Source organism: Vibrio sp., assembly GCF_984391705.1.
Window position 1 is genome coordinate 1 of sequence record NZ_CFHWOM010000023.1, and the last position, 55,354, is coordinate 55,354.

A 55,354-nucleotide genomic window follows, 5' to 3' on the forward strand; every position below is an offset into this window, starting at 1 on the left:
GAGCCGTTAGATGATTGTAGCGCCAAGTCACGCATACGTTGCAGGATGTTGGTACTCTCATTCATTGCACCTTCTGCAGTTTGTGCAATAGAGATACCGTCGTTTGCATTCTTCACCGCCATGTCTAAGCCACGGCTTTGAGAAGTCAAACGGTTTGAGATTTGTAGGCCAGCAGCATCGTCTCGAGCACTGTTGATTTTGTAACCCGAAGACAGACGCTCCATCGATTTCTGCATACCTTCAGCTGCACCGTTCAGGTGTCGCTGAGCAGTCATCGCAGACACGTTAGTGTTTACGTTAATTGCCATATTTGATCTCCTTAGGCATTGGGGCGATGTGCCTTTGCGTCTCTCACCTCGCATCAGCACATCTCATTTCTCTCAATCCTTTAACGGCGGACTTAGATTAACCTTTAGGAGAAAATTAACTTTTTTACGATTTATTTGGCTTTAACAGCTAAAGTGTGATTTGGGTTCAAAATGGATTTCGACATCACTTTTTAATATCAATAACTTACAAGATTTAGTCGTTAAAGCGACTTATAAAGAATTTTTCAGCCCAAAACAAAAAATCCAGCCGAAGCTGGATTTTTTAATTGAGCTCTTGATTAGCCTAGTAGGCTTAATGCCGAGTTTGGCGCTTGCTTCGCTTGAGCAAGAATAGAGCTTGAAGCTTGCGATAGAATTTGTGACTTGGTCATTGAAGTCGTTTCTTTTGCGAAGTCCGTATCTTTGATTCGGCTCTTAGACGCATTCACGTTTTCGTTGATGTTGTCTAAGTTGTTAATCGCGTGGTTGAAACGGTTTTGGAATGCACCCAGTTCAGCACGGTGGCTATCAACATATTTCAAAGCTGAGTCGATGATAGCAACAGATTCTTGCGCACCACCTACTGATGTCACGTCGATAGTGTCAACTGTTACAGCTTGGCCGTCTTGCATACCTAGCTCACCCGCTAGACCACCACCGAAGCTAACTTCACCTTCTACTTTGTTAGTACCAGCGAAAACTTGCAGCTGACCATCTTCGTTTACAGACGCTTTAACCATGTCTGTCTGACCGTTGATGTATGTTGCTAGTTCTTCAATATCATCACCCGCTTTAGCAGAGATGTTGATTGTCTCTTCTTCACCGCCTTTAGCAGTTAGAGTGATTGATAAGTCATTCGAACCTGCTTGAACAGTCCAGTTCTTGTCTTTACCGTTTTCAGCTTGGTAACTCGTACCACCCATGCCAACGTTATCTGAACGCATGTCATTCAGAGTTAGCATTACCGCTTCACCATTGTCCGCACCAATTTGGAATGACTTGGTATCGTAAGTGCCGTTTAGTAGTTTGTTACCACCGAACGATGTCGTTTCTGCAATACGGTTTAGCTCGTCGTTTAGAGCTGTAACCTCTTCTTGGATTGCTACACGCTCAGACTTAGAGTTAGAGCCGTTAGCAGATTGTAGCGATAGGTCACGCATACGTTGCAGGATGTTCGTTGTCTCATTCATCGCACCTTCAGCAGTCTGCGCGATAGAGATACCGTCATTCGCGTTACGTACCGCTACGTCTAGACCGCGGCTTTGTACGTTTAAGCGGTTAGAAATTTGTAGACCCGCTGCATCGTCTTTTGCACTGTTGATCTTAGAACCAGATGACAAACGCTCCATTGAAGTTTGTTGAGCATTGTTCGCGCTATTTAGGTAACGCTGAGCTGTCATCGCTGATACGTTAGTATTTACATTCACTGCCATGGTGATTTCTCCAATTGATTTTCCGATGTTTCCGGTTTCCGACGTCTCGGAAAACCAAGTAGTTCTCTCAAAGTTACTTTTATTAACGGCGCAGTTCGGAAAACCTTGAGGATTTTTTTAAGTTTTTTTTGAAAAAAGTGCATTTGGGAAGGAAAACGTGACCAACAGGAAAAAATCTTAAAAAAAGCATTTTTTTTATTAAAGCTTTCTTTTGAGCTGTCGATATCTTTCTCTTTTATGAGAATAAAGCATTCTCAGATTCGATTAACCTAGTAAGGTTAAGGCAAGGTTTGGCTGTTGCTTCGCCTGCGCCAAAATAGAAGTACTCACTTGCTGTAAGATCTGTTGCTTGACCAATTGAGTCGTTTCTTTCGCGTAATCGGTATCTTTGATTCGGCTATTCGAAGCCGCCAAATTCTCATGCACATTATCTAGGTTAGTAATGGCATGATTAAAACGATTTTGTAGGGCGCCAAGCTCTGCACGATGGCTATCAACGTATTTCAGAGCGGTATCTATAACTGATACCGCGCGCTGAGCGCCACCGACATCAGAAATATTCAAATTATCAACAGCTTCATAGCCTGCTAGACCCATTTGTAGTTGATCAGCCAAACTGCCAGAGAATGAGATTGCGCCCGCCGTCTCTGTACCAGCCATAAAAATTTGCAGCTGCCCATCTTCATTTACCGAAGCAGAAACCTTGTCTGTTTGACCATTGATATAAGTCGCAAGCTCTTCGATATCATCGCCAGCTTTGGCTTTAATTTGAATCGTTTCTTGTTCACCGCGGGCATTGGTGTATTCCATGTTCAATACATGATTGCCCTGATTCACCTGCCAATCATCACCTGCTTTTCCGGCCGCGATATAACTGAAACCACCCATCTCTAAACTATCTGAGCGCATGTTCTTCAGCGATAACTGAACCGCTTCACCCGAACTGGCACCAATTTGAAAAGAAGAAGAGGCAAATGAACCATTGAGCAATTTTCGACCACCAAAAGAGGTCGTTTCAGCGATTCTATTCAATTCGTCATTTAAAGCGCCCATTTCTTCTTGCAAGGCAGTTCGCTCGGCTTGGCTGTTTGAACCATTCGATGACTGCAAAGAAAGGTCACGCATACGCTGCAGAATATTGGTCGTTTCATTCATCGCCCCTTCGGCGGTCTGCATGATTGAAATACCATCGTTGGCATTTCGTACGGCCACGTTCAAGCCACTCATTTGAGTTTCTAAACGATTCGATATTTGAAGACCCGCTGCATCGTCTTTAGCACTATTAATACGACTCCCCGAAGCTAAGCGCTCCAGAGATTGATTCAGCAAATCTGTCGCATTCGTCAGGTGACGCTGCGCAGTCATTGCAGAGACATTCGTATTAACAGTAATGGCCATTTCTATTGGTTTCCTTTTATGGGCTACCTTATGTATCGGCCTTAGCTGTAATTCTTTAGTCTATTTGTACAAAAAAGCCGAGCAACATGGCTCGGCTATTCATCTGTTATGTAAAGCTGTCTGTTCAGTGCACTTACTTAAGCTTTAGTGACTGCAACATTTCAACAGAAGGAGCAAAGAAGTATGCACCAGTCACAGCTTTAGTAAAGCGCAGAAGTTGGTCTGTTTTTCCATCTGTCACACCGTACATGCTTTCAAGCATCGCTTTAAAGTTATGCAACGTGTTACAGTAAGCAATAAATAACAGGCCATGCTCACCAGATACGCTGCCGTATGGCAAGCTGTGACGTACAATCTTCAACCCTTTACCTTCTTCTTTAATATCTACTCGGCCGACATGTGAAGCGGCAGGTACATCATCTAACTCAATAGAGTCAGGCTTAGTACGGCCAATCACTTTCTCTTGCGCTGAAACATTAAGACGGTTCCATGAAGGTAGATTATGGATAAAGCGCTGCACCATCACGTAACTGCCACCCGCAAACTCGCCTTCAGGAATAATGGCCACCTCTTGACGTTGACCATCTTTCGGGTTCTCTGTGCCGTCAACGAAATCCGTCATATCACGGGAATCTAGGTAACGGTAACCGTAGGTTTCATCTACCACATCAACATTCTCTGCCGCTTCTGCAAAGAACTTACGCAATAAATAAAAGTGAAGATCATGGCGGTTAGAGTGGCAATGCAAGAGCACATCTACATCACTACTTGGCGCAATGACTTCGCCTTCACCCAGTTCTGGAAAATCAATTAACTCCGCAGGAACCTCTGCATCAACCTGATTCCAGAAAGAACGAGTGAACGCAACGGAAAGAGTTAGGTCCGCCCCTGGTTGTTGCTGATTCAACTCAGCGACTAAAGTTGGTAGAGATTGAAGCTGCTCTAAAACGGCTTGTAGATTTTGCTTCACCTTGAGCAAGGTGTATTGAGCAAATGGACCAGCTTCAGGAAGAATTGCACTTTGAGGGTTTGACATGGATGTTCCTCACAATAATGTTTTGCACAGTGTATTTTGTTTTATAATCAAGATATTGACTCTGATCAGCACTAACTCAATCAAGTTGCAGGCGGGTTATAAAAGGCGTCGCGAACGCTGCGGCTCTTGAACACATACAAGCCAAACCAAAGTAGCACGAGCATCGTTATACCATTGGCCCAACTAAAAGCGCCTTGCTGAAGGTAAACGTGATACACACTCTGGCTAAACTGACTGGCTACGGTCAATAAGGTAATGCCTTTCCCCCAGCTCACCACTTTATTTACCCACGCTCTTTCAGGGTTTCGCAAGCTAATTAGCCACATCAAGAAGATGCTTGGTAACCCCATCGCTAAACCCAAATAAAGCATAGAGTGATCAGGATAGACGATATTGAGGATCTTGCTGCCACTTTCACGGCTCGCACCCGCAACGACAAATACGACCCACGCCTTGGCCATAAACAACCAGCCTAACCACAACCATTTTGGCGCTTTCAAAAATCCATGTTTGTCGTATTGTTCTAATGAGTACCGCACAAATCCCTACAACATCTTCATTTCAATGAGTTTCAATGTAACTCAATGAAAGAAAATATCTATCAGAATTTTGTTAAGGCTGTCGATTTCGCACCGACTTTAAGGAAAACCAGACAAAGGCAACCAGCAGTAGGACTGGTAATCCCCAAAGCAAACTGTTTCGCCAAGAAAGACTCGGTTTATACAGCACAAATTCTCCATATCGTGCCTTCATAAAGTCGATCACTTGTTGTTCGCTTTCTCCAGCATTAATTTTTTCAAACACAATTAAGCGCAAATCTTTCGCCAATGGCGAGTTCGACTCAACCAAGTTTTGGTTTTGACATTGGGGGCAGCGCAACGATTTAGCGAGTTCAATAGCACTTTTTTGTCTTTCCGGTGACGTAAATTCGAACAACTCAACTTGAGCCTCTAGTTCACTATCCGCAGCGGCAAATAATGGCGTTTCTTGAGCGAACAGACTTGAGGAACTGAAGAGTAAAGCAAGGTAAATCAACAAATTTCGAAGCATGGGTTATCTATCACTTTCAAAATAATGAGCCATGTGTGTTTTCCACGCAGTTTGATTGAGCAGCCCAAAGTGCTTGTAGACAATTTCACCTTGTCGGTTAACGACGTATGTTTCCGGCGTTCCTACGATCCCCAAATCTATTCCAAGCGCACCCTTTGGATCGAACATCACTTGCTGATATGGATTTCCCTTTGCTGCTAAGTAGTTTTGAGCTGAGGACTTTTGATCGCGATAATTAAGACCAATAAGCGGCACGCCCATACTTGCTAACTGATTAAGGAATGAATGCTCCGCTTTGCACACACCACACCAAGAAGCCCACACATTCACCAATTGGTAATCATGAATAAATAACGTATCGCTTTGTACCAGTGTGTCAGTAGCAAAAACACTCACCGGTAGGGAAGGAAACTGACGTACGATTGGCTGACTACTCGGACCAAACTCATCAGATTGAAGTCCTGCGACTAAGAACCCAATAAACCCGGCCAACAGAAATATAAATAAGAAAACTTTACGATTGTTGAATAACGCCATGCGTGACTCTCGGCTTAGTCAAAGAAAAGGATCGGACCAAAGGAATAAGACCACCGATCATCGCTAACATCGCCCCGCCCCAGATCCAACCGATATAAGCTCGATATTGTATTTTGACTGCGTAAGCCTTGCTATCAACCTTAGCGCCTAATGTGACATAGTAGTCACCATGCCAAGTAGAACGAATAGCAGGCTCACTCATATTCATCACTCGAACGGGATAGTGACGACGCTCTGGAGTCAGTGTAAAAGCCGTTTTTCCCGGAGAAGAAAACTCTATGACTCCCTGCTCGGCGGTATAGTTTGGTCCAACGTACCATTCAGTGGCCAAATAAGTGATTTGCCAGTCAGCCAACTCCGTCGTTGTGCTCGGCTCCATTTTTCGATTGAGCTCATAGGAATGCTGGCTATTCATGCTTGCCCCGACACACACCAGAGCAAGACCAACATGTGCGAGCAGCATAAAGTTAGCTTTACGAACTTTCACCCCAAAATACATATGACTAATGACCACCCATGAGCCAAGCATCCAGACAATTAAAGTCGCAACAGAAAGCTGTTCAACTTGGAGTAAATAAACCGCAGCACCAACCGCGCAGGCCACAGCAAACATAAGCCCTACATAGCGCCAAGCCAAATGACTGCCATGATGCCACTTCATTAGAGGTGCCCATCCCATTCCTAACAAGGCGATTATCGCAAGAGGTTGAATTAGGGTATTGAAATAAGGCGCACCTACTGAGATGGAACCAAAGCCAAGAAGCTCATAAACCATAGGGTAGAACGTGCCGAGAAACACGGTAAAGGTCGCAACAGTCAACAAGCCTGCCGCCAGAAGAGTTAAATATCCACGCCCCACGATTGAACGTAAACGATCACTTCGAATTGTCTCACTTTGACGCAGCAGCAGCACAAATGAACACAGTAAGGACACAGCTAAAATAAGTAATAAGGCGACTCCTTTACTCGGGTCGACCGCAAACGCATGTACAGAGGTGAGTATTCCAGAGCGTACGATAAACGTGCCCAGAATACTTAAACAAAACGTCACTAATGCAAGACTAAGCGACCACATCTTAAGTTGTTGATGCTTCGAAGAGGCGATCAAGGTATGAAGCAGTGCAGTCCCCGTTAACCAAGGAAGTAAAGAGGCATTCTCAACCGGATCCCAGAACCACCAGCCGCCCCAACCTAACTCGTTGTACGCCCACCAAGAGCCTACAACGATCCCTAAGGTCAACAATACCCATGATGAACTCGCCCAAATACGGCAATCGCTGGTCCAGCGGTTATCGTATTCCGGTTCAAGCAACGCGGCCAGCGCAAACGCCAGTACAGTCGAAAAACCAATGTAACCAAGATACAGCAGAGGTGGGTGAAAGATAAGACCGACATCTTGCAACATCGGATTTAAATCGCGTCCTTCCGTTACAAATACCTCGCTGTAACTAAACGGATTTGACGCGAGCAAGGTAAACCAACTAAACGCGGCAACAAACCCCATCATTACCCACAAAACATGTTGAATGAAACGAGACTGTTGACGTGAATGAAAGGAGATTAAGCCACTCCACAAACATAAGGTGAACACCCAAAACAGCATTGAGCCTTCATGACCTCCCCAAACCGCAGCTAACTTGAAAAAGTCAGGTAAGGCAGAGTTAGAGTGTGAAGCAACATAAGCGAATTGAAACTGATCATTAAAGAATAAGCTGGCGAGTATTGTCAGACTTAACGTCGCCAACATTGTCATCAAACGAGCAAGATAAGTTAGGGCAAGAGAGGGCTTATCGCTCTTCATTCGTTGCCAAGCAAACACGATAAAGCTCTCGGTACTCAATACAGCAACCAATACCAGTGCAAACAGCCCTAACTCCCCTAGCATAGTTACACGACCGTCATCTGACCTGCGTACAGAATAAAAGTACGCAACATTAGAACACCGACCAAGCTCAGCATAGTCACAACAAAGATATACCCTCCATTGTGGCGAACTTCTTTTGGTGAAACAGCGTTAAGTATTAGCGGTATGACCATGCCAATTAAGATGACACCGAACCAGAACCAATTGGACCAGAATCCTCCTCCAATTGCATTCCACGCCGCCACTTCATTTTGACCGCCACTAAAGATTAGGCCAGTAAAGAAGGTTACTAACACAAATAGCTCAAACAATACCACCGGACGCTCGAAACCATGAATCCAAGACACGCTTGGGCTTGAGACTGGCTCTTTAAATACCAAAATACCGAACAACAAACTCGCTGCTGCACCTGACGATAAGCTTGAGAACAAGAACAAAATAGGCAGTACTGGGTTATTTAGCATTGGGTATGTTTTCAACGCTGACAGTAAGAAGCCCGTGTAAGCGGCAAGCACTAAGGCTAAGAAACCTAAGAATAGCTCAAGCGGATTATTGAGCTCTTTCGCTTTGAGCAAAATACCATCAACAAAGTCAAGCAAACCACTTGGTAACTTACCTTCACAAAAGCTGATAATTGGATTGCGGAAAAGAACACCAATCCAAACAAACAACACCGCCATGTAAACCTGGAACAGAATCACGCCCATCGACATTACCGAAGTAACGTTGAAGTAAATCATGATCTTCCAAAACTCTAACGGTTTGGTTAAGTGAAATACCAAGATCAAGAGCCCTACGATGATGCCAAATGGCGCTAACCATGCCATGGCCTTCAAAATACCGTTGTTGGCCGGGTCCCCTTCGATCACTTTACGGCGCAGATAGATGCCTATCATAACCGCACCTGCAGACATACCCGCTAAGAACAAGTAAACCGCAATGATCCAATCCCAAACCAGAGAGTCGAAGTGAAAAGCACTTTCAAATCCATTCATTATGATATCTCCCCTTTCTGATGAGGAACCTTATACAATTTCGGTTTCGTTCCTAGGTGGGACTTATCGCGATAAACCACTTCCGATTGCAACACTTGATTGATTTCACTGTTTGGATCGTTCAGATCGCCAAAAATCAATGCTTTCGTTGGACAAGATTCAACACACGCCGGTAACTTACCTTGCGCCAAGTTGGTATCACGACAGAAGTTACATTTGTCAGCTGAGTTATCTTCAGGGTTAAAGAAACGGACTTGGTAAGGACATGCCGCTAAACAGTAACCGCAACCGACACATTTCTCTTTATGAACATCGATAATGCCTGTCTTCTCATCTTTATAGGCCGCCCCAGTAGGACAAACATAGACACATGGCGGGTTTTCACAATGTTGGCAAGATTTTCGAGTAAAACGGTAATCAACATCAGGAAACTCACCTTGAGGCTCACTACGAATGATCTCTAAGCGAGAAACGCCTTCCGGTACTTTATTCACTTCACGGCAGGCATCGGTACACGCAGTACATCCTATACAGGCAGTCTCATCATGGACCATTCCGTACAGTTTGTTACCTTCCTGTTCAACATTAGCGAGCGTTTTTCGGCTGTTCAAAACAGCAGTTCCCGCCACGCCAGTAGTGAATATTAGTGCGCTAGTACCAGCTAAAAAGTTTCGTCTAGAACAACTCATATCACTGCTCCTTCTTCTGCTGGTTAAAGTCAGAATGGCAGTCAACACAAAGCTTGATCTTCTCTTTGCGCTCTAAGCCAAGTACTTTGGTTTTGCTCGCATGAACATCATGGCAGTTCGAGCAAGTTAGATTCTTCGCATGAACATCATGAGTCCAACTGTCATCACGTAAGTATTGAGGCTGGTGGCAATCGGTACACTGGCTATTAGCTTTTAGTATCTCTGCCGGATCTAAAAAGGTTTTGTCCGTTCCTGGTTGAGATTGAGCGCTTGAGTATTTGGTGACGACCGGCGCACCTTCACGATGATCAGGTCCGATATTGTTATGGCACTCTGTACACGTAACTTCTCGTCCGAGGATTTTATGCGCATCCTCCCCGTGAGAACCCTGTAAAGACTGTTTAGAATCCTTATGACATTGGACACATTTGTAATCCTTGTCACGGATAAGTGTGACTTCATGGCGAGCGCTTTGGCCTTCAGATTGCAAGCTTGAAGTGTCGGCAACGGCATGAAGAGAATAACCATAGAGGCAAAATGCGAGAAGAGATTTCAGCATTATGACTATGGCCAACTTAATATTGCCCATATTATCCTTTCCTTATTCCAGTTCTTAAATTTGCAGGAGCAAAAATAATATCTGGTCAAAATTAATACCCTCTGATAACGAGAAATATCGCAATCAAATGAGATCAATTCTTATTTTGGAATTTAGCCACAACGCTATATGAATATAGTCTACTCCTCTGACTCTTTAGAGGTAGAGCAGACTGTCTAAAAATCGATCTGAATCACCTTTATTTTCACATGGATTTATACGTAAACCATTGATGCAAATGACATTCATTACTATCTAAAAATATCCTAACTACCCCTTTAGGGGTATTAATAACTTAATTTGAGCTAGGTCACTGGGTGAAATTGATCTACCTCAATGAAGAGTTATTACTAAGTTATTTTATTTATTTCTTTTTATTACAATTTATTTCAGTTCTCCAATTCTTAATTTGGGTGTAGCCAGTTCACAACGCTGTTTATAACAAACGGAATTATGGAGATAGCACTGTGAAAAAATTGCACTGGGTACCAAGATCCGCAGCGGCAATATTGTTATTGGCAGGCTCAGTAATGAGCGGAGCCAGCTTCGCTGCATCAGAAAATAAAGACCTCATTGATCCAAGAAACGATGCTTACGAGCAACACCATCCGGATCAATATCAGTCATGGAAGGCAACCTCAGAAAGCCAACATATAGAAGACGCACTCGCTGAAGACCCTAATATGGTCATTATGTGGGCAGGTTACGGCTTTGCTAAAGATTACAACAAAGCGCGCGGCCACTTTTACGCCCTTGATGATGTCCGTCAAACATTGCGCACTGGCGCTCCTCAAGACGAAAACTCAGGCCCTATGCCTATGGCATGTTGGAGCTGTAAAAGCCCTGATGTAGGCCGTGTCATCGATGAGCGTGGAGAAGACGGCTACTTTGAAGGCAAATGGGCTCGCTTAGGTGAAGAGATTGCAAACCCAATCGGCTGTGCAGATTGTCATGATACGCGCAGCGAAGGCTTCAAAAACGGAGAGCCTGCTCTTGCCTTGGCTAAGCCGTACGTAGAGCGCGCATTTCAGGCGATTGACAAACCTTTCGACAAACAATCCCGTCTTGATCAACAAGCGTCCGTTTGTGCTCAGTGCCACGTAGAATACTACTTTACAGGGCCAACCAAAGCCGTGAAGTTCCCCTGGGATATGGGCACATCAGTGGATGAAATGGAACAATACTACGACGCGCTTAACTTTAAAGACTGGACACATAAGGTGTCAAAGGCACCGATGTTAAAAGCGCAGCACCCTGGTTATGAGACTTGGCGTGATGGTGTTCATGGTAAAAACAAAGTGGTTTGTGTCGATTGTCATATGCCAAAAGTAACCAAAGAAGATGGTACGGTATACACCGACCATAAAGTAGGCAACCCATTTGATCGCTTTGAAGACACCTGTGCCAACTGCCACACTCAAACTAAAGAGCAAATGCATGAAATTGTTTCAAGCCGTAAAGCGCAAGTTCTCAACATGAAACTGACTGCTGAGAAGCAGATTGTTGCCGCACACTTTGAAGCAGGAGCAGCGTGGGATGCTGGTGCGACAGAAGCAGAAATGAAAGATATCATACAAGATATCCGCCATGCTCAATGGCGCTGGGACTATGCGATCGCGTCACATGGTGTGCATATGCACGCACCTGAAGTTGCCCTTGAAGTTTTGGGAACTGCGGTAGATAAAGCAGCAGATGCGAGAACTAAGCTAGTACGCCTATTAGCGAAAAAAGGCATTACAGACCCCGTCGAGTTACCTGACATCTCAACCAAAGCTGCAGCTCAGCAAGCTTTAGGTATGGACATGGATAAGATGAATGCAGACAAAGAGCACTTCTTAAATACCGTGGTTCCAGAGTGGGATAAAGCTGCAGAAGCTCGCGAATCAAAATACTAACGAGCCTTTCAATCCAATAAAAAAACCGGCGTTTTTCGCCGGTTTTTTATGTTTACTCGCTCAGTTGGTCGACAGCAGCGAACACCGAATCCATAAACACAGCGAAGCTAGCCAACGATTACTCCGTAGAAGAAGCATTGTTCGCTAGCATCTGTTTGGCTAGATTTAGTGAATGGATAACCGAGGCTCTATCTAATTCTCGGTCCTGCGAATCTAACATTGCTGTCCAGGTATCAATCGCTTGCTGATAACGAAAGCTAATGAAATGGTCACTAGCAATTAATGAAAGTGCAGTTAAGTTAGCAGCTTCTTTTTCCAGCGCTTTATCGAGCAACTGCTGAACTCCTTCATCAATAACTTGGTTGTTTAAGTAATACTGCGCGGTCGCTTTAGCGGCAAACTGACTGGCTGTTGGTTGTTCACTCAGACGAATAGCATAGTCAAAGCACGTGAGTGCTGCGTTAAAGTCTTGCTCATTCAAATATCCATGACCGAGTTGAAACCATAACTCTGCTTGGTTTGGATCTTGTTTAAGCTTTTGTTGAATAGCACTGATTTGGTCACTGTAACTAGGGAGATCTTGGCTGATTTCAGGTTGAACAGGCGGCGTTCCTTTTAACCACCAAAACAGAGGAACCGCAATGACCGCACTAAAAAACACCACTTTTTTCACACTATGCGCCTCATGCCGTAAATCTCAATTCAGCTTTAATTATATCGTGTTAGGATACTCGTATCTTTGATCCAGCAGTATTTATCTCATGAACAAAAAAGTCGTCCCGTCACAAGAAACCCAGCAAGATGCAATGAAAATTGCTAAAGCCACACAAAAGCCCGGACAGACCAAAGAGCAAACTAAACTGATCGCTCAAGGGATTGAAAAAGGGATAGCTCAATACAAAAAACAGCAAAAAGAGAAATCACGCCAAGCTGACAAGGCAAAAAAGAAAGCGCAAAAAGCTAAGCGCAATGAGCACATCAACGACACAGCAGAAAATCATACAGAACAGGTAACTGCGCCCAAAACCAAGTCTTCAATGCTACCTTGGGTACTACTAGCTCTCAGTTGGATTGGGTTTATTGTTTATGTCACACAAGCTAATTAGTTGCATTCACCACATCTCGCTTGGTTTGGTCGCGACAGTGTTATTGACCGGCTGCACTTCTCCTATGAACCGCTTAGATACGCAAGCACAAGATGTTCACCTAAGGATGGATGCCGGTTTTAATGCTGATGATTGCCAATGGCTAGGAGAGGTGACGGGCAGTGAGGGGCATTGGTATAACTACTTGTTTTTTACCAATGATGTCATGGTACAAGGTGCAATGAATGATATAAAAAATCGCGCCAAGAAGCTTGACGCGAATACCGTGTTTGTCACTGCTCCTCAAGACTTCACCACATCTTTTACAGTGATGGGTAGTGCCTATCGGTGTACAAAATAAACTAAGCTTTAAAGCCTAAACTGGCTGCGATGTCTGGCTCTCTATCGATGACCCACTGGCTATCAAATGGGCCCCAATCAGAGAGCTGGTAATACCCATCGTTGTGACGTCGCCCATCTTGAACAAACATCAACTCAATACCTATGCCAGGAAGAGCCTTAATGACATCTTGAATTGTTCGGCGTGGCCACCCAGTCTTTTCAATCAGTTTCGGAACGTTTGGTCGTTCCAGATTCTCGACAAGCAGCGCTAAATACAATCGCCTTGCAAAAACAGGACTCAATTCCATTGATACCTCCTATAAAATTCTAAGGTCATTATTTCTGTTTTGCCCAAGCATGTGTTGCGTTTGATCAATAACTCGACATTCGCGACTTCGTGAAACACATTTTTTTTGCCTGTTGAAATATATCGATCACACTTTTTGTCTCAACACTGAGTTCCTGATAGGATGCTGAAATAACTAAAAAGTCACTTCAAAGGGTTTCTTATGACAATTACCATGTATGGTATTCCTAATTGCGACACCATTAAAAAAGCCAAAAAATGGTTGGAAGCAGAGGGCGTCGATTTTCAATTTCATGATTACCGCAAGCAAGGTATCGACAAAGCAATGGTCGAAACATTCTGTCAGCAATTAGGCTGGGAAAATGTCCTCAATAAACGCGGCACGACCTATCGCCAACTTACCCAAGAGCAAAAAGATGGCTTGAACGAAGCCAATGCCATTGAGCTATTAGTCGAGCAACCAGCGATGATTAAGCGCCCTATTTTGGTATCTGGCGAAAACTACCACCTTGGTTTTAAAGCGGATCAATACGCTGCCATTTTTTCATAAAGATAAGTAAAGGATTTCAAGGATGACAGATAGCCCTACACTGGCTCTCGCAAAGTACTTAATCAGTCGTCAATCGGTAACACCTGAAGATGCCGGTTGCCAAGATGCGATGATCGAACGTTTAAAAGCACTCGGATTCGAAATCGAAGTGATGGTATTTGAAGACACCACTAACTTCTGGGCGCGCCGAGGAACTGAAGCGCCACTATTTGCGTTTGCAGGCCACACAGACGTCGTTCCTGCGGGTAACTTAGACCAGTGGAACACGCCACCATTTGAGCCAACTGAAATCGAGGGCTACCTCCACGGACGTGGAGCTGCGGATATGAAAGGCTCCCTAGCCAGTATGATTGTTGCAGTTGAACAGTTCATTGCCGAAAACCCAAATCATAAAGGTTCAATTGGCTTCCTAATTACCTCTGATGAAGAAGGCCCTTTCATTAATGGCACGGTGCGTGTTGTTGAAACACTCATGGCACGTGGTGAAAACATCGACATGTGTATTGTTGGTGAACCTTCGAGTACAGAAGTCGTCGGAGATGTAGTGAAAAATGGCCGCCGTGGTTCAATAACGGGCGATCTGACGGTTAAAGGTACACAAGGCCACGTTGCCTACCCTCACCTTGCGAATAACCCAGTGCATCAATCGTTAATGGCGATTCATGAACTTGCTACTACCGAGTGGGATCAAGGTAATGCTTACTTCCCACCGACAAGCTTCCAAATCCCAAATGTCCATGCGGGCACTGGGGCTTCAAATGTTATCCCAGGTGAGTTTAATGTTCAGTTCAACTTGCGATTCAGTACCGAACTAAACAACGACATGATCGTTAACCGTGTTGTCGAAACTTTAGATAAGCACGACCTTGACTACGATCTAAAGTGGACATTCAATGGTGACCCGTTCTTAACCGATACTGGTGCACTGCTGGACGCTGTAGTAGATGCCGTTGATGCGGTTAACCAGACCAAACCAGCACTACTCACCACTGGTGGTACATCTGATGGCCGATTCATTGCACGTATGGATTGCCAGGTCGTTGAATTAGGCCCAGTTAACGCAACCATTCACAAGGTGAACGAGTGTGTGAAGATTGACGACCTAGAAAAACTCACCCAGATGTATCAAAAAACGCTAGAGAACCTTCTCGCGTGAAAATGAGTGCAGAGCAGCTGACAGGTAAAGTATCCACCCACTTGGTGGATACTTTAATCGGCCAAAAGGTTTTTCTAATACATCAAGATGTGCGAGAAGATTTGCTCGCGCTTAAACAAGCAGCAGATGACTCAGGTTTTAACTTAAACATTGCGAGCGGCTTTCGTGACTTTGCACGTCAACAGATGATCTGGAATCGCAAGATGTCTGGTGAATCCGCAATTTTAGATAGCCAAAGTCTACCACTTGATCCTCAGAGCCTGTCTGAACAAGACAAAATTTTCGCTATCCTACGTTGGTCAGCGCTACCTGGCGCGAGTCGTCACCATTGGGGGAGTGACTTTGACCTCTTTGATCGTAATGCCTTACCACCAGATACCACCTTGCAGCTAGAGCCTTGGGAGTATCTCAAAGACCATCAACGTCCTTTCTACCTATGGCTAACAGAGAACCTGACTCAATTCGGCTTCTATTTCCCATATCGAGAAGACAAAGGCGGAGTAGCAATAGAACCTTGGCATATTAGCCACCGCTCGACAGCGCAAGCTAGTCTTAAACAGCTGTCAGTTGAGGTTTTGCGTAAAGAGTTACAATCCAGCTCTATTATTGGTAAACAAGTAGTACTAGATAACTTAGAAACCATCTACAATCAGTATATTACCAACCTTTCAGCATAGAGGATGTTATGGACCTACTGACTAACCCTTGGATTATTATTGCCATAGTCCTCAGTGTCATTGTTGGCAACATTATGGCGTTAAAATATACCGCCAAGATGAAGTTTGACCATAAACTCAAAAAGCCATCACTCAAAGATGACCAACAACCAAACGAAGATACCCAGCCAGACTCTGAAAATGATAAAGAGGCGAAGTAACGCCCCTCTGCTGTTATTTACACCGCATAGTAAAAGCGGTTCTTGCCTAAACGCTTAGCTATATACATGTGGCTATCAGCTTGATGGATTTTCTCATCTAGATTCAAAGTATCATCGGCAGACCAATAACTGATACCAATACTCGCCGTCACTTCGCACACCTTACCATTGATAACAATTGGTCTCGCTAGATGGTCAATTATGCGCTGGGCAATCGGCTGGCACTGCCCGGAACTTCGAATACCGATCAAAAACTCATCGCCCGCAATACGCGATACCAAGTCTTTGTCAGAAACACAGTTCTTTAATCGCTTAGCGACGACTCGCAATAGCTCATCACCAACCGCATGACCAAATTGGTCGTTCACCGCTTTGAACCCGTCCAAATCTAAGAAAAAGATGAACTGCGACTCTCTCTTTCGGTGCCTTGATTGCAAACTTTTTGACACTTTCGAGCGATTTACTAGGCCAGTGAGAGGGTCATGATTAGCAGCAAAACTTAGCCTTTCTAGCTCTAATCCTAAGGTTAAGTCAGTCAAACTCACGACAAATGCTTCGACTCTCCCTTGATGACTTTTTAAAGCCTTAGCTTTTAAGCGATATGGGGACCAACTTTGGTTATGATGCTTGATATCGGTTTTATTAAACATCAACCCACTCGTTAGCAACGCTTTCACTTGAGTGAACGAAAAGCGTGGTGGCTTTTTAAACACCAGCTCTTGGATAAAATCAAGCGCACCAAACCTTTCTAGCGAGGTAGAATTTTGGGTTTTTACTTTTAAGTCGCGGTCTAAAACCAAAATCGCATCTTGATTCTGGTCGAACATCAATTCCAGTAACATGCGTCGCTGTTCCGAAATGTTTTGCGTAGTCACATCTTGAAATTGCAGCAGAGACTGTTTTGCTTCTTCCATCGGATGACAACTCACCCGATAGCTTGTCTGGCCATCTTGAGTTCGTAACTCCGCGGCCAACAACGGCTCATGAGACTCGATGGCTTCAATTATCTGGTCAATCGCCGCTCTTGGCTCAAAACGGCTTTGCAAAACCTCACGAGTGTTCAATTTACTCTGGCTATCGATCACTTCACTCATTGCCACTGGATTACCGTAATTAATTTTGTTGCCCGGGGAAACGACCAACACCCCTCGCTTCATTGCATCTAAAGCGCCATGTATGTAGCGATTTTTCTGCTCGACACGCATTAATGCACTTTGTAATTGGCTTTCGCGCTCCAATAGATTGGCGATCATTTCATTAAAACAGCTTGTGAGCTTACCGACTTCATCATCATGGGCGATAGCGATGGTGCTTTTAGCGATACCTTGGGTGATCATTCTTTCCATGGTGCTATGCAGGGTTGCCAGTGGTTTGACGATGACACTGTGTAGCACGCGTGCAAAGCCCCATGAAAATATTGAAATGAGCAGTGTTAGCCCCGCCAAGTATCCAAACAAGCGCTTCTCTTTACGCTGCATAGCCTCTAGAGACTCCCAAACCACCAGCTTGCCTAGCCGTTCATCCGCCAGCAATATCTCTGTTTCGTCAACTTGAACAGTTAAGTTTGGACAGTACACCTGCTCATTAGCCCAATCGCAATACAAAGGCAGTTGATGAATATAGGCAATAGCATCTCCTCCACTGTTCACCACTTTTGCGGCAATGATGTCAGGGTCAAAGGTCAGGTTGATGAGCTGCTCTTTTGCCGTGATGGGATCGTCAAACATCAACGCTGCCTGCAATGTCGTCGCGACACCTTGAGAAAGGATGTGAATACGCTGCTCTTGCGCTTCTCTTTGAGACAACACAAGTAGATGAATAGCCGGCGTACCGATTAAAACCACAATGAGCATAACCATAAACCAAGTTGGCAACATCATTTTGTAGCGTAACGGTAGCTGAGTGAATCGAGTGGCGATCATGTCGTCTCCTCATAAATTTCAGAGACTTCAAGTAACTGAGAACGAAGTAGAATGTTGGTTTTCTCTACATTCTTTCGCGAGACAAGTGGACGAATGCGATTACGCACTTTGATAAATGCGATCATGCCGCCACTAGCAACAAAATCGACACCATTTCCAACCAGCAAAGCGTGTGGATATTGCACATGCAGGTCCGCAATGAACGCCGCATCTCCATGCTCTACAAATAAGATATGACAAACTTCTGGGTGCACATCATCAAACAACTTATGGAAACGGGCCGTCTTTGGCTTTGCTGCAACGATCGCCTCTAGTCGTATGGCAACATCACTAGTTTGAGCAACACAGTAATCAATGTGGTCCGTAGCGATACCCGATTCTTGCCAGTCGGCTAACAATGCAAAACGAAATAGGTACACCGCTTTTAAGTCCACATCGCCTACATTTGCATTCGCGATCAAGGGTGCCGTGACTAGCCCAATCGCGGCTAAAAACCTAATGAACAGAAGATTGAAACCCACTCTCATGCTTATTTCGTCCAATCAACCGCACCATAATTCCAATCAACTGTCAGCCAATATTGTGTTCCATTGCTGTAAGGCATTAAGTTATCTGGATACTCTTTGGACTGATCTGCAGCTAAATTCTCTACCGAACCCGTTATACGAGGTGCGCAATCGGCAAGCTGCCAACTTATCGATGCGTCAAAGCTCAGCACTTGTGGCCATATATAGCTAGGATCATCGATAAAATCTCGATGTAGTTCAGACTCCGAAACATACTGCATTGTCGCGCTCACCCACCATTCTGGAGTCATGTCCCACATCACTTGAGCATTAACAAAATGGTTCGGTTGGTTTTCCAGTTGGCGTTTTACCGCAGCGTTAGAGCCACAAATCGAACCTTCACAATGACCGACAATACGCTTATAACTGTAGTTAGTGTTGACTTGTAACGTATCCAGTGGCTGCCATTTCAAGGCCACCTCCCCCCCCAGAGTTTCAGACCATAGCGGGTCAATATACTCAGAGATATATTGTTCAATGTAAGTACCAACGGTACCCGGAGACGAGTTCCCAGCAATCACCCAGCCTTGCGCACTGACACCTTTTAACGCTCGAATATTTTCATGAACGCTATAATAGCCACTCAAATTTAGCTGAAATTTATTACTGTCCCAGAAACGATAACCGAGCTCGTAAGTTTCAACGCTTTCGACACCTAAATCTTCACTCCCTCGGTAAAGGTAGCTGGCTATATAATCGTACTGATTCCCATAGCCATCTTGTGCTCCTGACTCAACGTAATAGTTCTCTTGAAACGTCGTATCGAGATCCAAGCGAGATGGCGTAACCGACGCGCGTCCCCACCCCGCCCACAGGCGTTGATTGTCCGATAACTCATAACTCACCCTCACTTGAGGCTGGGACTCAATACCATGAGTTAGGTTGTTGTATTGCCAGCGGTTGCCCAACGTAAGTTTCGCCTTTTCTGCAATATCAATATTCCAGTTGGCATAAATACCGTAGCTTTGGTTTAAAAAGTCCGCTTCATCAGTCACCCTTAAGTAAGGCATGGAGTAACGTTCAGATAGGGTATAAGTACCTAATTCTTCATCGATAATGCGGATATTTCCGCCCAAGCTAAGCTGAGTTCCCCACAAGTCATCAATAGTGTAGTGAGAATCAAGATCAACACGCCAAAACTTAGCATCTCGATCGGTCCCATCATTTGAGCTGTAGGTTAACCACAGCTTGTTCTCCCAACTGTCGCCATTTTCAGCATCATAGATATGTTGTAAGCCCGAGAAATATTCCTGCATTGTCATCTCGGTATCGTAAGCATTTGCACTTGGCTGACCCGGATTCAAAAAGTGAGGGTTGTATTTCACCCATTGATAATCTTCACGAGAGCGAATCCCTCCAGCTTGAAGGCTTAGGGTGTGAGCGAACTTCTGATAATCGAACCGCGCGCCAAAGCGCTCAGTGTAAACATTGTAATCTTGCACCGGTTGAACACGCTCTTCGTCGCTGGTCCACGGCATGTGGTCGACAAATTCAAAATAGCCACTGAGATAGCCGTACTCTCCAACCTGAGTGGACTCATGTAGCTGATATTCAGAATAGCCGTAATTACCTTCTTTGATCGCCACCTTACCGTTAGGTGCACTCTCCGCTTCGGATGTAATGATGTTGATAACGCCATTTACCGCGTTGCCTCCCCAGATGGTCCCGACAGGTCCTAAAACTACTTCGATTTGGGCAATGTTATCCATGCTGACGGGAATCAAATCCCAATCCACACCCGAGAACATTGGATTAAACACGCTACGACCATCAACCATAACCAGTAAGGTATTACTGAGCGCTTGGTTTTGACCTCGAGCAGTAACGCCCCAGTCATAGTTTGAGTATTTAGCAACATGTAGACCCGGCGCGAGTGCCAGAGCATCAGCGACTGAACGAGCCCCGGAGCGGTTAATTTCTTTCGCGGTGATCACGTAGACTGACGCTGCTGTATCGACAAGGCTTTGAGAGGTTCGCGTTGCAGAAACAACTTTAGTATCGGCAAGTGAACAGAGAGGCATTTCAAGGAGTGACTCGAGATCAAACTCAGCAGCCACTAATGGGGAAAATGTTAACGTAGACGTAATTAAAACTGGGAATGTAAAACGCATGGCTATTTCTCACCACCCGCTGCTAATAATTGACTATATTCCCTTTTGGCCCCCTAACAACGAATGCATAATTTTCGGACAGGAACAGTATACCATTTGCATATTAATCAATCATTTAGTAACCACGTTTTCTCCAATCGAGTTTGCTATCACCACGATAAAAACCAATTATCAACAACGCCCACTTTCTACTGAGGTAATATAAAAAACCTCTCACTAGTGAGAGGTTTTCGCTAACGAAGTGGCCTTATTTTATATGATCCCAAGACATGTTCGACACAATACGACAGTCATCACACTTGAAATAGAAGATATCGTGCAAAGGTTCATCTAATAGCCAATCACCCCCACATTTAGGACACTTACGTGCTTTTTCATCCGCTAGGCTTTTGCCACCGACGCGATATTGGTAGTAGTAGGTTGGCACTTTGGTGATGTATTCAATTCGACCACGCAAATCCCAACCACGCTTAAACAGCACACTGTCAGCATCACAAATTTCATGCAGCGCAGCATGCTCCGCACGACACCCTCCCGCCATTTGGATCTCATCACAGGCTTGCCATTCAGTTTGCCACTTCACTACCGCTTTATGATCACCATTTAATGTTGGACCGTTCCGATATAAAGGAATAGGGAGTAAAGAGTCACCACTTCGCAACGGTGAACAGGTGTGAACATAGGTGGTATAAAGAACTTGCCAGCTTGGTTCAACATCTTCTGCTGCTTCTTCCGAGTTAATATCTCGTCCCAAAAGACGTACTTTAGGCGCTAACAAAGATGCCTCAGCTAAACGGCGAATACAGACATTAACGAAATCAGAGTGGTTATTTGGGTGCAAGCTCTGCTGTTCTGGACAAACTGCACGAACAAAGAACTCCCCTTCCCCCATCACAATAGGAAACTCTCTCCCTAACACTTGACCGTTGTAACGCAACGCATCCATCAAGCCATTGATTGCTTTATCCACCGCAGAGATAGTCGTGTTGTCAAAACACTCAAATTGAAGTTCAACTACGTACATGGCTACACCGCAGGTTCAAGCTTAATCAAAAATTCAGCGACACTCGCAGCCAAGACATCACGCTTGTCTGTACCTAAACGCTCTAAAACCACGTTCCCTGTTAGGTTACAAATCGAGATCACATCCAATTCAGCATCGGTTGCGGCAATGAATACTGTTGGTTTCAACTTTAAGCGACGTTGAGTCACTAAATGACCCAAGATATTCTCTTGCAAACGCAAAAAATCGTCATCACTCCATACTTGTAGCAACGTCAACTCATTACCATTCCATGTCGCTTCCATATCTCCACTGTACTGAGCACCGTAAAAGGTTTTGATATCTTCATGCAAAGTGAGCTCTATACCATTCTCTACGTTAGTGAAATCGGCTTGCTGCTCTCGTTGGTGCGCTTTCCAATCCACAGCACTCGAACTTTTGCTTTCTACACATGGAGATACGAGATCATACAACTCTTCACTACGAGGAAGATGACCATGTGCGTCAAGGTAAGCTTGGTGATATTTTTCAGTGAATGAGAGTAACGCTTGTTGAGCATTATCAGCCATTAGATTCTCCAACATGAAGGTCGCTTTTAGAGGCGAGATTGCGTAAAATTCTCGACATTCTAATAGAAAATGAACAAAAGTATGAGCAAATATTCTGACGCAAAAGAGCTTGCCGGCCTGACCCTTGGTCAAAAAACGGATTACTCGAACCAATACGACCCTAGCCTTTTGCAGCCTGTACCACGCAGCCTAAACCGAGATGACCTAAATCTAGGCGACGAACTACCATTTCAAGGCTGCGATATTTGGACTCTGTACGAACTGTCTTGGCTCAATGAAAAAGGATTACCGCAAGTCGCAGTCGGTGAGGTATCTATTCCGGCGACTAGTACTAATCTGATTGAATCAAAATCGTTTAAGCTTTACCTAAATAGCTTTAACCAAACTCGTTTTTCAAGTTGGGACGACGTGGAAAAAACGCTCACGAAAGATCTATCCCAATGCGCGGGCGAAACCGTCAGTGTGACAGTGCGTTCAGTGGTAGATTACACTGATTCAGTTATCGTCACTATGGAAGGCGAGTGCATAGACGAACAAGATATCGAAATCACGAGTTACGACTTTGATGAAACCCTTCTGCAAGGCGCGACAGAAGATGAGGTGGTAGAAGAGAGCCTTCACAGCCACTTATTGAAATCGAATTGTTTGATCACCAATCAACCAGATTGGGGTAGCGTGGAGATACGTTACCAAGGTAAGAAAATCAACCGCGAAGCGTTGCTGCGTTATATTGTTTCTTTCCGTGAGCACAACGAGTTTCACGAACAGTGTGTTGAACGTATCTTTACCGACATTATGACTTTCTGCCAACCAGAGTCTTTAACGGTATACGCGCGTTACACTCGTCGTGGTGGATTAGATATCAACCCTTACCGTTCGAATCAACATTCTCAGCCGGCACATAATCAACGTATGGCTCGTCAATAAGGATTTAGACAAGCATGATCACTCTACGCTGGGCGCAGAATCTAGGCGCATTGATACTCCTGTGTTGTTCTCAAGTCGCTATGGCTACGGTTTACTCATCGGCCATGCTAAGCGAAGCAAATGGGTTAGTTGATATCGTGCCAAAACAGGCGAAACAATTAGCTTCGGATTTTCTCGCCCAACGTACATTGACTGATAAAACAGAAAAGAGCCCTTCCTCGATTTCTCGCGATGAAGCGGACAGTCGAACAAGAACACCAGGCGGTACCATAGATGCATTACGTATCCTTGCCCGCGCAGAGTTTAACCTTGGTAGTCAAAGAGCAGCGCTAAAGCACTTGGAAGAAGCCGCTCTATTAGCAACCAACTATAACCTTCCCTATTTACTCCTAGACATTGAGTTGGTGGATATTCGCTTACGATGGCAAATCTCTGGTGACGCTATCGCAGCAAGAGATGCAATAGGAAAATGGGAAAGTGCTTTCGGCCAGATCAAAAACCCACAGCAACTTGCACGCGGTCTTCAATACAAGATGACCATGTTACGCGCGGATATTGCCTCAGAAGAAGGTGATACGACAGTTGCAGATAAGCTTTATAGTGAGGCGAAACCCTACGCGGACACGGCGAAATCTAGTCAGACTTTGATTAACTACCACATTACGGTTGGCAGTCACTATTTAGCAGACAAGAAATATAACCCTGCTCTCTCCGAACTACTATTTAGCTATTGGCGTGCGATCGAAAGTGATTCCGGAGTGCAGTTAGCAAAAGTTAACCAAATCCTTGGCCAGCTTTTCTATGAACGAAAAGTGTTGGATAAAGCCAACGAACACCTTTCTCAGGCCGCCGATTTTTATGATAACTACGAGAACTCTCCATTACTCGCGCCAATCTTAAAGCGCATGGGAGACATCTATTATCACCAAGGAAAATATAACCTTGCCTTAGTCCATTACTTTAACGCGATGGATCATGAACGGATTCAAAATAATATTGAAAGCGTCATTGATATCCGCATATCTCTTGCGGCGACGTATCTACACCTAGTCAACTTTCCTCTAGCTGAACAATATTTGGATCGCGCTCAAAAACTTTTAGAGTATGCCGACATACCGCGTCTAAAAGCCTATGCGTTATTACTTGAATCTGGGTTGGCACGCCATCAAATCAATCCAGAGAAAGTAATCAGTAAAGCGCAACAGGCATTAGAAATTGCTCAAGAGATTGGCGACATTAGCACCCAGAAATCGGCTTATCAGCTTCTATATCTGGGCTATGAGTTAAGTGGCGATTACAAACAGTCGCTGGAATATCTTAAGCAGTACAACTCGCTTGCCACCATCGAGCAGCAAGAGTTGGATTTACTCAGTGAAGATGCCTTCCGCCAACAGAAAGAGTTTGTCGAACAAACATTACATCTAACGGGCCAAAAAGAAGAACTGGAACAGACCCATATTGAGTATCGTAAGTTTCAGAAGATCACTTTTACTCTGTTCGTTATCAGCGCCCTGTTATTTATCTTTATCCTGCGTCGTGGTCATATCATTAATGTCCAACGTGAAGAACTGGACAAGCTGAATCAAGATTTATTCACTCACTCTCGCTCTGGCTTACGAAACCTTCGTATGCTCAATGCTCGCTTACCCGCTTCATTAGAAGAAAGCATCAATAAGTTTGAGCAATGGCACGTAGGCGAACTGATCCATGAACCACTGAATGACCGACTTCGCTTTGTCATGATTGACGTTCCTTTCTTGCGCAACATGTACCTTCAGCATGGCTATGAAGAAGGTCTTAAGCTCGAACGTGCGTTTGGTGATTACTTGCGAGACCGAGTAGAGCACCCTGCTCGAATCTACCACTTTTCTGACGCCAACTTGCTCTACATCGAACCCAACAAAGAGCAAATGAGTGAGCCAGAGGAGTTGTTCAATAAAATTCAGCAGTGGGTCATGGAATTTGAACCTGAACGTAAGATCAACCGGATCATTCGTATGGGTATGGCTGACTATCCATTCCTACCTAGGGCGTACACCGCCGTTAATGATAAGGAACTAGTTGATGTGCTACTAATGTCAACCAGTACCGCTCGTACATTGAGCATGAAAGAGCACTGCAGCCAGTGGGTATATTTGAAGGCCATTGAAAATGCTCCCGCTGCTAGTTTAGCAACTGGTAATATTCGTAAGGCCTGCAAGCACTCCATCAATCAAGGCTTAATTAAGGTCCACTCATCGTACAAGAATGAGGACAGCATCAAAAAACTATTAAAAGATGAGTAAAACCTCATCAATCAAACGTTGTAACCCGTGACGGATGTAATTTATTTGATATTATCAATAAATTCATAAATAAAGGTGGAGTTCTTCCGCCTGTCTGTAAGTTAAGTTTTGATGGGCGTCCTAGAGCAAGATCTTCAGTCACAGCTGCACAATCTGAAATCTCAATTGGAACAAGTCCGATTGACACAAAGAGATACCTCGTTCAAATTTAAAAGAGAGCAGAAGGTACTCAAACGCATTATTGCATCTATGACTGACGCGCATAGAGGTGAGGACCCTCGGCTGCAAGCAGGACTGGTAGAGTTAAAACAGGCACTCGAACAACAACAAGATGTCAGCTCACTAATACCAAAGCTTGCGGTGCTTGAGCGGTTGCTCAAACAACAAGGCTTGGCTATGGAAAAACAGACGGAACACCTGGATTCGCAAATTCAGCACAGCGGTGAAACTTTGCTGCGCCTTACTGGGCTACCAGCAAAGATTAAACGCGACTTACGTGATTTATTAAGCTATTCGAACGGTTTAAAGCGACCGAAAGCAGAGCAAGCAATGAAGTTGCTTGGTTTGTATGAGCGCTCCGTCAAGATCATTACGGCCAATCCTGATACCCCTCTATGCCAGATTTCAAACAGTTCTGATCGAGAGCTACTTATTCGCCTTTCTGATGAATTACAGCACTTAATTACAGAACTGGATTTTGAGGGAGAGTCAGGAGAACTCCTGACCGATATTCGAGCGAAACTTTTGGTGGGTGTTAATACACATACCCTTCTCGAGCTCACGCTGCAGACATTAAAGTTGGTCATTGAAGGAACACAATTTGAGCGTAAAACCTCAGAGCAGTTCCTAGAGCAAGTCAACGGGTCACTTTCTTCTTCAATGAAAAGTGCTGCCCAAAATGCCCAGCAGTCGCAAAGCTACTTTGAACAGCGCCAAGAAATGAATGGCGAACTAACAGAGTTAATCGGTAAAACAGAATCGAAAATAAAAGCGGCAACTGAATTAGAGCTCCTTCAAGCTCAGCTCAATCCTCTGATGGAACAATTGAACTCGGTGTCTGAGCGACTACGCCACGCAGAGCAACGAGAACAAGCGCTTATCGAGCGTATGAATTATGGCAAAGGACAGCTCGAAGCTCTATTTGAAATTACCCAAGATTATCGCCGCCGCCTTGAAGACCAAGCGCAACGAATGCTACTCGACCCATTAACCAAGGTGTACAATCGAACTGCTTTCTCAGATCGAATGGAGCTTGAATACCGACGCTGGATCCGCACTCAACACAACTTACGTGTCATACTGTTTGATATCGATGGATTCAAAGTTATCAATGATAGCTTTGGTTATACCGCTGGCGATAAAGCGCTAAAGATTATCGCAAGAACCATAAAAAAAGAACTTACAGATACGGATACTGTTGCTCGTTTTGGTGGTGAAGAGTTCATTGTACTGCTGCCAGAACGATCGGATTCCGATTGCTTCAACCTCATTCAGGCGATACAAAGCCAAGTATCTAAGCTGCCATTCAAGTTTAGAGATCAAAGTCTAACCATTACCTTATCTGCGTCGAGTACGGCCTTTAAGGAATCGGATACTCCAGAAGAACTACTAGAGCGTTTAAACCTTTTCCTCAAAGAAGGCAAAGCGATAGGTACTAACCAACTCGTTTGGAAATAACGCTTTCAAACCTCCGGCTATTGTCATATAAATATCAAATAGTTAGCAATACATGCTCTAAAGCATGCTAAGCTAACTATTAGTCCTAGTGATTGTATTACGCATTAGCAACAACGACTGAGGACAATAATAATTAGCGACTCTCGGAGAGTCCGTCTCTAGTCAAGGAGGTTCTTATGATCACTCATATCAGTCCAGCTGGTAGTATGGATCTACTTTCTCAACTTGAAGTTGAGCGCCTTAAAAAAACAGCTGCCAGTGACCTATACCAGCTTTACCGAAACTGTACATTAGCGGTACTGAACTCAGGTAGTCACACCGATAACTCGAAAGAGCTATTAGACAAATACAAATCATTCGACGTCAACGTTGTGCGCCGAGAGCGCGGTATTAAGCTCGAACTGAGTAACGCTCCAGAACACGCATTTGTTGATGGCGAAATCATTAAAGGTATTCAAGAGCATCTCTTCTCAGTGCTGCGTGATATCGTCTACGTCAACATGCACCTCGCTGACAACCAGCGTCTCAACCTCACTAACGCCAGCCACATCACTAACCTGGTATTTGGTATCTTGCGTAATGCGGGAGCACTCACCCCGGGCATCGAGCCTAACTTAGTCGTATGTTGGGGCGGTCACTCAATCAACGCAACGGAATACCAATATACTCGTGAAGTCGGCCATGAACTTGGCCTACGAGAGCTCAACATATGTACGGGCTGTGGCCCAGGAGCAATGGAAGGCCCAATGAAAGGGGCTGCTATTGGTCATGCTAAACAACGTTATTTTGAGCAGCGCTACCTGGGTTTAACAGAACCATCGATTATTGCCGCCGAGCCGCCTAACCCAATTGTCAATGAGTTGGTGATTATGCCAGACATTGAGAAACGTCTTGAAGCCTTTGTACGAATGGCCCATGGCATTGTCATTTTCCCTGGTGGAGCAGGTACCGCAGAAGAACTTCTCTACATTCTTGGCATCATGATGCACCCGGACAATAAAGAGCAGCCTCTACCTATTGTTCTTACAGGTCCAAAGGAAAGCGAAGAGTACTTCCGCTCTATTGACCGCTTTATTGGCGATACGTTGGGTGAAGACGCACAAAAACACTACGAGATTGTGGTCGACGATCCAGCTCGAGTTGCACAAATAATGAAGCAGAGTATGAGTGAAGTACGCCAACACCGTAAAGATACCGGTGATGCATACAGCTTTAACTGGTCATTAAAAATTGAACCTGAGTTCCAGTTACCGTTTGATCCAACTCACGACAACATGGCAAGTTTAGATTTACATCTTAACCAACGACCTGAAAATCTCGCAGCTGCCTTACGTCAGGCATTCTCTGGTATTGTGGCAGGTAATGTGAAAGCTGAGGGGATTCGTGAGATCGAACGTCACGGTCCATTTAGCCTAGATGGCGACAGCAACTTGATGAAGAAAATGGACAAATTGCTAAGAGATTTCGTCGAACAAGATCGTATGAAGCTTCCTGGCGGAACTGCATACGAGCCTTGTTATCAAATCAAGACGAGTTAGCTTCTGGTAATCTCTAAACCATCCGATACAATAAGGGCTTAATGCCCTTATTTTTTTAATCTTATGTCTATTCATCTTGTTATTATCGATGCGTTAAATCTAATTCGCCGAGTCCATTCTGCCCAACCAGACCCTACCGATATCGCAAGAACCATTACGACAACGACAAGAACGTTAAATAAGATCATAAGTGAGTCTCAGCCAAGCCATATGATTGCGGTCTTCGATCATCACCTACAAGAACGGGGATGGCGTGCCGAGATCCTTCCCGAATACAAACAAAACAGAAAGCCAATGCCTGAGCCACTCCTTAACGGGCTCGAAGCGATTCAAGATGCATGGTGGCAGCTAGGTATTGATTCATTGCTATCTGAAGGTGATGAAGCCGATGATTTAGTCGCAACATTGGCAATGAAAGTGGCTAGCCATGGAGAGAAAGTGACCATTATCTCCACCGATAAGGGGTACTGCCAGTTATTATCGCCGACTCTCCAAATCCGAGATTACTTCCAACACCGTTGGCTAGATGAGCCTTTTATTGCAAAGGAATTTGGCGTGACACCTAACCAGCTATCTGATTACTGGGGGTTAACTGGTGTCAGCTCGAGTCAGGTACCCGGTGTACCAGGCATTGGTCCAAAGGCCGCTAAAGAAATTCTTACTCAGTTTTCGGATATTGAACAGGCCTTTGCAAGTGACGAGCTACCTGCTAAGTACCGTAAGAAGCTCGATGAGCATATTGACTCGGCCCGTCGCTGTAAAACAATCGCAGCCCTAAAAACAGACATAGAGTTAGGCTTTAATTTACAAGACATTCGATTTTCTGGCCCGCAAACGCCATAGTCAATCTATCGTCTTTCTTTTAATTAGCGATTAGTTCATTAGTAAATCTTTGATTAGCATGAAATTGTTAAACGTTTGTGTTGAGTAAACCGTTGCCTTCTCAACTATCAAAATCGTTTAATCATTACCCTATCAAGTACTGCTTAAAGTCACACCAAAGTCACAGACCTTAGTGCTGATTAATCTATTTTTAGTGCTCCATTAACAAGGAGCACAATAATGAAAAAAGCGTTAATCCTCTCCCTTACCTGTCTATTCGCACTGCCAACATGGGCGAATTCCTGTGGGCAACACCTCGCGATGGGTGCACCTTCAGAAAACTCAGATCAAGTATTATGTCGTGATGGATATGCCGTCGGATACAACTATCAAACTAAAAATGCTGACTGGGTTGCGTATCACTTAACAGCCGAAAGTGTAAACGCAAGCTTCAAGCGCAGTAACAGTTTCAAAATAGATGCAGAATTACCCGACTATGCCCAGTCGACGCTCGATGATTACCGAAGCTCTGGATATGATCGTGGTCACCTAGCCCCTTCTGCTGCAATGGACTTTACTCAAGAATCAATGAAGCAAAGCTTTCTTATGAGTAATATGTCACCTCAACTCCCAGGCTTTAACCGAGTTGGATGGCGTTTATTGGAAGAACACGTCCGTGATGTGACGAACGAGTACAACGAAGTATATGTGGTCACTGGACCAATCTACTCTGGTAACGAAAGTACCATTGGTGACGGAGTAGTGATCCCGAGTGCCTTTTACAAGGTCATCTTAGACCCATACTTTAATGATGCTATCGCTTTTATTGTTCCTCACCGCGACGTGTCTGGCAGCGAACTAGTCAATTTTGTCACCACCGTTGATGAAGTTGAACAGCAGACAGGTCTAGACTTCTTCTCTGTTGTCAACGACAGTACTGAAGACGCAATGGAAGCGCAGCTATGGGAAATGTGGCCAACCTCTAACTAGCCTTTTAAAGCCACAAAAAAAACGCTCCAGATGGAGCGTTTTTATATTTCGCATTCAACTAACGAGGAGAGATATTGGATAAACACTGAACATGAACTGTGATTTCTTCGCGATCATGGTAAAGGTGTTTTGCCTGCAGTTTAAACTTCACATCGTTATCTTTGAGGAAGATTTTTAGGTTCTCGATGTCTTGAAGCACTTCATCATAACGACCTTTCATTGGCAATTTAAGGTTAAAGATCGCTTCTTTCGCCCAACCACTAATGATCCACTCACCCATTAGCTGCGCTACGCGTGATGGTTTTTCGATCATGTCACACACTAGCCAGGTTACATTCTTACGCGCCGGCTCAAACTTAAAGCCATCCTCTTGATGGTGCTTCACCTGGCCGGTTTCCATTAAGCTGTCCGCCATCATGCCGTTATCCACCGAATGAACAAACATCGAGCGCTTAACAAGCTGATAAGTCCAACCGCCAGGACATGCGCCTAAGTCAACGCCCCACATACCTGCCGCTAGGCGCTCATCCCATTCTTCGCGAGGGATAAACACATGGAAGGCTTCTTCAAGTTTTAGCGTAGAACGACTTGGTGCATCCGCAGGGAACTTAAGACGAGGGATTCCCATAAAGAACTGAGAGTTGTTACTTGGCAGTGAATAACCAACGAAACAGTGACCTGGTTCAACAAAACAGATGTGCAGCACAGGTTTTTTCGGGCTGTCTTTTGGAAATAAGATCCCTTTACCGCGTAGCGCTTGACGCATAGGTACAGTGAATTTACGACAGAACTTCAGCAGTTCTTTTGCTTCGTTGGTATCAGGTGTTTCAATACGAATATCACCACAACGAGGCATCGATTCGACAAAGCTTAAATCATGCAGGATTGGCGATATACGGTCTTCACGTGGCAACTCTTGAATTTCAGCAGCGACAGCAAAGATTTGGCGAGCAAAGATCAGTGATTTGAAATCTAACTCTTTAACCAGTTTTTGAGCGTCACCCTCTTGGTAACACTCAAACAATACGTAACCGCTATTTTTCTTTACACGAGGGAAACCAAATACTTCTAGTTGAGTCGCGCGATCTTGAATTTCACCGGCACACTCTTTCTCAAAACCACTGCGGCAGTAGAGCATTAATTGTTTCACTGATTCACCTCTTTAATCTGTAGCGCTGCGTAAACGAACAATCCCCAACCTAGCATAAACGTAAAACCACCTAATGGCGTGATTGGACCAAACCATTTGATTCCCGTGATTGCTAGTGCGTAAAGGCTGCCGCTAAAACAAAAGATGCCGATGATAAAGCAAATCGCCGCTAGGAAGAAATATTTTTGTGACTTAGGCGGCAATTTTATCAATAACAGCATGCCACACAGTAATACGGCAATGGAATGGATAAATTGATACTGAACGCCCGTGTTAAAAACTTCCAATAAATAAGGAGATAACAATTTCTTTAGACCATGGGCTGCAAATGCGCCAAGTGCGACGCCTGTACCGGCGAATAAGCCACCAATAGCGAGTAACTGCTTACTTCTCACTGTTCACCTCAAAGATAAATTGTGCGAGCTTGTCAACGGCGAGTTCAATATTACCCTGTTCGGTAAAGCCAGAACTTTTACGTGGTTTAAAGCTATGATCGCCATCAGGAATAAACTCGACCTGCACGGCTGGCGCTAGTTCAAAGTCAGCAAACTCCTCTTTCTTACCAAAAGTATCTCGTTCACCTTGCAAGATAAGTGTCGGTTTTTCGAGGTCGGCTAAATGCGCTCCCTTAAAATTTTCTGGCTTACCTGGAGGGTGAAAAGGAAAGCCCAAGCAAGCAACGCCAGCCACTTGGCTCTCATCAGATAGCAGACTTGCCATTCGACCGCCCATTGACTTTCCACCAATTACAATCGGCCCACGCTCAGATAACTCAGCAATCACTGCTTGGTACGCTTCCAGCAACTTTGGAGCACGATCTGGCGGACGTTTCTTTCCATCTTCCGCTCGCTTCACCATATAAGGGAAGTTAAAGCGCACAACCTGAATGCCTTTTTTGGCAAGCCCTTCAGCGACCGCTGTCATAAACGCGTGGTCCATACCAGCCCCCGCTCCATGAGCAAAGACAAACAGTGGTTTCCCTAATTCACCATTAGTTAAGTACTCACTCATCCAACAATTCCTCTTGCTCACTTTGCGCTTTAGCTAGCATCCAATCGCGGAAAGTTGCGATTCGTCCCATATCGGCTTGCTTCTCATGACAAACAACATAGAAAGCGTTTTTTGTGACCAGCACTTCATCAAATGGCGCAATCAAGCGACCCGCTTCCATTTCTGGCTGAGCTAACACGTTATTCCCTAGAGCAACCCCCTGACCATGAGCTGCAGCCTGCAGTACCATGGTTGAGTGACTAAAGATCGGACCATGATTCACATTCACCCCTTCGATACCATTTTGCTTAGCAAATTGTTTCCAATCTTTTCGGGATGTATCATGCAATAACGTATGCTGTTTTAAATCACTTAGTGTTTCTAATGGTTTAGGTCCCAATAGCAACGACGGTGAGCAAAGTGGGATAAGGAATTCTTGGTATAACTTGTCCGCTCGTAAGCCAGGCCAATTTCCTCGACCATAGTAGATTGCCACATCCACGTCATCCGTCAGTGACCCTTCATCCATATCTACAGCCTTGATTCGAACGTCGATATCTGGCTCTTGTTGGTTAAAGTCTGCTAAACGCGGCACCAACCACTGAATAGCAAAACTAGGTGGTAAACTGATGGTCAACGCACCTTTTTCACTACGCTCAAGTACTTTATCGGTAGCTTCTGCTAGTGAAGTGAAAATATCCTTAATGTCGAGGAAGTAGCTTTGTCCCTCTTCGGTAAGGAGTAATGAGCGATTTCGGCGACGAAAAAGCTTCAGACCTAGAAATTCTTCTAACGCTTTGATTTGATGGCTCACTGCGGCTTGAGTCACAAACAACTCTTCTGCAGCACGAGTAAAACTCAGGTGACGTGCGGCAGCCTCAAACACTTTCAGAGAGTTTAATGGAGGCAATCTTCTAGACATGTTGGCCTTCTATAAATTGGATTAGTTTTTTTAATCTGAAACATTATAAAATGTCCATTGCCTGACGACCAGAGAAATTCTATATTTCACCCCGCAGCAAAGAGCCAGAACGGCTTGATTCCTTTTTGAATCAATTGGCATATTGTTGCGATGTTGTGTTTGCAAACTCGTATTTCGAGTTAGGTAGGTTTCTACCAAGTTTTGTCTCACGAGACGAAACATATACTTCCTGTATTTATTTTGACCTGTCTGTCAAATTTTTTAGCACCGCCTATATGGCGGTGTTTTTTTATACTCTGAATATCCTAACGCTCGTTCCCCTCTTGCAAAAAATGCCCGACTTTTTACTCATTTTCGCACCGTGTGCTTTGGATAAACCAGCGCTAACCTCAGTTCCAACCCAACCACTGGCAACTTGTAAAAGGCAGTATGTTTGCCTATACCCTATTTAGGATAGTAACAAGCTCAGATTAATTGGATACCTTGCGCGGACGTCACTTATGCCATTGAAACTGTTGAGAGAGTTAGATGAGCCTCGCCTCCCACCTTGGAAAGTGCTGATCGTTGATGATGATGCTGACATTCATCAAGTTACCGTGTTAGTACTCCGTCGATTCAAACTTGATGACCGACCACTAGAGTTCTTACATGCGTACTCTGGCGCAGAAGCCAAGGAGAAGCTATCTACTCACGATGACATTGCCTTGGTGTTTCTCGACGTTGTCATGGAAACCGATGATGCTGGTTTAGAGGTTGCTCGGTGGGCGCGGCAAGAACTTGAAAATCATAAAACTCGGATCATTCTGCGTACTGGCCAACCAGGTCAGGCTCCGGAGCAAAATGTCGTCGCTGAATACGATATTAACGATTACAAAGAGAAGACCGAACTCACTAGCCAAAAACTCTTCACTACCGTTATGTCGGCACTTCGTTCTTATCGCGACATCGTTCAGGTTGAGCATGCCAAACAACTAGAAACTAACTATCGACTTGGTTTAGAACGTGTAATTCAGTCAACGGCGGTTATCTTCCAGCAACACACTCTCAATTCGTTTTCCGACGGCATTCTTCAGCAAGTCCTCTCTTTGTTACGCATGAACGACCAGAGCATGCTCGTCAGCGTTCGCGGGCTCACCACAATACAACAACCCAAAAACGGTTACCGAATCTTAGCTCAAATTGGTCATAAACAAGACGATAGTATCGACCCCGTAGTGAAAGAGTATTTAGACAAAGCAATCCAGCAGCAACAAAGCATCATCGAAGGTGACATATTTGTCGGCTATTTCGCCACCAGCTCTGGTGCTGTCAGCTTACTTTATCTAAAAGGCGCGCGAAAAATTACTGACATGGAAAGCCAGTTACTCACGATATTCTCTTATAGTGTCAGTTTAGCTTTTGAGAACTTATCTCTTAGTCAGGAGATCATTGATACCCAAGGCGAACTGATTTATCGGCTTGGCGATGTGGTGGAATCTCGCTCACAAGAAGCAGGAAATCATGTAAGACGCATGTCTGAGCTTAGCTACGAACTCTGTCGGCTGCTTGGCTACTCCGAAGACAAAGCACAGTTACTCAGACAAGCCGCTCCAATGCACGATATCGGCAAGATTGCTATTCCTGATTCAGTGTTACTTAAGCCCGGTAAGCTCGAACCTAGCGAGTGGGAAACAATGAAAACCCACGCCGAAATAGGTCATAACATTCTTGCTGGTTCAAAAAGAAAAATACTTCAAACTGCGGCTACTATCGCCCATCAGCATCATGAAAAAGTGGATGGAACAGGTTACCCACTGGGTCTCAAAGGCGAAGAAATTAGCATAGAAGCACGAATTATTGCTGTTGCTGATGTTTTTGATGCTCTTACTCACGAACGATGCTACAAACCAGCTTGGCCTCTTGAAGACGTTGTAGAGGAACTCACTAGGGCCAAAGGCACTCACCTCGACGAGCGAGTTGTGGATACCCTACTGGCCAACTTAGAGGTAGCCCTAGAGATCAATCGGAAATACGCTTCAAACTAACGCTCAGCGATTACAAACAAAAAAGCGCAAACCGAACAAACGATTTGCGCTTTCCTCTTCTCTAGCTTGCTAGACGTTATGGACGGTAAACCTTAACATTATTGAAGCCTTGTTCTTGCAGGTAAAGCGCCTGTAGACGGCTCATCACACCACGATCACAGTAAAGTAGGTAAGTTTTAGACTGGTCTAAGTCACCAAACTGGGTACCAAGCTTGTAGAAAGGAATGTGCGCCACTTCTACACCATCGATTTCAAGCGGATTATCGTCTTCTTCTTCCGGGCTACGGATATCAAGAACGATCGCGTGCTCTTCTACCGCTTGTACTTGCTCCACTTCTGGTGCGGCCTGCTCGGTTTCTTTTGCGATGTCACGGATATCCATTACACGCGCGTCACGGACTACTTGGTCTAGGATCTCAAAGTCAAACTTGCCTTCTTCTGCGTCTAGTTTCGCTTTTACCGCTTTCACTGTTGGTTTCTTAGAAATCACGCCACAGTATTCAGGCATTGTTTTAGCGAAATCTTCAGTACCGATCTCACGTGCAAGATTAATAATATCTTCTTTATCCCAGTTAATCAGTGGACGCAGAATCAATGTATCAGTCACGTTGTCGATATGGCGCAGGTTAGTCAGGGTTTGACTCGATACTTGACCTAGTGCTTCACCCGTTACCAAAGCTTCAATCTTGAACTTCTCTGCGACCATGCCCGCTGCTCGCATGAACATACGTTTTAGTACCACTCCCATTTGGCCGTCGTCGACTTTCTCAAGGATTTCAGCCACTACTGGTTCAAAATCCACCGAGATAAAACGCACTTTTGCTGAAGAGCCGTATTTGTTCCACAAGTAGTGAGAAACTTGCTTAACACCGATCTCATGCGCTGGACCACCTAGGTTAAAGAAGCAGTAATGCACTTTTGAACCACGCTTGATATGCAGGTAGCTAGATACACCAGAATCGAAACCACCAGAAATTAGGCTAAGTACGTCTTCTTGTGTGCCAAGAGGGAAACCACCAAGGCCTTTGTAACGCGCGATAACTTGGTTTAGCTTTTCATTTGCCACTTCCACTTTAACCGTCACATCAGGGTTCTTTAGCTTAACGCTTGCGCTTTCAATCGCTTGGTTTAAACCACCACCTACATAGCGTTCAAGCTCTATAGAAGTGAAGTCATGCTTACCACGGCGTTTCGCACGCACAACAAATGTTTTGCCTTCAAGGCTTGGACGATTAAGCTCTAATACTTGCTCGAAAATGTCATGCAGATCTGTAAAGTCAGACTGTTGAACTTCCAGAACGTGGTGGATGCCTGGAGTTTGCGTCAACACTTCGATCACTTCGGCACGGTACTGATCCGACTCAGAAGTCACTTCGATATGATCGCGTCGGTTAAAGACCGCGACAGACTCGGTACGACTCTTAATAATGTTGCGAATATTACATTCTAGAATCTTTGTGAAGCGCTTACGCACCGACTCACTTTTAACGAAGATTTCTGGATGGGGCTTAACGATAAATTTCATGGTTCACTTCACAAGTTAACAGTTTTGCAGATTCGCTTTGGGTTACTACCACAATAGTAGACTTACTAATTGTACGGATGCCACCCTCTAAGGGCGCAAGATTATACATTAAGCGACAGACATAAAAAAGACGAGCGTGATGCTCGTCTTTTTCATTGTTTTTAGACTAGTTATTAAGCACTGGTACTTCATCGCTTTGCAACGCTTCACCTTGCATAATACTGATTTCAACACGGCGGTTCCGAGATCGCTGCGCTTCAGTATCATTTGGCCCTAGCGGCTCGGTATCAGCCATACCGCGGACACGTAGCCTCTGAGAGGTGAAACCACGCACCTTCTCCATTTCTTGAGCAACCGACACAGCACGTTGCGCGGACAGATCCCAATTCGAACGATACAGTTCAGATTCAATGCGCTGATTATCAGTGTGACCAGATACTCGAACAATACCAGGGATATCTTTTACCAGTTCAGCAATCTGCCTTACCAATGGGCGGAATTTCGGTTGTAAGAATGCCGAACCTTCCGGAAATGCACCTTTTTCACGGATACGAATATCGATTTGCTGACCTAAGTTCTCAACTTCAATCGCCCCTTGTTCAATCTCCCGCTCTAACGCTTTCTTGATACTTTCCATCAAGGTTTCGAGTTCTTGTGACATCTCTGCAGATTGCTGTTGTTGACTGTCAGACTCAGAGTTTTGGTTGTTCTGTGTCGAAGTCTCGGGGGATTGTCCTCCGGTCAATTTGCCTTGATCACGCTGAGTACCGCCCGCTCTATCAGATTCTCCCTCATGAAACTCTAACGTCTGCTGAGTAATATCAATGGTTTGTTGCATGATGACATCAATTGGCGTGGGCTCAGGACGACCAGGACGAAACTCTTGAGCAATAATACTAGTCCCTTTGGGAATGTCTTTAACTTCCAATCGGTTTTGTACACCAAAGGCAAACTTCATCGAGCCCGCGATCTGCTTGAACTTCAGTACATCCATCTCTGAGAATGAGAGCAGCAGTACGAAGAAACACATCAACAGTGACATCAAGTCCGCAAAGGTACCCATCCACAGTGGTAAGCCGGGGGGCGGGCATTTTGGTTCTTCTTCTTCCATCCGCTCACCCTTACTCGTTATCTACATCAAGAGCACGTTTACCTTCATTGAGGTAGTTCTTCAGATAACTATCAATGACACGCGGGTTTTGACCATCTTGGATAGCCAGTACGCCATCCATAATTAGGCGACGATTGAGCTTTTCTTGCTCACGGCGAAGAGACAACTTATCGGCAATTGGGAAAAACACCATGTTCGATAGAATCGCACCATAAAGCGTAGTTAATAGTGCTACCGCCATTGCTGGGCCGATAGATTTCGGGTCATCCATGTTAGAAAGCATCGCTACCAGACCAACTAGAGTACCGATCATCCCCATTGCAGGCGCTACATCACCGAAAGCACGGAATACACTAGAGCCAAAGTCATGACGTTCATCAGTCAAGGCAATATCTTTTTGCAGCGCAGCTCGCACAACATCTGCGTCATGGCCATCCACAAGAAGATCAATGCCTTTTTGCATAAAGCTGTTAGTAATTTCCATTTCTTCTAGAGCTAGGAAACCACCTTTACGCGCCGCATCCGCCATTTCAACCACTTTCGCGATCAAGTCTTCTGGCTCGTCGGCTTTAAACATGAAAGCTTTACCTGCTATCTTCGCGGCTCCGAAGAACTGGCCCATAGTAAATTTCATCAACACAACAAATGTTGAACCACCTACTACGATCAGAATCGACGTCACGTCGACGAACATCATGATGCTTCCGCCCAGTATCATCGCCATGATAACGAAAGCAAAACCACCGATCAGTCCTACCAGCGTTGCTAAATCCACAAAGCACTCCTCATGCTATCTCAAAGCTTCTACCAAATTATATCGGCAACATCTTCAGATCTTTAGTGTTTTCTCTACCTCTAATATAGATACTTATCCCAACTAGTAAACTAGCCTTTCGTCAACTATTGACCTCTACCTAGGTTATGACCGAGCCAGTTCGATTTTTCTGACAAATTTACTCGGTTAAATTTGACCATCATTGGCGGCTAAGGTAACTTTCGTGCATCTTTATCAACGCAGACATATTATGGCGAGCAAAAAACCTGAAAATATGACCTTTGAGGCAACAATTGAAGAGCTAGATACCATTGTAGAAAGCTTGGAGAATGGTGACTTGGCATTAGACGACGCGCTCAAAAAGTTTGAACGTGGTATTGCATTAGCACGGTCAGGCCAAGGCAAGCTTCAAGATGCGGAACAACGCGTGAGTATTTTGCTAAACAACGATGACCAATCTCCACTTAGCGATTTTGATGCTCAGCCAGAATAATTGATTTAGAAGATTCCCCCTATGCAAGAGGCTCTAACCTCACTTCAACAACGTAACAACGCTCAGCTTGAAACTTGGCTTGATACACTTCCTCACCAGCAGCAACCCCTAATCGACGCAATGCGCTACGGTTTGCTACTTGGTGGTAAACGAGCTCGCCCTTTTTTGGTCTACATCACGGGACAAATGCTTGGTTGCTCATTAGAAGAATTGGATACTCCAGCCGCTGCGGTTGAATGCATTCATGCCTACTCGTTAATCCATGACGATCTTCCAGCTATGGACGATGATGAATTGCGTCGTGGCCAGCCAACTTGCCACATCAAGTTTGATGAAGCGACCGCGATATTGACCGGCGATGCCCTTCAGACACTTGCGTTTACAATTTTGGCAGACGGTAATTTGAATCCGCAAGCCGAATTTAACCGTATTAAAATGGTGAAAGTACTCGCTCAAGCCTCTGGTGCGGCTGGCATGTGTATGGGACAAGCGCTCGATCTTGCAGCAGAAAATCGTACTGTGACGTTGCAAGAGTTAGAAGAAATCCATCGCAATAAGACTGGCGCACTAATGAAATGTGCGATCCGTTTAGGAGCGTTGGCTGCGGGAGAAAAAGGCGTAGAAGTATTACCTCTGCTCGATAAGTACGCCGATGCAATTGGCCTCGCGTTTCAAGTTCAAGACGATATTCTAGATATCATTAGTGATACAGAAACTTTAGGTAAACCTCAAGGTTCTGACCAAGAATTAAACAAAAGTACTTATCCTGCCCTCCTCGGTTTAGAGGGTGCTATTAACAAAGCTCACAATCTGTTAAATGAAGCACTTCAAGCCTTGGACGCAATCCCATACAATACAGAGTTACTCGAAGAGTTCGCCCGATATGTCATCGAGCGCAAGAACTAACACAATAAGCGCGCAAATATATGACTCTTGATATTTCAAAGTACCCAACACTGGCACTGGCTGACACACCAGATGAACTGCGCAGCCTTCCTAAGGAAGTTCTGCCTAAGCTATGTGATGAGCTACGTACTTACTTATTAAATTCAGTTAGCCAATCTAGTGGTCACCTCGCCTCAGGCTTAGGTACGGTCGAGCTGACTGTTGCATTACACTATGTCTACAACACGCCGTTTGATCAGCTCGTGTGGGATGTTGGCCATCAAGCCTACCCACATAAAATCTTGACTGGACGTCGTGATCAAATGCCAACCATTCGCCAGAAAGGTGGATTACACCCTTTCCCTTGGCGTGAAGAGAGCGAATACGACACCTTATCTGTTGGTCACTCATCGACTTCTATTAGTGCAGCGCTTGGTATGGCAATCAGTGCTGGTAAAGAAGACAAGAACCGCAAGGTTGTCAGCGTAATTGGTGATGGCGCAATTACCGCCGGTATGGCATTTGAAGCAATGAACCATGCCGGGGATGTTCACCCTGATATGCTGGTTATCTTGAACGACAATGAGATGTCCATTTCAGAAAACGTTGGCGCTCTTAACAATCACTTAGCACAAGTGCTTTCAGGAAGTCTTTACACCTCGATTCGCGAAGGCGGTAAAAAAGTACTGTCGGGTGTTCCACCAATTAAAGAATTGGTTCGTCGTACTGAAGAACACTTAAAAGGCATGGTCGTCCCTGGCACTCTATTTGAAGAGCTAGGTTTCAATTATATTGGCCCTGTCGATGGCCATGACGTGAATGAACTCGTTAAAACCCTTAAGAACATGCGTGAGCTTAAAGGGCCTCAGTTCCTGCACATCATGACTAAAAAAGGTAAGGGGTACGAGCCCGCAGAGAAAGATCCGATTGGTTACCATGGCGTGCCTAAGTTCGATCCAAACCACCACTCTCTGCCAAAGAGCAGCGGCGGAAAGCCAAGTTTCTCGAAGATTTTTGGTGATTTCCTATGTGACATCGCTGCGCAAGATCCTAAGCTGATGGCAATTACGCCAGCAATGCGTGAAGGCTCTGGCATGGTGCGTTTCTCGAAGGAATTCCCAGAGCAGTACTTTGATGTGGCGATTGCAGAGCAGCATGCTGTGACGCTAGCAACGGGTATGGCGATTGCTGGTGATAACCCTATCGTCGCAATTTACTCAACTTTCCTTCAGCGTGGATACGATCAGTTGATCCATGACGTTGCAATCATGGACCTACCCGTGATGTTTGCGATTGACCGCGCTGGTTTAGTTGGCGCAGATGGCCAGACTCACCAAGGTGCATTTGACCTTAGCTTCATGCGTTGTATACCAAATATGGTAATCATGGCACCAAGTGACGAGAACGAATGTCGTCAAATGCTCTACACCGGCCACAAGCACACTGGCCCTTCAGCCGTGCGCTATCCTCGTGGTACGGGGATGGGGACAGAGATTGAGCAAGATTTTACGGCTCTAGAGATCGGCAAAGGACGTCTTGTTCGCCAAGGTGAAAAAGTAGCCATCCTAAGCTTTGGTACTTTCCTTGAAAATGCGCTAGAAGCGGCGGAAGAGCTCAATGCAACAGTCGCTGATATGCGTTTTGTTAAGCCACTTGATGAAGTGTTGATCAAACAACTTGCTGCAGAGCATGACGTTCTAGTAACACTGGAAGAAAACGCCATTGCAGGTGGTGCTGGCGCTGGCGTGATCGAGTTTATGATGAAAGAGAAAATCATCAAGCCTGTGCTAAACCTTGGCTTGCCAGATAAGTTTGTTGCACAAGGCACTCAAGATGAGCTGCACGCTGAGCTTGGCTTAGACGCGAAAGGTATCGAGCAGTCTATTCGTGACTACTTAGTTAAATAGCCAAGAGCTTAAACACTCAAAAGCCCTCAAGTTTGAGGGCTTTTTTTATACTCAATCGCTTACTCTGGCATTTGCCAAGCAAACTCATCACACAGCTTCTGCCACGTTTGATCGACACCCGCTTTAATCACAAGTTGCTCTTTGGTGAAAGGGTGAACAAACTCCAAGCTCGATGCATGCAGCAAAAGTCGGTGCGAGTCATACACCTCTCTGAACAGTTTATTGTGTTTACCATCCCCATGGGTAGTATCCCCGACGATCGGATGTCTTAGGTGAGCCATATGACGTCTAAGTTGGTGTTTTCGTCCGGTTAATGGCTTCATCTCCATTAAACAATAGCGAGTTGTTGGAAACTTGCCTGTCGAGTGCGGCACTTCTACTTTATCTAGCGGCCAATAATCTGTGATCGCCTCTTGAGCTTCCTTGTCTTGGCTAGCATGCTTATCCGCTATCTTATCCAGTTCTACTTTGAGCGCGTAATCCAAACGTCCGGACTCTTCAATCCAACCACGAACAATTGCATGGTAGGTTTTTTCCATCTCATGATTAGCAAACATCGGCATCACTTGCGATGCTACTTCACTGGAAAGAGCAAAAATAAGTACTCCAGAAGTTGGACGGTCTAAACGGTGCAGAGGAAACACGTGTTGACCAATTTGATCGCGAAGAGTCTGCATCACAAACTGTGTTTCATGTTTATCCAACCAACTACGATGGACCAACATCCCTGCTGGCTTATTCACCGCCACAAAATACTCATCTTGAAAAATAATCTCTAGCATCAAGAGCATACCTCATCTATGGACGCTAATAACTTAAGTAAAGGCTCGTACTCATTATGAAGCTTCCAACACTCTTCAAAATACGGAGTAATAGAAAAGCCGCTTGGTAGAGGGTGCCCCTGCTCAATAAGCGCTTCCATTTTAGGGAGAAAAATCCACTGTAACCATTGCTCGGGTTTCAATGTATCCACAGCAAAAGGCTCTAGACTTGCTAGCTCTTGCGGTGTCGGTGCCTTTTTCTGCCAAAGGCCTAATGAGTCCATTAAAGATGGGATTTGCTGTAAAAGGTGTAACAATTGTTGTGCTTTTGTCATAAACCGTTCGTGTTGGCCTTGAAAACTGCCGTAAGGGTACCATTTATAGTAGAAATAAAGTTAGGACTATTCTCTAATGGAAACCATTCATACTCTTACCCAACTACTGAACAACAGCGACTGCCAATATCAGGTTTATGATCTCGGCCGTCGTATCCGCCATATTGACAGCAAAGTCTTCGCGGATGTAGAGCAAGGTATTATGCCCTATCCATTCCCAATGCAGCGTAAAGCTCATCTCGCCATCGCTTATTGGAATGAGCATAAACAACCTTGGATTTGGTTTCTAAAGTTTGAGCTAGATGAGCGTGGTTTGTTTAAACAATCTGACATCGGAAATTTCCTCAAATACGTGATTGAAGCAATGGGAACACGTATTAGTCAGAATATGAGTGACGAACAACAACAAAAGCTGTCCAATAACCCATACACCTTTAAACCTGCAGAAGATAAGATGGCGGTCTTCCACAGCCAGATTCGTGCTCAACTTGATTTGCCTTGCAGTCAATATTACGAACACGCGCAGCACTACTTTACAGGTGGTTTAGGGTGGGATAAATGGCAGACCGTTGGCCTCCAAGGCGTCACCGATATTTGTGCAAGGTTAGGACAAGAACAAAATGGTGTGAATGTGCGCAAAGCATTAAAGCATTTACCTAATGAGCCACTCTATGCACTATTAGGAGCTCTTGAACATACGCAGCTTTCTGACAAATTGGCGCTGCGTATTGCAGAGATTGCTTCTGAACAAATTGATAGCAGTAACCCCGATATCTTTCTCCTCGGCGCGTTAGCCCGAGCGCTATCAGGCGCAGACAACGAAATCGCGACACCAATTCTAAAACAGATTCTAAGCTCACCACGCCTAAGTCACCAAGAGGTTCTTATTGGCATCGCAGGTCGCAGCTGGCATCTATTAGCCGACAGAGATATTGCAGAATCTTTCCTTTTGCGTTTAGCACAGACAGGCAATCAAACTCTATTCAATCAACTGTTTGCTGATTTGGTGATGCTACCTGAGCTAAGAATGGTACTGCTTCCTCTTCTCCATTCGAGTCCATCTCAAGAGCTGGCCGCAGCATTATTGTCTCTTCAACAAGCGACAAAAGGATAATCAATGATCAGTGACCTTTTAGCCATCCTAGCTCTTGCTCTAGTATGTTTCGTTTTTTGGCAACAGCGTAGGCAAGCAGAGCTTGCTAAAGGCATTGCTGCAAGAAAATGTGAGCAAATGGATCTGCAATTGATAAGCGTTGCATTAAAGGGGCACAAACTAAAAACGCCAGACGGAGTCTGGCGTTGGCATTCGGTTTATCAATTTGAGTTTTCATCTCTGGGCGATGACTGTTATCAAGGAACCCTAATTATGCAGGGATTCCACTTAGCCAAGCTTGACCTTCCACCGCATCGGATGTAAACAAAAACTCATCGTACGGACCAAAGGTATCTCGCTTATGGGAAATAAACTGAAAGCCTAGTTTCTTCAGTAACTTGATTGAAGCTTGATGATCGACATTAGACGTTGCAATCACATGAGTTAAGTTCAAATCACGAACTGCTTTGGGGAAAAACGCAGCCAAAGATTCTGTCGCGATCCCTTTCCCCCAAAAGGCTTTATCAAATAAGAATCCTAATTCTGGCTGAGTATCTAAGTCAGAAATAAATATGTGCCCCATGTACTCACGGGTTTGACTGTCCAATACCGCTCTCGCGTAAATATTTCTATCATGCAAAACGCGTTCAAAGAGTTGCTTTGCAGAAGAAACCGTATGCGGGCCATTCATCTCAGCACGGTTTTTCGCACAGCAGTTGAGCAGTAAGAAGTCTGATTGTAACGACTCGTTATAAGGGACTAATAACGATCGGCGAGTCACTATTGTCATAAGACATCCTTGTAAACAGCACGCTGTTTATTGTTTTAATCGTCATCACAATGTCGCTGTTTTTTATTTTATAAATACAACAAGTGAAAACAAACAAAGCCGAAAAGTTATACCAACTGAAAACTGTAGTTATTGATCTGGGTTATTTTTTGGTCGAAGTGACAAAGAAAATGAAATTAAGAAAAGCCCCGACACTCGCGTATCGGGGCTATGGTCTTACTCGCAGCAGTCCGGCTACAAAAGGTGCTCCATGCATCTTCCTTAATAGTTACTGATTCCTTCAGTAATATCCATACGTCGCCGTCCTAGCGGTGTCCTTATCATCCTGAAAGCTAACTGTTCCCCGTTAGCGCACATCACTTGTTCCCTGAGCGGTGTCCTTTGTATCGTCCTGATACTGTCCTACCTCAATCTAGAGGTGTCCATTGCAATCCTTCGTCACCAATATCCTATCAGTGCTTGTGTCCTTACAATGTCCTTCGCTCCTTGCCGACCAACTATCCTAGTCAATCGAATCTTCTTCCTGAAGATAACCAAATCCTTGGCAATTTCCTGTTCCGTGTCAGCATCCTTCCGACAGGTTCTAATTTACCTGATTCAGAGCCTCAGACAATCATCAGAACGATTTAAATTAATGAAACAGAGTTGCAACATTAGAACTATTCAATATTTATCAAACAGTTAATGCAACCTCTCGCTACAATATCTAAATTCAAAGCTTGTTTTTCTTACGTGAGTTGTAAGAGATCTCGCACAACTTACTACTCAAATTTCCATTCGCAAATCTAGTCTCTCGACAGTAATATTAACCCAATCAACACAAAGGAGGCTTTATGCTCACTCAAGACGTTAGCCAGGAGCTAAAAGATGTACTCGAAAAACTGCATCAAGAAGGAAAAGAGCCTACAGTAGCACTTGTCAAAGCACGCCTAAGCACGCCTGTACCTATGCCTGCTTTAATCACAACGATAAAGAGTTGGAAGAGCTCCCAACGCGTACCTAAGATCGAAGTAGCAGCCAATGTAAGCGAGCAAGATAGGCTCACTCAATTAGAGCAGCAAGTTGCAGATTTAACTCAGCGACTCGCTCTATTGGAAGCCAAACTACCCTAGGAAAATTCAGCTCTAAACAGGAGCTGAATCTCAACGACATTATGCATCTAGACCAAAGTGCAATTAACCGCATATGTATCTATAATTGCGATTTTGGTCATTGTTTAGCTATCCAACTGATAATACACTCCACACTATAAGTTATTAATTGCATTACTGTTTCCAAAATTTGTGATGCTTCTCTTTATTCATGTGTATATCAAGATGATATTAGACGATATGGACGCTAATGCCCCATCACAAGCCACTTATTGTAAATGGCTAAAATACCTGCTCGTCATAGCTAGTTCGACTCTACTACTTCCAACGAATATTCATGCCAGCGAGGCTAGCTTCAAGCCTGTGGTTCTTTTCCAAGGAGAGGTTCAACCTGGCTCTTATTTGCAGCTCATTGAGCAAGGTGTAGCGCGATTCGAGCAAAATTCAGGCATTACAGTTAAACGAGTCCACCTCGCTCCTAACAACGCACGCTACTTAGCCGAGCTTGAACAAGCCGCGATTGAGGGATATAGCCCAGTTCTCGTCCAGGAGTCGAATACGTTGGCATCTTTTCCAGATGTCGCACTACGCTACCCTTCAACCCGATTTATTTCATTAGACGTGGCTTACCATGTACCGAATGTACTGGGACTAACCTTTAGTCACGCAGAAGGAGCGTACGTGATTGGTTACTTAGCAGGCCTGAAAACCAAAACGAATGAACTTGGCTTTATCGGTGGCGTTGACGTAGATGTTATTAATCAGTTCCATTGTGGCTATGAGCTTGGCGCACGGGATGCAAACGAAAAAGCATCAGTACACACTAGATACATCAATAAGGGTGCACAGTCTTGGGAAGATACTCAGGGCGCAAAGCTGCTAACTGAAAACCTCATGGCAGAGAACGTTGATGTCATTTTCCCTGTCGCCGGATTCGCCAGTTTAGGCGTTGTTGAGACTATGAAGAATAGCGGACATGGTTATAGTTTTGGTATTGACTACGATTATTCTCAGCGCTATCCAAACACTACTTTGGCTTCTATGGAAAAAAAAGTCGACCTAGCTGTCTATGCCGCCCTAACTCAGCTTAAAAATGGTATTTGGAATGGTAACCACAAAACGTTTGGGGTTAAACAAGGCGTTATTTCGATTTCACTGAATAACAATAATCCAGATTTAACCGCTGACGACAAAAAGGCAGTAGGTAATATTTTGCTCGATCTGAAAGGAAAAAGCAGTGTGATTTCTCAACGAATCGACCAACACTGTGCTAGCTCGACATGAAAAACTTGTATTCCTATGTCATTAAAAACTATTTATTGTTAACAACGATTCCATTTTTCTTCTTTGGCGGGATCGACATTGCTAATGACATTTATGCGACCCACAATTCTGAAAGCAAGCAGTACCAAAGTGTTATCGCGCAGCAACAAACAGATTCGAAAAAAGCCTTACTCAACTTCGATTTGTTGGAGGCAGAGTTAGTCGCAACCCGTATCTCACAACTCGACTACATTGTTTCTGTGACATTAGATTCTTACCAATACGGCTTGAAGATGGCGGAGATCATTAACTCGTATTCTGCCAATGGGGTGCCACTTTACTACCCCATCTTCAATGATCAAAACGTCCAAATCGGCCAGCTGATAGTGGTTAAGGATTATTCCGCTTATTACACTCAAATGGTACGCAACATATTGCCTCGCATCGGAGTGTTTTTATTAATCCTTTGCGGAGTTTCATTGCTTTTTAGTCGAACTCTGACTTCCGCTTTGAAACGACCATTTGGTGAACTTCAGCAATTTGCTCTACAAATTGCCAGCGGTGACTACCAAACCCCATCTAAAACGGGGCGTAATTTCGTTGAGATTAGCAATATTTTTCGAGCTCTTGAAACCATGCGCACTAGGCTCCAAGACACGATTACTAAGCTACAGCAGAGTGAAGAGCGTTATTCGCGCACCTACAACTTGACTCAGGTTTGCTTGTTTGTCGTCAACGTAAAACACGGGAAAATCATACGTTCAAATCATCAGTTTCAGCAAATCTTGCAGCAGATTCCTGTTGATAACCAAACGGAGACACTAAGGCAGTTTATTGATCTATTGAAAACATGCCCAAGTAACAGAAGCTTCAATTACTCTCTTCGTATTGGTAATAACGAACGCCATTTTCAGGTGAACCGCAGTGACGTCTATCGAAATGAAATCGAATGCTCTGCATTGGACATCACTGAGCTCGTCATAGCAAAGCAAGCTGCCGAATCTCAGTTGGTGACAGATGCACTTACGCAGATACCCAATCGTTACTGTTTCAACCAGTTTGTCGCTAGAGCCAATAATGGAGAAATCGATTCGGTAACAGTGCTGATGATAGATTTAAACGGCTTCAAGCAGATCAACGACACATATGGTCACGCAGCTGGAGATCATTTATTAATCGAAGTCGCAACTCGAATCAAACGTCAATTAAATCTAACCAATCAGGCTGTATTTCGCTTGGGAGGTGATGAGTTCGTGATAACGATATCTGGTCGAGTCTCGGATGAGATCATTCATGATCTGGCTATGAAGATTCAAACTGCATGCAATAAGCCCGTTCACTATATGAATAAGAGTTTTACAATCAGTTTGAGTATTGGCATTGAGCATTTCTCTAGCCACACGCACCTTGGTATAGAAAAATGCCTAAACAACGCTGACGCCGCTATGTATCAAGCAAAATCAAGCAAAACAGGCATAGTGTATGCGGATAGACTTAAAGAGAAAGCTTTCTAACCGCAATAAAAAAGGCTTGGTCAGACCAAGCCTTTTTTGCTAATTAGTTTAATTACCAACCAGTGATTTCACGTAGACCTTTACCGATGTCTGCAAGAGACTTCACAGTCTTAACGCCTGCTGCTTCGAGAGCTGCAAACTTGTCTTCCGCTGTACCTTTACCACCTGAGATGATTGCACCAGCATGACCCATACGCTTACCTGGAGGAGCTGTAACACCTGCAATGTAAGAAACGACTGGCTTAGTGACGTTCTCTTTGATGAATGCCGCTGCTTCTTCTTCCGCTGTACCACCGATTTCACCAATCATTACGATTGCTTCAGTTTCAGGGTCTTCTTGGAATAGCTTCAGGATGTCGATGAAGTTTGAACCAGGGATTGGGTCACCACCGATACCAACACAAGTAGACTGACCGAAACCTTCGTCTGTCGTCTGCTTAACTGCTTCGTACGTTAGTGTACCTGAGCGTGAAACGATACCCACTTTACCTTTCTTGTGGATATGACCAGGCATGATACCAATCTTACACTCGTCTGGAGTGATAAGACCTGGACAGTTAGGACCGATCATGCGAACGCCAGTTTCTTCTAGCTTCACTTTAACATCGATCATATCTGTTGTTGGGATACCTTCAGTGATCGTTACGATCAGTTCGATACCTGCGTCGATCGCTTCAAGGATTGCATCTTTACAGAAAGGTGCTGGTACGTAGATAACTGTTGCTGTTGCACCAGTCACTTCTACTGCTTCACGTACTGTGTTGAATACAGGAAGACCAAGGTGAGTTTGACCACCTTTACCTGGAGATACACCACCAACCATTTGCGTACCGTATGCGATAGCTTGCTCTGAGTGGAATGTACCTTGACCGCCAGTGAAACCCTGACAGATTACTTTAGTGTCTTTGTTAATTAGTACAGACATTATTTCGCCTCCGCAGCAGCAACAACTTTCTGAGCAGCATCTGTTAGCGACTCAGCAGCAATGATATCAACATCAGAATTAGCAAGAACTTCGCGACCTAGGTCTGCGTTAGTACCTTCTAGACGAACAACTACTGGTACGCTTACGCCTACTTCTTTAACCGCACCGATAATACCTTCAGCGATCATGTCACAACGAACGATACCACCGAAGATGTTTACTAGTACTGCGCTAACATTGTCATCAGAAAGGATGATCTTGAATGCTTCAGCTACACGCTCTTTCGTTGCGCCGCCGCCTACATCAAGGAAGTTTGCTGGTTTGCCGCCGTGTAGGTTAACGATATCCATCGTACCCATTGCTAGACCTGCACCGTTAACCATACAGCCAACGTTACCGTCTAGTGCTACGTAGTTCAGTTCCCACTGTGCTGCGTGTGCTTCGCGCTCATCTTCTTGAGATGGATCGTGCATTTCACGTAGTTTAGGCTGACGGTACATCGCGTTTGAGTCGATGTTGATCTTGCCGTCTAGACAAAGAAGGTTGCCTTCGCCAGTGATAACAAGTGGGTTGATCTCTAGTAGAGCTAGGTCGTACTGAGAGAACATTTGGCCAAGACCCATGAAGATCTTAACGAACTGTTTGATTTGGTCGCCAACTAGACCAAGTTTGAACGCAAGTTCACGGCCTTGGTAAGCTTGAGGACCTACTAGAGGATCAATCGCAGATTGGTGAATCAACTCAGGAGTTTCTTCAGCGATTTTCTCAATGTCCACACCGCCTTCAGTAGACGCCATGAATACAATTTTACGAGTTGCACGGTCTACAACTGCGCCTAGGTAAAGTTCGTTAGCGATGTTAGACGCTTCTTCAACTAGGATTTTAGTTACAGGCTGACCATTTGCATCTGTTTGGTAAGTCACTAGGTTTTTACCTAGCCACTTTTGAGCAAACTCTTTAACGCCTTCTTTTGTGTCATGTAGTTCTACACCGCCCGCTTTACCGCGACCGCCAGCGTGTACTTGACACTTAACAACTTTCTTTTCAGTAGAGATACGACCCGCAGCTTCGAAAGCTTCTTGAGCTGTATCACATGCGAAACCTTCTGGTACAGGCAAACCGAATTCTGCAAACAGCTGTTTGGCTTGGTATTCATGCAAATTCATTTTGATATTCCGTTTATTTTCCCTTAAGGGATTATTATTTCCATAACGACACAGTTATCTGTGTTACGTCTGTAGGGTCTTCTCAAATCAGCCAAGATAACTCAGATAAATAGCGAATATTTAACAAGTAATCTTTAGCTCAAGTGAAGGCCAGACGTCGAGCTAGCCTAGCCTTTGAAACTATCAACGTCTAGCTGTTGAGCACAACTAGACGTTTTAGCGATATTAAACGTCTAATAGGAGACGTGCTGGATCTTCTAGTAGCTCTTTAATCGTTACTAGGAAGCCAACTGACTCACGGCCATCGATTAGACGGTGGTCGTAAGATAGCGCTAGGTACATCATCGGTAGGATTTCAACTTTACCGTCAACCGCCATTGGACGCTCTTGGATCTTATGCATACCCAGGATAGCCGCTTGTGGTGGGTTGATGATTGGCGTTGACATCAGTGAACCAAATACGCCGCCGTTTGTGATAGTGAAGTTACCACCCATTAGCTCATCAACAGTTAGCTTGCCGTCACGGCCTTTGATCGCTAGCTCTTTGATGCCTTTTTCGATGTCAGCGAAACCTAGAGTGTCACAGTCTTTAAGTACTGGAGTTACTAGACCGCGTGGCGTAGATACCGCCATGCTGATGTCGAAGTAGTTGTGGTAAACAATGTCATCACCATCAATCGATGCATTAACTTCTGGGTAGCGTTTTAGTGCTTCAGTTACCGCTTTCACGTAGAAAGACATAAAGCCTAGACGAATACCGTGACGCTCTTCGAACTGGTCTTTGTACTGCTTACGAAGATCCATGATTGGCTTCATGTTCACTTCGTTAAACGTTGTCAGCATTGCCGTGTTGTTCTTCGCTTCTAGAAGACGGTTTGCAACAGTCTTACGTAGGCGAGTCATTGGTACACGTTTTTGGCTACGAGCCGCTGCTGGAGCTTCTACTGCCGCAGGTGCTTCTGCCTTCGGCGCTGCTTTCGCATTAGCTAGGTGCGCATCAACATCTTCACGAGTAATACGACCACCTACGCCAGTGCCTTTAACTTGGCTAGCTTCTAAGCTGTGTTCAGCTAGAAGACGGCGAACAGCTGGACTTAAAGCATCATTGCTTTCTTCAGTTAAAGACGCTTTGTGGCGCTTATCTGGAGACGCTTCTGTAGATTCAGTCGTATCCGTTGTTGGTTCACCTGCTACCGCACCAGGCTTAAGCTTTGCGATTAGCTGCTTAGAAAGTACCGTTGCACCTTCTTCTTCAATGATTGCTTCTAGAACACCAGCTTCAGGTGCTGGTACTTCAAGTACAACTTTGTCTGTTTCGATATCAACCAGAACTTCGTCACGCTCAACTGCGTCGCCTGGTTGTTTGTGCCATGTCGCTACTGTAGCGTCAGCGACAGATTCAGGTAAATCTGGAACCAGAATTTCAATTGTCATATCGGTTTCTTCCTTTAACTTCTAGTTCTTAGTCCGAAGTTTTTGTATTCACGTTTAGTGCGTCTTCAACCAACGCTTTCTGTTGTTTCAAGTGTACTGACATATAACCTACTGCAGGTGATGCTGATGCTGGGCGGCCAGCGTATTTAAGATCTGCACCTGCTGGGATAGCAGCACGGAAGTTATGTTGGCTACAGTACCAAGCCCCCTGGTTTTGAGGCTCTTCTTGACACCATACGAAGTCTTCAACATTGGTGTACTGCTCGATTGCTGCTTTCACTTCATCCATAGGGAATGGGTATAGCTGCTCAATGCGAACAATAGCGACATCATCTTGTTCGTTATTACGACGTTGCTCTAGCAAGTCGAAATACACTTTACCCGAACAGAAGACGACGCGTTTCACCTTAGCTGGGTCTAAGTTATCAATCTCTGCAATTGCTGGTTGGAATGTTCCTTCAGCAAGTACTTCTAATGTAGAAGTACACAGAGGGTGACGAAGTAGTGACTTCGGTGACATAACAATCAGTGGTCGACGCATTGGACGAACAACTTGGCGGCGAATCATGTGGTAAACCTGCGCCGGCGTTGATGGCACAACTACCTGCATGTTTTGCTCTGCACAAAGCTGTAGGTAACGCTCTAGACGAGCTGAAGAGTGCTCAGGGCCTTGACCTTCGTAACCATGAGGCAGCAACATCGTTAGACCACATAGACGTGCCCACTTCTGTTCACCTGATGAAATGAATTGGTCAATAACAACCTGTGCGCCGTTAGCGAAGTCACCAAACTGCGCTTCCCAAAGGGTCAAGCCGCTTGGTTCGGCCGTCGCGTAGCCATATTCAAATGCTAATACCGCTTCTTCAGACAATACCGAATCAAAGACTTGGAAAGGGCCTTGTTTATCGTGGATATTTGCTAGAGGAACAAATGTGCTCGCATCGTTCTGGTTATGCAGAACTGAATGACGGTGGAAGAAAGTACCACGACCAGAATCCTGACCAGAGATACGAATACGCTTACCATCATCAACAAGCGTGGCATATGCCAACGTTTCTGCCATACCCCAATCAAGAGCTTTCTCACCGCTGATCATGGCTTTACGGTCGTTGTAAAGTTTGTTCACACGGCTTTGTAGCTTGTGGCTATCAGGGTAAGTACATAAACGCTGACCAAGCTCAATCAAGCGCTCAGTATCAAATTTGCTGTTCCACTCAACATCCCAATCGTGACCTAGGTATGGAGACCAATCGACAGAATGAAGAGCCATTGGACGCCACTCTTTAACGACTACTTCACCGTGATCTAAAGCATCACGATATTCGTTAACTAGTTGCGTTGCTGTATCAATGCCAAGAACTTCTTTTTCCATCAGCACATCAGCATACAGCTTGCGTGGTGTTGGGTGCTTCTTGATTTTCTGATACATCAGAGGCTGAGTTGCATTTGGCTCATCCGCTTCGTTGTGACCATGACGACGGTAACAAACCAAATCGATCACAACATCGCGCTTAAATTCATTACGGTAATCAAGAGCAATACGAGTAACAAACGCAACCGCTTCTGGGTCATCCGCATTTACGTGGAAAATTGGAGCCTGTACCATCTTAGCGATGTCAGTACAGTACATGGTTGAGCGCGTATCATTCGGGTTAGATGTAGTGAAACCAACTTGGTTGTTCACAACAATACGAACCGTACCACCCACTTGGAAACCGCGTGCTTGAGACATGTTAAACGTCTCAGCAACCACGCCTTGACCTGCAATCGCAGAGTCACCGTGAATAGTAATAGGAAGAACCGTGCTGCCTGTCGTATCACCTAAACGGTCTTGACGTGCACGCACTGAGCCAATAACTACTGGGTTTACAATCTCAAGGTGAGATGGGTTAAAGGCTAGCGCTAGGTGGACATCACCACCTGGCGTTGCGAAATCCGCTGAGAAACCTTGGTGATACTTAACATCACCCGTACCCCACGTTTCGTCATGCTTACCCGCAAACTCATCGAATAGGTCTTGTGGTTTCTTACCTAACACGTTAACTAACATGTTTAGACGGCCACGGTGGGCCATACCGATAACCACTTCACGCATGCCACTCGCACCCGCATGACGAATCAATTCTTTCGTCATCGGAATCAGTGCATCACCGCCTTCTAGTGAGAATCGCTTAGCACCTGGGAATTTTGCACCTAGGTAACGCTCTAAACCTTCAGCTGCTGTCAGCTCATCTAAGAACGTGTGCTTTTCTTCATTAGAAAAAGAAGGTTGACCAACAACAGACTCTAAACGTTGCTGGATCCAACGTTTTTGCTCTGTGTCCGTCATGTGCATGTATTCTGCACCGATAGAACCACAGTAGGTTTTTTTAAGAGCTGAGTAGATATCTTTCAACGGCATTGTTTCTTGGCCAACGGCAAAAGAACCAACGTTGAAGGACTCTTCTAGGTCATCTTCGGTAAGATTGTGGAATGCAGGATCTAGCTCCGCCACAGGTGGACGTTGCCATAAACCAAGAGGGTCAAGCTGTGCCGCTTCGTGTCCACGGAATCGGTAAGCATTGATTAATTGGAGTACTTTTACTTGTTTAGCGTCGACATCTGGATCACTAACCTGGACACTGTAATGCTTTGTTTCTTGAGCGAGTCGTCGGAAGTAGTCACGGACAC

At 44.7% G+C, this 55,354-nt stretch carries 53 protein-coding genes and 1 pseudogene; 22 read left to right on the forward strand and 32 right to left on the reverse strand.

Translation table 11 applies throughout. From position 1 onward, the window contains the following. The 11 genes and pseudogenes from flaB to nrfB all read right to left on the reverse strand — a co-directional run. A pseudogene (gene flaB, locus AC4MRV_RS12840) lies at nucleotides 1–308 on the reverse strand (flagellin B); the annotation flags it as partial. A gap of 299 nt (nucleotides 309–607) precedes the next feature. Then, the gene (locus tag AC4MRV_RS12845) at nucleotides 608–1,741 is read right to left on the reverse strand and encodes a flagellin (protein WP_491187730.1); all 1,134 of its coding nucleotides are present in this window, start codon (nucleotides 1,739–1,741) and stop codon (nucleotides 608–610) included. Nucleotides 1,742–2,005: 264 nt separating this feature from the next. After that, complete coding sequence (locus AC4MRV_RS12850) at nucleotides 2,006–3,139, reverse strand: flagellin (protein WP_491187731.1); 1,134 nt, start codon at nucleotides 3,137–3,139, stop codon at nucleotides 2,006–2,008. Between the two features lie 133 nt (nucleotides 3,140–3,272). Next, nucleotides 3,273–4,175: a Dyp-type peroxidase gene (locus AC4MRV_RS12855; protein WP_491187732.1), complete on the reverse strand. Its 903-nt coding sequence runs from the start codon at nucleotides 4,173–4,175 to the stop codon at nucleotides 3,273–3,275. A gap of 80 nt (nucleotides 4,176–4,255) precedes the next feature. After that, nucleotides 4,256–4,714 carry a DUF2919 domain-containing protein gene (locus AC4MRV_RS12860; RefSeq protein ID WP_491187733.1) on the reverse strand — a complete coding sequence of 153 codons (459 nt, stop codon included), beginning with the start codon at nucleotides 4,712–4,714 and terminating at the stop codon, nucleotides 4,256–4,258. Nucleotides 4,715–4,787: 73 nt separating this feature from the next. After that, nucleotides 4,788–5,225: a cytochrome c-type biogenesis protein gene (locus AC4MRV_RS12865; RefSeq protein ID WP_491187734.1), complete on the reverse strand. Its 438-nt coding sequence runs from the start codon at nucleotides 5,223–5,225 to the stop codon at nucleotides 4,788–4,790. Between the two features lie 3 nt (nucleotides 5,226–5,228). After that, nucleotides 5,229–5,762, reverse strand: a complete 534-nt coding sequence (locus AC4MRV_RS12870) for a DsbE family thiol:disulfide interchange protein (RefSeq protein ID WP_491187735.1) — start codon at nucleotides 5,760–5,762, stop codon at nucleotides 5,229–5,231. Continuing rightward, complete coding sequence (locus AC4MRV_RS12875) at nucleotides 5,740–7,647, reverse strand: heme lyase CcmF/NrfE family subunit (protein ID WP_491187736.1); 1,908 nt, start codon at nucleotides 7,645–7,647, stop codon at nucleotides 5,740–5,742. Before AC4MRV_RS12875 ends, AC4MRV_RS12870 begins: the two co-directional genes overlap by 23 nt. A 2-nt stretch (nucleotides 7,648–7,649) precedes the next feature. Continuing rightward, nucleotides 7,650–8,621: a cytochrome c nitrite reductase subunit NrfD gene (gene nrfD / locus AC4MRV_RS12880; RefSeq protein ID WP_491187737.1), complete on the reverse strand. Its 972-nt coding sequence runs from the start codon at nucleotides 8,619–8,621 to the stop codon at nucleotides 7,650–7,652. Continuing rightward, nucleotides 8,621–9,310, reverse strand: coding sequence for a cytochrome c nitrite reductase Fe-S protein (gene nrfC, locus AC4MRV_RS12885; RefSeq protein WP_491187738.1), 690 nt, complete (start codon nucleotides 9,308–9,310; stop codon nucleotides 8,621–8,623). Before nrfC ends, nrfD begins: the two co-directional genes overlap by 1 nt. Before the next feature lies 1 nt (nucleotide 9,311). Further along, entirely contained in the window at nucleotides 9,312–9,899 is a 588-nt protein-coding gene (gene nrfB / locus AC4MRV_RS12890; protein WP_491187739.1) for a cytochrome c nitrite reductase pentaheme subunit, read from the reverse strand. Nucleotides 9,900–10,438: 539 nt separating this feature from the next. Here nrfB and nrfA point away from each other — a divergent pair. Next, on the forward strand, nucleotides 10,439–11,803 hold the full coding sequence (nrfA, locus tag AC4MRV_RS12895) for an ammonia-forming nitrite reductase cytochrome c552 subunit (protein WP_491187777.1): 1,365 nt from the start codon (nucleotides 10,439–10,441) through the stop codon (nucleotides 11,801–11,803). A 118-nt stretch (nucleotides 11,804–11,921) separates the two neighbouring features. Here nrfA and AC4MRV_RS12900 read toward each other — a convergent pair whose 3' ends face one another. Then, nucleotides 11,922–12,476, reverse strand: coding sequence for a TPR domain-containing protein (locus AC4MRV_RS12900; protein WP_491187740.1), 555 nt, complete (start codon nucleotides 12,474–12,476; stop codon nucleotides 11,922–11,924). Nucleotides 12,477–12,564: 88 nt separating this feature from the next. On the opposite strand from AC4MRV_RS12900, the gene AC4MRV_RS12905 reads away from it, so the two are divergent. Further along, nucleotides 12,565–12,909: a DUF2956 domain-containing protein gene (locus AC4MRV_RS12905; protein WP_491187741.1), complete on the forward strand. Its 345-nt coding sequence runs from the start codon at nucleotides 12,565–12,567 to the stop codon at nucleotides 12,907–12,909. Continuing rightward, nucleotides 12,890–13,249, forward strand: a complete 360-nt coding sequence (locus tag AC4MRV_RS12910) for a DUF4156 domain-containing protein (protein WP_491187742.1) — start codon at nucleotides 12,890–12,892, stop codon at nucleotides 13,247–13,249. The genes AC4MRV_RS12905 and AC4MRV_RS12910 overlap by 20 nt, the downstream gene beginning before the upstream one ends. A 1-nt stretch (nucleotide 13,250) precedes the next feature. Here AC4MRV_RS12910 and AC4MRV_RS12915 read toward each other — a convergent pair whose 3' ends face one another. Next, on the reverse strand, nucleotides 13,251–13,538 hold the full coding sequence (locus AC4MRV_RS12915; protein ID WP_038140190.1) for a winged helix-turn-helix domain-containing protein: 288 nt from the start codon (nucleotides 13,536–13,538) through the stop codon (nucleotides 13,251–13,253). Nucleotides 13,539–13,739: 201 nt separating this feature from the next. Here AC4MRV_RS12915 and AC4MRV_RS12920 point away from each other — a divergent pair, with 201 nt between their 5' ends. From AC4MRV_RS12920 to AC4MRV_RS12935, 4 genes are read left to right on the forward strand one after another with little or no spacing between them, the layout of a single operon-like run. Further along, nucleotides 13,740–14,087, forward strand: a complete 348-nt coding sequence (locus AC4MRV_RS12920) for an ArsC family reductase (RefSeq protein WP_491187743.1) — start codon at nucleotides 13,740–13,742, stop codon at nucleotides 14,085–14,087. A 22-nt stretch (nucleotides 14,088–14,109) separates the two neighbouring features. After that, a complete protein-coding gene (gene dapE / locus AC4MRV_RS12925; RefSeq protein ID WP_491187744.1) occupies nucleotides 14,110–15,243 on the forward strand; it encodes a succinyl-diaminopimelate desuccinylase in 1,134 nt (377 codons plus the stop codon). A 2-nt stretch (nucleotides 15,244–15,245) separates the two neighbouring features. Further along, nucleotides 15,246–15,920, forward strand: coding sequence for a M15 family metallopeptidase (locus AC4MRV_RS12930; protein WP_491187778.1), 675 nt, complete (start codon nucleotides 15,246–15,248; stop codon nucleotides 15,918–15,920). An 8-nt stretch (nucleotides 15,921–15,928) separates the two neighbouring features. Beyond that, a complete protein-coding gene (locus AC4MRV_RS12935) occupies nucleotides 15,929–16,120 on the forward strand; it encodes a DUF2897 family protein (RefSeq protein ID WP_491187745.1) in 192 nt (63 codons plus the stop codon). A gap of 17 nt (nucleotides 16,121–16,137) precedes the next feature. Here the strand turns inward: AC4MRV_RS12935 and AC4MRV_RS12940 are convergent, their stop codons facing one another. The 5 genes from AC4MRV_RS12940 to syd all read right to left on the reverse strand — a co-directional run bounded on the left by AC4MRV_RS12940 (nucleotide 16,138) and on the right by syd (nucleotide 22,291). After that, nucleotides 16,138–18,042, reverse strand: a complete 1,905-nt coding sequence (locus tag AC4MRV_RS12940; RefSeq protein WP_491187746.1) for a diguanylate cyclase domain-containing protein — start codon at nucleotides 18,040–18,042, stop codon at nucleotides 16,138–16,140. Then, on the reverse strand, nucleotides 18,039–18,584 hold the full coding sequence (locus tag AC4MRV_RS12945; RefSeq protein WP_491187747.1) for a YfiR family protein: 546 nt from the start codon (nucleotides 18,582–18,584) through the stop codon (nucleotides 18,039–18,041). The genes AC4MRV_RS12940 and AC4MRV_RS12945 overlap by 4 nt, the downstream gene beginning before the upstream one ends. Then, nucleotides 18,572–20,719, reverse strand: coding sequence for a TonB-dependent receptor plug domain-containing protein (locus AC4MRV_RS12950; RefSeq protein ID WP_491187748.1), 2,148 nt, complete (start codon nucleotides 20,717–20,719; stop codon nucleotides 18,572–18,574). The genes AC4MRV_RS12945 and AC4MRV_RS12950 overlap by 13 nt, the downstream gene beginning before the upstream one ends. A gap of 247 nt (nucleotides 20,720–20,966) precedes the next feature. After that, nucleotides 20,967–21,743, reverse strand: a complete 777-nt coding sequence (locus AC4MRV_RS12955) for a Zn-ribbon-containing protein (RefSeq protein ID WP_491187749.1) — start codon at nucleotides 21,741–21,743, stop codon at nucleotides 20,967–20,969. A gap of 2 nt (nucleotides 21,744–21,745) precedes the next feature. Next, on the reverse strand, nucleotides 21,746–22,291 hold the full coding sequence (gene syd / locus AC4MRV_RS12960) for a SecY-interacting protein (RefSeq protein ID WP_491187750.1): 546 nt from the start codon (nucleotides 22,289–22,291) through the stop codon (nucleotides 21,746–21,748). A gap of 81 nt (nucleotides 22,292–22,372) precedes the next feature. On the opposite strand from syd, the gene queF reads away from it, so the two are divergent. From queF to AC4MRV_RS12990, 6 genes are all read left to right on the forward strand, one after another. Next, nucleotides 22,373–23,218: an NADPH-dependent 7-cyano-7-deazaguanine reductase QueF gene (gene queF, locus AC4MRV_RS12965; protein ID WP_491187751.1), complete on the forward strand. Its 846-nt coding sequence runs from the start codon at nucleotides 22,373–22,375 to the stop codon at nucleotides 23,216–23,218. Nucleotides 23,219–23,232: 14 nt separating this feature from the next. Then, nucleotides 23,233–25,503 carry a tetratricopeptide repeat protein gene (locus tag AC4MRV_RS12970; RefSeq protein WP_491187752.1) on the forward strand — a complete coding sequence of 757 codons (2,271 nt, stop codon included), beginning with the start codon at nucleotides 23,233–23,235 and terminating at the stop codon, nucleotides 25,501–25,503. 111 nt (nucleotides 25,504–25,614) lie between these two features. Next, the gene (locus tag AC4MRV_RS12975) at nucleotides 25,615–27,180 is read left to right on the forward strand and encodes a GGDEF domain-containing protein (RefSeq protein ID WP_491187753.1); all 1,566 of its coding nucleotides are present in this window, start codon (nucleotides 25,615–25,617) and stop codon (nucleotides 27,178–27,180) included. A gap of 176 nt (nucleotides 27,181–27,356) precedes the next feature. Continuing rightward, complete coding sequence (ppnN, locus tag AC4MRV_RS12980) at nucleotides 27,357–28,718, forward strand: nucleotide 5'-monophosphate nucleosidase PpnN (protein ID WP_491187754.1); 1,362 nt, start codon at nucleotides 27,357–27,359, stop codon at nucleotides 28,716–28,718. A 63-nt stretch (nucleotides 28,719–28,781) separates the two neighbouring features. Next, nucleotides 28,782–29,561 (forward strand): flap endonuclease Xni, encoded by a 780-nt coding sequence (gene xni, locus AC4MRV_RS12985; protein WP_491187755.1) that lies wholly within the window; start codon nucleotides 28,782–28,784, stop codon nucleotides 29,559–29,561. Between the two features lie 219 nt (nucleotides 29,562–29,780). Then, nucleotides 29,781–30,530, forward strand: coding sequence for a DNA/RNA non-specific endonuclease (locus tag AC4MRV_RS12990; RefSeq protein ID WP_491187756.1), 750 nt, complete (start codon nucleotides 29,781–29,783; stop codon nucleotides 30,528–30,530). A 58-nt stretch (nucleotides 30,531–30,588) separates the two neighbouring features. Here the strand turns inward: AC4MRV_RS12990 and rlmM are convergent, their stop codons facing one another. Genes rlmM through AC4MRV_RS13010 form a run of 4 tightly spaced genes read right to left on the reverse strand, consistent with a single transcriptional unit; the run spans nucleotide 30,589 to nucleotide 33,592 of the window. Next, nucleotides 30,589–31,680 carry a 23S rRNA (cytidine(2498)-2'-O)-methyltransferase RlmM gene (gene rlmM / locus AC4MRV_RS12995; protein ID WP_491187757.1) on the reverse strand — a complete coding sequence of 364 codons (1,092 nt, stop codon included), beginning with the start codon at nucleotides 31,678–31,680 and terminating at the stop codon, nucleotides 30,589–30,591. Further along, nucleotides 31,677–32,075, reverse strand: a complete 399-nt coding sequence (locus AC4MRV_RS13000; RefSeq protein WP_491187758.1) for a DUF423 domain-containing protein — start codon at nucleotides 32,073–32,075, stop codon at nucleotides 31,677–31,679. The genes rlmM and AC4MRV_RS13000 overlap by 4 nt, the downstream gene beginning before the upstream one ends. Next, a complete protein-coding gene (locus tag AC4MRV_RS13005) occupies nucleotides 32,065–32,691 on the reverse strand; it encodes an alpha/beta family hydrolase (RefSeq protein ID WP_491187759.1) in 627 nt (208 codons plus the stop codon). Before AC4MRV_RS13005 ends, AC4MRV_RS13000 begins: the two co-directional genes overlap by 11 nt. Further along, on the reverse strand, nucleotides 32,684–33,592 hold the full coding sequence (locus tag AC4MRV_RS13010) for a transcriptional regulator GcvA (protein WP_038140155.1): 909 nt from the start codon (nucleotides 33,590–33,592) through the stop codon (nucleotides 32,684–32,686). The genes AC4MRV_RS13005 and AC4MRV_RS13010 overlap by 8 nt, the downstream gene beginning before the upstream one ends. Before the next feature lie 500 nt (nucleotides 33,593–34,092). On the opposite strand from AC4MRV_RS13010, the gene AC4MRV_RS13015 reads away from it, so the two are divergent. After that, entirely contained in the window at nucleotides 34,093–35,616 is a 1,524-nt protein-coding gene (locus AC4MRV_RS13015) for an HD domain-containing phosphohydrolase (protein ID WP_491187760.1), read from the forward strand. Nucleotides 35,617–35,692: 76 nt separating this feature from the next. Here the strand turns inward: AC4MRV_RS13015 and thiI are convergent, their stop codons facing one another. The 3 genes from thiI to pomA all read right to left on the reverse strand — a co-directional run bounded on the left by thiI (nucleotide 35,693) and on the right by pomA (nucleotide 39,027). Continuing rightward, a complete protein-coding gene (gene thiI / locus AC4MRV_RS13020) occupies nucleotides 35,693–37,141 on the reverse strand; it encodes a tRNA uracil 4-sulfurtransferase ThiI (RefSeq protein ID WP_491187761.1) in 1,449 nt (482 codons plus the stop codon). Nucleotides 37,142–37,307: 166 nt separating this feature from the next. Beyond that, nucleotides 37,308–38,252 carry a flagellar motor protein MotB gene (locus AC4MRV_RS13025; protein ID WP_491187762.1) on the reverse strand — a complete coding sequence of 315 codons (945 nt, stop codon included), beginning with the start codon at nucleotides 38,250–38,252 and terminating at the stop codon, nucleotides 37,308–37,310. Nucleotides 38,253–38,262: 10 nt separating this feature from the next. Next, the gene (gene pomA / locus AC4MRV_RS13030; RefSeq protein WP_005476021.1) at nucleotides 38,263–39,027 is read right to left on the reverse strand and encodes a flagellar motor protein PomA; all 765 of its coding nucleotides are present in this window, start codon (nucleotides 39,025–39,027) and stop codon (nucleotides 38,263–38,265) included. 250 nt (nucleotides 39,028–39,277) lie between these two features. Between pomA and xseB the strand changes: the two genes are divergently transcribed. The 3 genes from xseB to dxs are packed head-to-tail and all read left to right on the forward strand — an operon-like array spanning nucleotide 39,278 to nucleotide 42,312. Further along, complete coding sequence (xseB, locus tag AC4MRV_RS13035) at nucleotides 39,278–39,520, forward strand: exodeoxyribonuclease VII small subunit (RefSeq protein ID WP_491187763.1); 243 nt, start codon at nucleotides 39,278–39,280, stop codon at nucleotides 39,518–39,520. A 21-nt stretch (nucleotides 39,521–39,541) separates the two neighbouring features. Then, nucleotides 39,542–40,426 carry a (2E,6E)-farnesyl diphosphate synthase gene (ispA, locus tag AC4MRV_RS13040; protein ID WP_491187764.1) on the forward strand — a complete coding sequence of 295 codons (885 nt, stop codon included), beginning with the start codon at nucleotides 39,542–39,544 and terminating at the stop codon, nucleotides 40,424–40,426. 20 nt (nucleotides 40,427–40,446) lie between these two features. Then, nucleotides 40,447–42,312: a 1-deoxy-D-xylulose-5-phosphate synthase gene (gene dxs, locus AC4MRV_RS13045; RefSeq protein ID WP_491187765.1), complete on the forward strand. Its 1,866-nt coding sequence runs from the start codon at nucleotides 40,447–40,449 to the stop codon at nucleotides 42,310–42,312. 59 nt (nucleotides 42,313–42,371) lie between these two features. Here dxs and truC read toward each other — a convergent pair whose 3' ends face one another. Both truC and AC4MRV_RS13055 read right to left on the reverse strand, forming a co-directional pair. Next, nucleotides 42,372–43,094 (reverse strand): tRNA pseudouridine(65) synthase TruC, encoded by a 723-nt coding sequence (gene truC / locus AC4MRV_RS13050; RefSeq protein ID WP_491187766.1) that lies wholly within the window; start codon nucleotides 43,092–43,094, stop codon nucleotides 42,372–42,374. Continuing rightward, the gene (locus tag AC4MRV_RS13055) at nucleotides 43,094–43,408 is read right to left on the reverse strand and encodes a YqcC family protein (RefSeq protein WP_491187767.1); all 315 of its coding nucleotides are present in this window, start codon (nucleotides 43,406–43,408) and stop codon (nucleotides 43,094–43,096) included. Before AC4MRV_RS13055 ends, truC begins: the two co-directional genes overlap by 1 nt. Before the next feature lie 76 nt (nucleotides 43,409–43,484). Here AC4MRV_RS13055 and AC4MRV_RS13060 point away from each other — a divergent pair, with 76 nt between their 5' ends. Together AC4MRV_RS13060 and AC4MRV_RS13065 are read left to right on the forward strand one after the other, a co-directional pair. Then, nucleotides 43,485–44,522 carry a DUF3549 family protein gene (locus tag AC4MRV_RS13060; protein WP_491187768.1) on the forward strand — a complete coding sequence of 346 codons (1,038 nt, stop codon included), beginning with the start codon at nucleotides 43,485–43,487 and terminating at the stop codon, nucleotides 44,520–44,522. Between the two features lie 3 nt (nucleotides 44,523–44,525). Then, the gene (locus AC4MRV_RS13065) at nucleotides 44,526–44,825 is read left to right on the forward strand and encodes a DUF3301 domain-containing protein (protein ID WP_491187769.1); all 300 of its coding nucleotides are present in this window, start codon (nucleotides 44,526–44,528) and stop codon (nucleotides 44,823–44,825) included. Here AC4MRV_RS13065 and AC4MRV_RS13070 read toward each other — a convergent pair. Continuing rightward, the gene (locus AC4MRV_RS13070; RefSeq protein ID WP_491187770.1) at nucleotides 44,773–45,291 is read right to left on the reverse strand and encodes a GNAT family N-acetyltransferase; all 519 of its coding nucleotides are present in this window, start codon (nucleotides 45,289–45,291) and stop codon (nucleotides 44,773–44,775) included. The two genes, AC4MRV_RS13065 and AC4MRV_RS13070, sit on opposite strands and share 53 nt — an antisense overlap. Before the next feature lie 833 nt (nucleotides 45,292–46,124). On the opposite strand from AC4MRV_RS13070, the gene AC4MRV_RS13075 reads away from it, so the two are divergent. From AC4MRV_RS13075 to AC4MRV_RS13085, 3 genes are all read left to right on the forward strand, one after another. Further along, nucleotides 46,125–46,403, forward strand: coding sequence for a hypothetical protein (locus AC4MRV_RS13075; protein ID WP_491187771.1), 279 nt, complete (start codon nucleotides 46,125–46,127; stop codon nucleotides 46,401–46,403). 219 nt (nucleotides 46,404–46,622) lie between these two features. Beyond that, nucleotides 46,623–47,666 carry a BMP family ABC transporter substrate-binding protein gene (locus AC4MRV_RS13080; RefSeq protein WP_491187772.1) on the forward strand — a complete coding sequence of 348 codons (1,044 nt, stop codon included), beginning with the start codon at nucleotides 46,623–46,625 and terminating at the stop codon, nucleotides 47,664–47,666. Beyond that, the gene (locus AC4MRV_RS13085) at nucleotides 47,663–49,159 is read left to right on the forward strand and encodes a sensor domain-containing diguanylate cyclase (protein ID WP_491187773.1); all 1,497 of its coding nucleotides are present in this window, start codon (nucleotides 47,663–47,665) and stop codon (nucleotides 49,157–49,159) included. The genes AC4MRV_RS13080 and AC4MRV_RS13085 overlap by 4 nt, the downstream gene beginning before the upstream one ends. Before the next feature lie 52 nt (nucleotides 49,160–49,211). On the opposite strand, the gene sucD is transcribed toward AC4MRV_RS13085, so the two are convergent. The 4 genes from sucD to sucA all read right to left on the reverse strand — a co-directional run. Beyond that, nucleotides 49,212–50,084, reverse strand: coding sequence for a succinate--CoA ligase subunit alpha (gene sucD, locus AC4MRV_RS13090; RefSeq protein WP_004737919.1), 873 nt, complete (start codon nucleotides 50,082–50,084; stop codon nucleotides 49,212–49,214). Continuing rightward, nucleotides 50,084–51,250, reverse strand: a complete 1,167-nt coding sequence (sucC, locus tag AC4MRV_RS13095) for an ADP-forming succinate--CoA ligase subunit beta (RefSeq protein WP_491187774.1) — start codon at nucleotides 51,248–51,250, stop codon at nucleotides 50,084–50,086. Before sucC ends, sucD begins: the two co-directional genes overlap by 1 nt. Before the next feature lie 225 nt (nucleotides 51,251–51,475). After that, entirely contained in the window at nucleotides 51,476–52,684 is a 1,209-nt protein-coding gene (gene odhB, locus AC4MRV_RS13100) for a 2-oxoglutarate dehydrogenase complex dihydrolipoyllysine-residue succinyltransferase (RefSeq protein WP_491187775.1), read from the reverse strand. A gap of 28 nt (nucleotides 52,685–52,712) precedes the next feature. Next, the coding region (sucA, locus tag AC4MRV_RS13105) for a 2-oxoglutarate dehydrogenase E1 component (RefSeq protein WP_491187776.1) at nucleotides 52,713–55,354 on the reverse strand (2,642 nt) is incomplete at its 5' end.

What these genes read in the sequence shown, in the direction of transcription:
- AC4MRV_RS12845 (WP_491187730.1), bottom strand. Translation starts at nt 1,741, where the DNA reads ATGGCAGTGAATGTAAATACTAACGTATCAGCGATGACAGCTCAGCGT.
- AC4MRV_RS12850 (WP_491187731.1), bottom strand. Translation starts at nt 3,139, where the DNA reads ATGGCCATTACTGTTAATACGAATGTCTCTGCAATGACTGCGCAGCGT.
- AC4MRV_RS12855 (WP_491187732.1), bottom strand. Translation starts at nt 4,175, where the DNA reads ATGTCAAACCCTCAAAGTGCAATTCTTCCTGAAGCTGGTCCATTTGCT.
- AC4MRV_RS12865 (WP_491187734.1), bottom strand. Translation starts at nt 5,225, where the DNA reads ATGCTTCGAAATTTGTTGATTTACCTTGCTTTACTCTTCAGTTCCTCA.
- AC4MRV_RS12870 (WP_491187735.1), bottom strand. Translation starts at nt 5,762, where the DNA reads ATGGCGTTATTCAACAATCGTAAAGTTTTCTTATTTATATTTCTGTTG.
- AC4MRV_RS12875 (WP_491187736.1), bottom strand. Translation starts at nt 7,647, where the DNA reads ATGCTAGGGGAGTTAGGGCTGTTTGCACTGGTATTGGTTGCTGTATTG.
- nrfD (WP_491187737.1), bottom strand. Translation starts at nt 8,621, where the DNA reads ATGAATGGATTTGAAAGTGCTTTTCACTTCGACTCTCTGGTTTGGGAT.
- nrfC (WP_491187738.1), bottom strand. Translation starts at nt 9,310, where the DNA reads ATGAGTTGTTCTAGACGAAACTTTTTAGCTGGTACTAGCGCACTAATA.
- nrfB (WP_491187739.1), bottom strand. Translation starts at nt 9,899, where the DNA reads ATGGGCAATATTAAGTTGGCCATAGTCATAATGCTGAAATCTCTTCTC.
- nrfA (WP_491187777.1), top strand. Translation starts at nt 10,439, where the DNA reads ATGAGCGGAGCCAGCTTCGCTGCATCAGAAAATAAAGACCTCATTGAT.
- AC4MRV_RS12905 (WP_491187741.1), top strand. Translation starts at nt 12,565, where the DNA reads ATGAACAAAAAAGTCGTCCCGTCACAAGAAACCCAGCAAGATGCAATG.
- AC4MRV_RS12910 (WP_491187742.1), top strand. Translation starts at nt 12,890, where the DNA reads ATGTCACACAAGCTAATTAGTTGCATTCACCACATCTCGCTTGGTTTG.
- AC4MRV_RS12915 (WP_038140190.1), bottom strand. Translation starts at nt 13,538, where the DNA reads ATGGAATTGAGTCCTGTTTTTGCAAGGCGATTGTATTTAGCGCTGCTT.
- AC4MRV_RS12920 (WP_491187743.1), top strand. Translation starts at nt 13,740, where the DNA reads ATGACAATTACCATGTATGGTATTCCTAATTGCGACACCATTAAAAAA.
- dapE (WP_491187744.1), top strand. Translation starts at nt 14,110, where the DNA reads ATGACAGATAGCCCTACACTGGCTCTCGCAAAGTACTTAATCAGTCGT.
- AC4MRV_RS12930 (WP_491187778.1), top strand. Translation starts at nt 15,246, where the DNA reads ATGAGTGCAGAGCAGCTGACAGGTAAAGTATCCACCCACTTGGTGGAT.
- AC4MRV_RS12935 (WP_491187745.1), top strand. Translation starts at nt 15,929, where the DNA reads ATGGACCTACTGACTAACCCTTGGATTATTATTGCCATAGTCCTCAGT.
- AC4MRV_RS12940 (WP_491187746.1), bottom strand. Translation starts at nt 18,042, where the DNA reads ATGATCGCCACTCGATTCACTCAGCTACCGTTACGCTACAAAATGATG.
- AC4MRV_RS12950 (WP_491187748.1), bottom strand. Translation starts at nt 20,719, where the DNA reads ATGCGTTTTACATTCCCAGTTTTAATTACGTCTACGTTAACATTTTCC.
- AC4MRV_RS12955 (WP_491187749.1), bottom strand. Translation starts at nt 21,743, where the DNA reads ATGTACGTAGTTGAACTTCAATTTGAGTGTTTTGACAACACGACTATC.
- syd (WP_491187750.1), bottom strand. Translation starts at nt 22,291, where the DNA reads ATGGCTGATAATGCTCAACAAGCGTTACTCTCATTCACTGAAAAATAT.
- queF (WP_491187751.1), top strand. Translation starts at nt 22,373, where the DNA reads ATGAGCAAATATTCTGACGCAAAAGAGCTTGCCGGCCTGACCCTTGGT.
- AC4MRV_RS12970 (WP_491187752.1), top strand. Translation starts at nt 23,233, where the DNA reads ATGATCACTCTACGCTGGGCGCAGAATCTAGGCGCATTGATACTCCTG.
- AC4MRV_RS12975 (WP_491187753.1), top strand. Translation starts at nt 25,615, where the DNA reads ATGGGCGTCCTAGAGCAAGATCTTCAGTCACAGCTGCACAATCTGAAA.
- ppnN (WP_491187754.1), top strand. Translation starts at nt 27,357, where the DNA reads ATGATCACTCATATCAGTCCAGCTGGTAGTATGGATCTACTTTCTCAA.
- xni (WP_491187755.1), top strand. Translation starts at nt 28,782, where the DNA reads ATGTCTATTCATCTTGTTATTATCGATGCGTTAAATCTAATTCGCCGA.
- AC4MRV_RS12990 (WP_491187756.1), top strand. Translation starts at nt 29,781, where the DNA reads ATGAAAAAAGCGTTAATCCTCTCCCTTACCTGTCTATTCGCACTGCCA.
- AC4MRV_RS13005 (WP_491187759.1), bottom strand. Translation starts at nt 32,691, where the DNA reads ATGAGTGAGTACTTAACTAATGGTGAATTAGGGAAACCACTGTTTGTC.
- AC4MRV_RS13010 (WP_038140155.1), bottom strand. Translation starts at nt 33,592, where the DNA reads ATGTCTAGAAGATTGCCTCCATTAAACTCTCTGAAAGTGTTTGAGGCT.
- AC4MRV_RS13015 (WP_491187760.1), top strand. Translation starts at nt 34,093, where the DNA reads ATGCCATTGAAACTGTTGAGAGAGTTAGATGAGCCTCGCCTCCCACCT.
- thiI (WP_491187761.1), bottom strand. Translation starts at nt 37,141, where the DNA reads ATGAAATTTATCGTTAAGCCCCATCCAGAAATCTTCGTTAAAAGTGAG.
- AC4MRV_RS13025 (WP_491187762.1), bottom strand. Translation starts at nt 38,252, where the DNA reads ATGGAAGAAGAAGAACCAAAATGCCCGCCCCCCGGCTTACCACTGTGG.
- xseB (WP_491187763.1), top strand. Translation starts at nt 39,278, where the DNA reads ATGGCGAGCAAAAAACCTGAAAATATGACCTTTGAGGCAACAATTGAA.
- ispA (WP_491187764.1), top strand. Translation starts at nt 39,542, where the DNA reads ATGCAAGAGGCTCTAACCTCACTTCAACAACGTAACAACGCTCAGCTT.
- dxs (WP_491187765.1), top strand. Translation starts at nt 40,447, where the DNA reads ATGACTCTTGATATTTCAAAGTACCCAACACTGGCACTGGCTGACACA.
- truC (WP_491187766.1), bottom strand. Translation starts at nt 43,094, where the DNA reads ATGCTAGAGATTATTTTTCAAGATGAGTATTTTGTGGCGGTGAATAAG.
- AC4MRV_RS13055 (WP_491187767.1), bottom strand. Translation starts at nt 43,408, where the DNA reads ATGACAAAAGCACAACAATTGTTACACCTTTTACAGCAAATCCCATCT.
- AC4MRV_RS13060 (WP_491187768.1), top strand. Translation starts at nt 43,485, where the DNA reads ATGGAAACCATTCATACTCTTACCCAACTACTGAACAACAGCGACTGC.
- AC4MRV_RS13065 (WP_491187769.1), top strand. Translation starts at nt 44,526, where the DNA reads ATGATCAGTGACCTTTTAGCCATCCTAGCTCTTGCTCTAGTATGTTTC.
- AC4MRV_RS13070 (WP_491187770.1), bottom strand. Translation starts at nt 45,291, where the DNA reads ATGACAATAGTGACTCGCCGATCGTTATTAGTCCCTTATAACGAGTCG.
- AC4MRV_RS13075 (WP_491187771.1), top strand. Translation starts at nt 46,125, where the DNA reads ATGCTCACTCAAGACGTTAGCCAGGAGCTAAAAGATGTACTCGAAAAA.
- AC4MRV_RS13080 (WP_491187772.1), top strand. Translation starts at nt 46,623, where the DNA reads ATGGACGCTAATGCCCCATCACAAGCCACTTATTGTAAATGGCTAAAA.
- AC4MRV_RS13085 (WP_491187773.1), top strand. Translation starts at nt 47,663, where the DNA reads ATGAAAAACTTGTATTCCTATGTCATTAAAAACTATTTATTGTTAACA.
- sucD (WP_004737919.1), bottom strand. Translation starts at nt 50,084, where the DNA reads ATGTCTGTACTAATTAACAAAGACACTAAAGTAATCTGTCAGGGTTTC.
- sucC (WP_491187774.1), bottom strand. Translation starts at nt 51,250, where the DNA reads ATGAATTTGCATGAATACCAAGCCAAACAGCTGTTTGCAGAATTCGGT.
- odhB (WP_491187775.1), bottom strand. Translation starts at nt 52,684, where the DNA reads ATGACAATTGAAATTCTGGTTCCAGATTTACCTGAATCTGTCGCTGAC.